Below are 56,235 nucleotides of genomic sequence, written 5' to 3' on the forward strand. Positions count from 1 at the left end.
GCCCACCGCGGGGGTTGTGGCATGGGCCGGGATCGGCTCCCGAGCCCTGGGGTCGGGCTACCGGGAGCGCACCCCGGCGGAGAGGTCCTCGGCGAAGGAGCGGACCGCGACGAGCCCGGTCTCCAGGTCCGGGGCGTCCAGGACCCGCTGGCAGAACCCGGCGCCGACGATGACGCCGTCGGCGTAGGCGGCGACCTCGGCGGCCTGCGCGGCCGTGGAGATCCCCAGGCCGACGCAGATCGGCAGGCCGGACTCGCGGGTGACCGCCCGGGTGCGGCGCACCAGGGCCTCGGCGGTGTCGGCGACCTGGGCGCGGGTACCGGTGACCCCCATGAGCGAGGCCGCGTACACGAACCCGCTGCACGCGTCGGTGGTGAGTTCGAGGCGCCGGTCCGTGGAGGACGGGGCGACCAGGAAGACCCGGTCGAGCCCGGCCTGCTCTGAGGCGGCGTACCACTCCTCGGCCTCCTCGGGGATGAGGTCGGGGGTGATGACCCCGGCCCCGCCCGCCTTGGCGAGTTCGGTGGCGAAGCGCTCCACGCCGTAGCGTTCGATCGGGTTCCAGTACGACATGACCAGGGCGGCGGCGCCGGTCTCGGCGGTGGCCTCCACGACCCGGAGGACGTCGTCGGTGGTGGTGCCCGATGCCAGCGCCCGGTCGGCGGCGCGCTGGATGGTGGGGCCGTCCATCATGGGGTCGGAGTAGGGCAGTCCGACCTCGATGACGTCACACCCGCCCTCGACCATGGCCTGGATGACCCGGATCGAGGAGTCGACGTCGGGGAAACCGGCGGGCAGGTAGCCGACGAGCGCCGCGCGGTCGGCCTCGCGGGCCTGGGCGAGCTTGGTCTGGAGCGTGGTCATCACGCCTGTCCCTCCGAGTCGACGAGGCCGAAGTAGTCGGCCGCGGTGTTGACGTCCTTGTCTCCGCGCCCGGAGAGGTTGACCAGGATCACGGCGTCGGGCCCGAGGCGCTTGCCGAGCCTGATCGCCCCGGCCAGCGCGTGCGCGCTCTCGATGGCGGGGATGATGCCCTCGGTGCGGCAGAGCAGCCGGAAGGCCTCCATGGCCTCGGTGTCGGTGACGGGCTCGTAGACCGCGCGTCCCGTGTCCGCCAGGTAGGCGTGTTCGGGGCCCACCGCCGGGTAGTCGAGCCCGGCCGAGATGGAGTGGCTGGGCAGGGTCTGGCCGTACTCGTCCTGGAGGACGAAGGTGCGCGCGCCGTGGAAGACGCCGTGGCTTCCGGCTGTGATCGAGGCGGCCGTCCGGCCGGTGTCGGCGCCCGCTCCCCCGGCCTCGAACCCGTAGAGGGCGACGCTCTCGTCGGGGATGAAGGCGGCGAAGATCGCGATGGCGTTCGAACCGCCGCCGACGCAGGCGGCCACGGCGTCGGGGAGCCTGCCGGTGAGTTCGAGGACCTGCTCGCGGGCCTCGGCGCCCACGATGAAGTGCAGGTCGCGGACGAGCTTGGGGAAGGGGTGCGGACCGGCCGCGGTACCGAAGAGGTAGTGGGTGTGGTCGACGTTCGCCACCCAGTCGCGGAAGGTCTCGTTGATCGCGTCCTTGAGGGTGCGGCTGCCGATGGTGACCGGGACGACCTCGGCGCCGAGCATGCGCATGCGGGCGACGTTGAGCGCCTGGCGCCTGGTGTCCTCCTCCCCCATGTAGATCACGCAGTCCAGACCCATGAGGGCGCAGGCGGTGGCCGTGGCCACGCCGTGCTGGCCCGCGCCGGTCTCGGCGATCACGCGGGTCTTGCCCATGCGTTTGGTGAGCAGTGCCTGGCCCAGCACGTTGTTGATCTTGTGCGAGCCGGTGTGGTTGAGGTCCTCGCGCTTGAGCAGGACGCGCGCCCCGCCCGCGTGCTCGGAGAAGTTACGGGCCTCGGTGAGGAGGCTGGGACGCCCCGCGTAGCTCTTGAGGAGTTCGTCGAACTCGGCGTGGAAGGCGGGGTCGTCCTTGGCCTTGGCCCACTCGGCCTCGACCTCGTCGAGGGCCGCGATGAGGGATTCGGGGGCGAACCGGCCACCGAAGCGGCCGTAGTGCCCGCGGTCGTCGGGTACCGGTTGGGCGTGGCTCATGGGAAGTTCTCCTGGGAAGAGGAGGCCGAACGCGCGGAGTCGGCCCGGGGCGTCGCGCCACGGGGTGCCGCGCGCCGACCGGCCGTGCGGCCGCCTGGCTCGGGCGGCGCGAGTTGGTTCGGGTCAACGCGGCGACGGGAACCCGCGGGTCGTGCCTACGGGCTCCCTAGAGCCATCGCCATCGGCGCCGGAGCGGGCGCGCGGGCGTGTGCCGCGCGGGCTCCGTGTACGCCTTCGTCGGTCCCATCGTGTTGGTCCCGTCAGTTCCGGTCGCGCAGCGCGGGGTGGGCGCCGGCGGTCACCAGGTCGGCGACGGCCTCGCGCGGGTTACGTCCACGGACCAGGCTCTCGCCCACCAGGACGGCTCCGGCTCCGGCTCCGGCGTGGGCCAGCAGGTCGTGCGGGCCACGGACCCCGGACTCCGCGATTCTGACGCGGTCCGCCGGGATGAGGGGGGCGAGCCGGGCGAAGGTGTCCCGGTCGACCTCCAGGGTCTTCAGGTTGCGCGCGTTGACGCCGATGACGGTCGCTCCGGCGTCCAGGGCGCGGGCGACCTCGTCCTCGTCGTGGACCTCGACCAGCGGGGTCAGGCCCAGCGAGCGGGCGCGTTCGACGAGGGAGATCAGGGCGTCCTGGGGCAGCGCGGCGACGATGAGCAGGATCGCGGCGGCTCCGTGGACGCGGGCCTCCCACAGCTGGTAGGAGCTGACGACGAAGTCCTTGCGCAGCAGGGGGGTCTCGACCGCGGCGTGGACGGCGCGCAGGTCGTCCAGGCTGCCGTTGAAGCGGCGTCCCTCGGTGAGCACGCTGATCCAGGTGGCGCCGCCCGCCTCGTAGTCGCGGGCCAGTGCGGCGGGGTCGGTGATGGAGGCGAGCGGGCCCTTGGACGGGCTGGCCCGCTTGACCTCCGCGATGACGTGGACGCCCGGGCGGCGCAGGGCCGCCTCGGCGTCCTTGGGGACGGGCACCGACTCGGCTTGGGCCTTGAGGCGGTCCAGGGGGAGTTCCGCCTGTCGCTGCGCCAGGTCAGCGCGTACTCCGTCGAGGATCTCGTCGAGCACGCTCACAGGTTCTAGCTCCCTCGTCCATGGTTGCGGTTCACGGCGGCCGGTCCGGAGGTGGACACGGCGGTCCGGTCGGGTGTCGGCGCGGGCCGTCACACCCTGTGCTGGTCATCGTATCGACCCTCGGGGGCCGTGGGGTCGCCGCCCCCGGGTCACCGCGCCGGAGGATTCGGCGCGATCGGGCAGGAACCCGCATCATCGGGGCGGGCCCGTTCTCACCAGGAGGGCAGGAGTGGGGTGCCGGGGGCGAGGAAGGAGAACCAGGGCAGGTTGCGGGCGATCCAGAAGACCACGAAGGAGACGAGGATCGTCCAGACGAACCAGGTCGGGGCGGGTCGGGGCGGGCGTGCGCGCGGTCGCAGGGTCCCGGCCAGCCAGGTCAGGTAGGTGAGGGCGAGGTAGGGCAGGAGCAGCACCAGGAGCGGGTTCATGGCGAGGGCGCCGGGCACGTCGAGGTGGGTGAGCAGTGCCACCGCGCGCATGGTGCCGCAGCCGGGGCAGAACGTGCCGGTGAGGAGCAGCCAGGGGCAGGTGGGGTAGTTGCCCGGTTCGTTGGGGTCGACCAGGTGGAGGAGGACGAGCCCGAGGACTCCGAGCGCTCCCAGGGACACCGGCCAGGTGGCCGGGTGGACCCGCTGGACGAGACGGGCGGCCCGTCCCGTGGTGACGCCTCCCCCGGGCCGGTCCGCGGGTCCGGCCGGGCGGGACGGGGCGGGTGGCCGGGGGCTGGCGGGTTCGTCGTCTTGCTGCACCCGCCCAGACTACTGGCGGGTGTTCGCGTGTCCCCGGGTCAGGCCGCGATCGACGTGACGATGAGGACGCCCATGGAGAGCAGGTAGAGGGCCGTGACCACGAAGCAGCACAGGCCGATGATGCCGAGGACCTTCGCGGTGTTGGCGGCGGACTCGGCCCCGACGTAGTCGCCGATGTGCCACTTGCTGCTGACCTGGAGGGCGAAGATCAGGCCGATGATGCCGATGATGCTCGTCATGCCGAGGCAGCCGAAGATCCCCAGGATGTTGAAGGCCAGGTAGTTCTTGGGCGGGTCGGAGGCGGGCGGCTGCGCCCCGTACGGACCGGGCACCCCGTAGGGTCCGGGGGCACCGTAGTGGTGCATGGGCTGACCGTAGGGAGCCTGCGGCTGACCGTACTGCGGGGCTGGCGGGCCGTAGCCTCCGGTGGACTGGTCCCCGTAGGGAGCCTGCGGCTGACCGTACTGCGGGGCCGGCGGGCCGTAGCCTCCGGTGGACTGGTCGTGTCCCGCGGGATCGCCCGGGGGCGGAGGCCCGTAACTCATGGGTGCTGTCCTTCCGGACGGGTGTCGGGCGGGGTCGGGGGAGGACCGGGCCAGCGCTACCTGCGGGTCGGCGGCGGGGCCGGTGAGGTGAATGTACCCGCCCCGGGGAGACCCGTCCATTTCCGTGGCCCACCCGGGGTGGGCCACGGACGCTCCGTGCGGGAGGGACTACTTGGCGGCGGTTGCGGCGGTGGCTCCGTGGCCCGCCTCCCACTCCTCGCGCGTCGGCGGGATGGGACGGGGCTCCTTGCGGCCCAGGCCGACCTTCTTCATCACACCGGCGACGGCGGCCAGGGCGATGCTGGCGACCAGGGCGATGACGGTCCAGGTGATGAGGGCGCCGCCGAAGATGATGGCGACGGCGGCCACGGTCCAGGCGACGATCCAGGAGACGGTGAGGAACCAGGCGGACACGGTGTTGCCGTGGTCGTCGTGCTCTTCGTGGTGGGCGTCGGCCATCAGGGGCTCTCCTTGGGTTGGGCTGGCCGCTCGGCCAGCGGTGCGGGTTCGGTGTCGTCACCGGGTTCGGCGGGGACCGCCGGTTCGGTTCCGGCGGGCGTGCCGACCTCCGGGGCGCCAAGAGTGGGGTCGTCGCCGGCGTCCAGCGATTTCCACAGGTCGGCTGGTGTCTCCGCCTGGCGCGGACGCGGTGCGGCGTCCCGATCGTACCGGTTTCCCATGCCCGGCCAGGCAGGGGCCCGCACCAGCGAGACGAGGCCGGACAGGAGCAGCAGGACCGCCCCCGCGGCGCCCATCACGGGCCCGAGGGCGTGGAGTTCCGGTGCTCCGGCGGTCTGCGCGGCGCCCGCGGTGTCCGTGGCCAGCCGGGTGACGGCGTCGGTCAGCGTGCCCGGGCGGGTGGCCGACCAGAGCGAGGTGAGCGCGAACACACCGCAGGCCGTGATGAGCAGGGCGACGACCCGGCGGGCCCATGAGCGGGCCGCGTACAGGCCCACGATCCCGGCGAGTCCGGCCCAGCCCAGCCCGCGCAGGGCTCCGGTGAGATCGCCTCCGGTGAGCTCCACCGGGACGGCGGCGACGGGCCCGGGCGAGGCGAGTTCACCGGTCACCCACACGCGTCCGGAGGCGGCCAGCATGAGCGCCGCCCCGGCGGCCGTGGCGAGCGTGGTCGCGCCGTACTCGCGGCGGACCCGGGGCGCGGAGCCGGTCACAGCAGCCGCCCGGCGTCGAAGCACGTGCGGTCTCCGGTGTGGCAGGCGGCGCCGGTCTGGTCGACGCGCACCAGGAGGGTGTCACCGTCGCAGTCGAGTGCGACGGACACCACGCGCTGGGTGTTCCCGGAGGTGGCGCCCTTGACCCAGTACTCGCCTCTGCTGCGCGACCAGTACGTGGCGTCGCGGCTGGTGAGGGTGCGGTGCAGGGCCTCGTCGTCCATCCAGGCCAGCATGAGGACCTCCCCGGTGTCGTGCTGCTGCACGACGGCGGGGACCAGGCCGTCCGCGGTGTGCTTCAGACGTGCGGCGATGTCCGGGTCGAGGTTGGTGGCGCTCATGCCCTCCAGGTTATGGCCGCCGTCGGCGCGTTGCCCACCGGGTGCTGGTTGACGCCGGTCACTCCCCCGCGCTCGGCGGGGGGATTAGAGTTCGTGCGTCCGTGACGTCGCCGTTCCGACGGTTCTGCCAGCTTGGGAGCTCCCTTGACCGCCGAGCACCTGTCCGCCGACCTGGCGGGGAAACCCGCCGCGTTGACCGAGCTCGCCCAGCGCTTCCCGCGCTGGGACCCCTACGCCGCGCTGCCCGCGCTGTTGGAGGACGAGCCCGCGTCCGTGCGGTTCCTGGCCCTGGGACCGGCGCGGCGCGCGTGCGAGGTGGCCGCGTCACGGTTGCGGCGCGGGGGTGTGGCGGCCCACGCCGACTTCTCCTCCTCCGCCGAGGAGCCCCCCACCGGTCCGGAGACGCTCGTGGTGGCGGTGAGCCTGGGCGACGGCCAGCGGGAGCTGCACTCGGTGCTGGACCGGTACGTGGGGCGGTCACCGGTGATCGTCCTGGCGCCGGACGAGAACGCCGTGGTGGGGCGCTACGCCGACCTGCTCGTGCCGTTGCGCGCGGGTGAGGAACTGTCCGGACTGGGATGCCGCGCCTACCAGCACGCCCTGGCGCTGCTCCTGCTGCTGGGGCAACGGTTGGGTGCGCCCGCCACGGGCGGCAGCACGAACTTCCCGGGGTTGCTCCGGCGGGTCGCCAACGCGTCCCGGGTGCTGTTGGAGGGCGCCCCGGAGTGGGTGCCCGAGGCCGCCCGGTTGCTGGACTCCCCTGACGGAGTGCGGTTGGTGGCCCCGGCCGAGCGGCTGGCCTCCGCCGAGCAGGGCGTGCGTGTGCTGCGCAGGGGGCCGATCCGGGTGGCGCACACCGCCGAGACCGGAGAGTGGTCGCACTCGGACCGGTACCTGGCTGCGGTGACGGACTACCGGGCCCTGCTGTTCGCGGGGTCCGCCTACGACCAGCGTTTCGCCGAGCACCTGGGGCAGCTGCGCGGTTCGTTCGTCGCGGTGGGACCCACCCCCGGACACGAACGCGTTCCGGGGGTGGGTCTGAGCGTGCGCTATCCGGGAGACGGCGACCCGGACGTGAGCCTGCTGACCGAACCGCTGGTCGCGGAGCTGTTGGCCGCGCACTGGTGGAGCTGAGGCGGCCTCTCCTGGACCTCGCTTCGCTCTGACCCGGGTCCGGGCGCGGGAACCTCAGGCGGAGGAGCGGATCCAGGAGGCGTAGAGGTCCGCGTACACGCCGGGGCGGTCCACCAGTTCGTCGTGGGAGCCGCTCTGGACGATGCGGCCGTCGTCGAACACCAGGACCCGGTCGGCGGCCTCGGCCGTGGACAGGCGGTGCGCGATCGCGACCGACGTGCGTCCCCGGGTCAGGCGGTCCAGGGCCCGCTGGATGCGGACCTCGGTGTGCGGGTCGACCGCCGAGGTGGCCTCGTCCAGGACGAGCAGGTCCGGGTCGGCGACGTAGGCCCGCACGAGGGCGACCAGCTGACGCTCCCCCGCTGACAGGGACTCGCCGCGCTGGCCCACCGGGGTGTCCAGGCCGTGGGCGAGGCTGCCCAGCCAGTCGGAGAGGCCGAGCTCGTTGACGGCCGTCTCCACCTCGGCGTCGGTGCTCTCGGGGCGGGCGAAGCGGATGTTGTCACCCAGGGAGCTGTCGAACAGGAACCCCTCCTGGGGAACCATGACGACGCGGCTGCGCAAGGAGGAGAAGGAGACCTCGCGCAGGTCGACCTCGTCCAGGCTGACGGTGCCGGAAACGGGGTCCATGAGGCGGGTGAGGAGCTTGACGAAGGTGGTCTTGCCCGACCCCGTCTCTCCCACGACCGCGACCCTGGTGCCGGGCGTGATCTCCACGTCCACGTCGTCCAGGACCACGGGGCCCTCGGGGTAGGAGTAGGTGACCCTGTCGAACCCGACCCGCACCGGTCCGCGTGGCAGCACGCGCCCGGCCTCGCCGGGGTCGGCGATGTCGGGGACGGTGTCCAGCACCCCGAGCACGCGCCGCCAGCCCGCGATGGCGTTCTGGGCCTCGTTGAAGATCTCCGTGGCCATCATCATCGGCTGGATGAACAGCGTCATGAGGAACAGGAAGGCGATGAGCTGACCGGCGGTGAGGTCGCCCCCGACTCCCAGCCACACGCCGACCAGGACGACGGCGACGTTGCCGAGCGCGGCGACGATCTCGGCGAAGGGCGAGACGGCCATGGACAGGCGCTGCGCCCTGACCTGGGCGCGGCGGGTGGCCAGCACCGTGGTGTCGATGCGTCCGGCGGTGCGCTCCTCGGTGCCGTGGGCCCGGATGACGGCGGCTCCCATCACGGTCTCGCCGATGGCGCCGAGCATGTCGCCGGTGCGCTCGCGGACCGTGAGGTAGGCCCTGGACAGGAGCTTCTGGAGCCAGCGCACGCCGAAGAGCAGCGGCAGGAAGCAGATCCACACGACGAGGGTGAGCTGCCAGGAATAGACGGCCATGAGCGTGGTGGCGACCAGGAGCTGACCGGTGCTGACCAGCAGGAGCAGCCCGCCCCACTGCATGAAGGTGCTGATCTGGTCGACGTCACCGGTGACCCGGGAGACCAGGGCGCCCTTGCGCTCGCTGTTCTGGGTCAGCACGGACAGGTCGTGGACGTGCCGGAAGGCCTTGCGGCGCAGGGTGGCCAGCCCGGACTCGGTGGCCCGGTACAGGCGCAGGTTCATCAGGTACGAGCAGAACATGGTGACCACGAGCAGTCCGGCGCAGACCGCGACCATGCGGGCCACGAAGCCGAGGTCGGGACCTCCCTGCCCGGTGAGCCCGTTGTCGATGATCTGCTGGACCGCGACGGGCACGATGACCTTGCCCGCGGTCGCGACCAGCGCGAACAGCAGGGTCAGCCACAGGCCCCGGGCGAACTCCGGGGACAGTTGGAGACCACGCCGGATGGTTCCGAGGGCGGTGTCCTGGTTCTGGTGCAGGGACAGGACGGGGTCGCGTTCGGGGCGCCCCGCCCCGGCCGCCTGTTCCGACCTGTCGTCGGTACGGGCCTGGGTCGGTGCGCTCATCGGCTGGTCTCCTCGGCGGCGTCGGTGGGGTGTCCACCGACGGGGCGGTGGGGTTCCGTGGGTCCGGGCTCCTCCGGGATCGGGGCGCGCTCGGCCTCGTTCTCGGCCGAGGCTCGTTCGTAGGCGGTGACGAGCCTGTTGTAGCCGCTGGAGGTGGACAGGAGCTCGGTGTGGGAGCCGCGTGCCAGAACCCGCCCGCCCTCCATGTAGAGGACCTCGTCCGCGAGCTCGATGGTGGCTCTGCGGTAGGCCACGACGACCACGGTGGCGGCGTCGTCGCGTTCGCGCAGTCCGGCCAGGATCTGGGCCTCGATCTGCGGGTCCACGGCCGAGGTGGCGTCGTCCATGATCAGGAGCCGGGGGCGGCGGACGATGGCACGGGCCAGGGCCAGGCGCTGGCGCTGGCCACCGGACAGGGTGGTGCCCTTCTCTCCGAGGCGCGCGTCGAGTCCGCCGTCGAGTTCGGCGATGAAGCCGTCCGCGCGGGCCAGTCGGAGCGCGGCCCAGATCTGTGCGTCGTCGACCCCGGCCGCGCCCAGGGAGATGTTGTCGCGGACGGAGTCCTCGAACACGAAGGTGCCCTGGGGCACCAGGGCGGCGTGACTCGGGATCTGGTCCCTGGCGAGGTCGCGCAGATCGACACCGTCGTAGCTGACGGCACCGGAGTCGGGGTCGACCAGCCGCATGAGGACGGTGGTGAGCGTGGACTTGCCGGAACCGGTGGGACCGACGAGGGCGACGGTGCGTCCGGGGGCGATGTCGAGGTCGACACCGTTGAGGACGGTGGTGCGGGCCCCCGTGACGGTGTCGTCCAGGAGGTCGCGGACGCCTCCCTCGGCGTCGTAGGCGTCGGCGTAGGAGAAGGTGACGTCACGGGCGCTGAGCGCGAGACCGCGTTCGGAGGGCTCCAGGGTCCGGTCGCCGTGTTGCATCGTGCCGCCGGAGTTGAGGACGGACTGGACGCGGTCCCAGCCGACCACGCTGCGGGGCAGGTCGCCGAGGATCCACCCGAAGGAGCGGATCGGCAGGGCCAGGAGCGTGAAGAGGAACGCGATCTGGACGAGTTCGCCGGGTTCGATGGCGCCGGTGGACAGGCGCCACATGCCCAGGAGGAGCACGGCGAGCACACCGAAGTTGGGCAGGGCCTCGGTGAAGGGGTCGAAGATGGAGCGCATGCGGCCGACCTGGATGAGGGCGTCGCGCAGGCGGTGGGCGGACTGGGTGAAGCGTTCGGTCTCGGTGTCCTCGCGGCCGAGGGTCTTGACGACGAGGGCGCCGTCGAACGACTCGTGGGCGACGCCGCTGACCTCGGCGCGCAGGGCCTGGGCCCGGGAGGCCATCGGTGAGACCCGGCGCTGGAAGACGACGTTGGCCGCGGCCAGGATCGGGAAGACCACGAACGCGACCAGAGCCAGGACCGGGTCGGTCACGACCATCGCGATGGAGGCGATGACCAGCATGAACACGCTTCCGACGGCCATGGGGAGCGGGGCGAGGGGCTGCCAGGCGGCCTCGACGTCGGCGTTGGCGTTGGACAGGAGCTGGCCGGTGGGGTGGCGGTGGTGCCAGGAGAGCGGGAGTTCCAGGTACTTGCGGGCGACGGCGCGGCGGTAGCGGGCCTGCATGCGGAACTGCATGAGCCCGGCGAGCAGGCGGCGCAGGGCCAGGCCCACGGCCTTACCGAGGCCGACCGCCATGAGCAGGGCCGCGGCGGCGACGAGCGCGGCCGCGGTCGTCTCCCCCGCGGAGAAGGCCGGGAGGATGGTGTTGTCGGTGAGGTACCCGAGAACCGAGGCGGAGCCAACGGTCACGCCCGCGTGCAGCATGGCTCCGGCGACGGCGGCGAGGAAGATCCACGGTTCGGTGCGGGCGGCGACCCCCAGGACACGCATCCCCCGGGCGAAGACGCCCTTGTGGGGGTCGGTGACCTGGTCGGGGGTGCTGGTGTCGACCCCCTCCGCGGTGGGTTCGCCCGGCGGGTCCCCCTCCCGCTTCGCCTGGTCCGCCGTCGTGGTGCCCTGCGCCATACGCCCCCCGTTTCCGCTTCTTGACCGGCTCGCTCCGGCCGCCCGGTCCGCGCTCCGTCCGTTCCCGGGCATGCCGAGGGGCACGGGTCGCGTGTTTGGGCCAACCTATCCAGCGGCTCCGACAGCTGCCACCGGATTGTTTCAGCGCGGGACACATCAGTGCTATTCCGTACAACGGGAACTTCTCGGAGGGGGCGGGCCGCGCACGCGTCGGGCCCGGTACGCCGCAGGTGGCGTACCGGGCCCGACTTCTCTCACATCAGGGTGGTGCTGGTGTGACTAGCGCACCGTCTGCATCTCCCTGGTCTGGTCGCCCTCGACGGGAGCGTCCTCGACCGGGGCCTGCTCCACGGGGGCCTGCTCAGCCGGGCCCTCCTGAGCGGGAGCCTCCTGAGCGGGGGCCTCCTGGGCGGGGGCCTCCTGGGCGGGGGCCTCCTGGTCCGCCTCCGCGCTCACGGCGCGGCAGCTGTCGACGCCGGTGATGACGGCCCTGTAGGTCAGCCTGCCGAAGGCGCCGTCGACACCGATGCACAGGTCCCGCTGGGCGTTGCGGACGGCCCGCTCCGTGGCGGAGTTGTAGGTACCGTTGACGTTCAGGCCGGCGTTGTACTTCGCGTTGAGCAGGACCTGCACGCCGCGGACACCGAAGCCGCGGTCGTCCCGGTGGAAGGAGTCGGCGCTGGTCGGGAACAGCTCGTTCCTGATCTTGATCCAGCTCTCCGACTCGAGGACGCCGTTGACGGCGATGCCCTCACGGCGCTCGAAGTCGCGGAGCACGCGGTCGAACTCCCGGGTGAAGGTCTCGCTCGGGTTGTCGGTGATGTACCCGAGGTGGTTCAGGAAGTACTGCGCGGCGAGGATGTCGGCGCTCGGGCCGGGGTTCCGGAGCGAGTAGTTCGGCCAGATCTGCGCGGCCTCGATCAGCTGGATGACCTCGTTCGGGGTGCGCTCGTAGTCGTCGGCCGCGGCGGTCGGTGCCATGAGCGCCATGCCGCCGAGGGCGATGGCTCCGGCGGTGGCGAGGGAGGCGATCCGGCGCACGACGCCGGTCAAGACAATCTTGGACATGATGTGCGGTTATCTTCCTGTCGTGGCTGGTAAGACGCGCTCATGCTCACACGGATCACGGCTTGGTCAACGACATGACACGCTTTGATTACTGACAGCGATCATTGACATGGTTGCGCAGGTCACAGGCCCCGGGCGAGTCCGCCCGGGGCCTGTTGCGTTTCTCCACGGCGTGTCGTCGCCGTTCCGGCTACCGAACCGGGTATCCGGCCTCGCGCAGGTTCCGCTTGACGTCGGCGATGGTGAACTCACCGAAGTGGAAGACGGTCGCTGCCAGGACCGCGTCCGCACCCGCCGCCACCGCAGGGACGAAGTGCTCCACCGCGCCCGCACCGCCCGAGGCGATCAGCGGGACGTCCACCCGCGCGCGCACCGCGCGGATCAGCTCCAGGTCGAACCCCTCCCTGGTGCCGTCGGCGTCCATGGAGTTGAGCAGGATCTCACCGGCGCCCAGTTCGGCGGCGCGCTCGCACCACTCCAGCGCGTCGAGGCCCGCGCTCTCGCGTCCGCCGTGCGTGGTGACCTCGAACCCGCTCGGGGTGGGGCGGCCGCCCTCACGCACCCGGCGCACGTCGGCGGAGAGCACCAGGACCTGGCGGCCGTAGCGTTCGGCGATCTCCCCGATCAGCTCGGGACGGGCGATCGCGGCGGTGTTCACTCCGACCTTGTCGGCACCGGCACGCAGCAGCCGGTCCACGTCCTCGGTGGAGCGGACCCCTCCGCCCACGGTGAGCGGGATGAACACCTGGTCGGCGGTGCGGCGGACCACGTCGAAGGTGGTCTCGCGGTTGCCGCTGGAGGCGGTGACGTCCAGGAAGGTCAGTTCGTCGGCGCCCCCGGCGTCGTAGGTGCCCGCGAGTTCCACGGGGTCACCGGCGTCGCGCAGGTTCTCGAAGTTGACGCCCTTGACCACGCGCCCGGCGTCGACGTCCAGGCACGGGATGACGCGGATGGCCAGGCTCACCGATCCGCACCCCGCACCGTGGTCAGGGCGTCCTCCAGGGTGAAGGCGCCCTCGTACAGGGCGGTTCCCATGATCGCGCCCTCGACGCCCAGCGGGACCAGGGAGGAGATGGCCTCCAGGTCGGCGAGGCTGGACACGCCGCCGCTGGCGACCACCGGCTTGTCGGTGCGCTCGCACACGGTGCGCAGCAGGTCCAGGTTGGGGCCCTTGAGGGTGCCGTCCTTGTTGACGTCGGTGACCACGTAGCGGGCGCAGCCCTCGGACTCCAGGCGGTCGAGGGTCTCCAGGAGGTCGCCGCCGTCGCGGGTCCAGCCCCGGGCGGCCAGGGTGGTGCCGCGCACGTCCAGTCCGATCGCGATCCGGTCGCCGTGCTCGGCGATGATCCGGGCGCACCACTCGGGGTTCTCCAGGGCGGCGGTGCCGATGTTCACCCGGGTACAGCCGGTGGCCAGGGCTGCGGTCAGGGTCTCGTCGTCGCGGATGCCCCCGGACATCTCGACCTTCACGTCGAGGCGGTCGACGATGTCGCGCAGCAGGTCACGGTTGTGGCCCCGACCGAAGGCCGCGTCCAGGTCCACCAGGTGGATCCACTCGGCCCCGGCGTCACGCCAGGCGCGGGCGGCCTCGAAGGGGTCGCCGTACTGGCCTCCGGAGCCCGCCCTGCCCTGGACGAGCTGGACGGCCTGGCCGCCCGACACGTCCACGGCGGGCAGCAGTTCGAGTACGGGGGTCGACGGGGTGTGGTCGCCGGTCATGGTGCCTTCTCGTGCTCGGTTCGGTTCGGGGACATGCGTTCGGGCGCGGACACTGTGTCCGTCACAGGGTGCCGACCCAGTTGGCCAGGACGCGGGCTCCCGCGTCACCGGACTTCTCCGGATGGAACTGGGTGGCGCTGAGCGGGCCGTTCTCGACGGCGGCCACGAACGGCTCGCCGTGCTCGGACCAGGTGACCTGGGGGCCGCGGATACGGTCGCTGTGGCTGACGAACTCCCAGCGGCGGACCGCGTAGGAGTGCACGAAGTAGAAGCGCTCCTCGGGGCCCACACCGGCGAACAGGCGGGAGTCCTCGGGCGGGGTGACGGTGTTCCAACCCATGTGGGGGATCACCGGGGCCCTGAGGCGTTCGACCGTGCCCGGCCACTCGCCGCAACCCTCGGTGGCGCGGTCCTCGGCGTGGACGTTGGCCTGTTCGACACCCCGGTCGAAGAGGACCTGCATGCCCACGCAGATCCCCAGGACGGGGCGGCCGCCTGCCACGCGACGGCCGATGATCCGGTCTCCACCGGCGGCTCTGAGGCTGGCCATGCAGGCGCTGAAGGCGCCCACACCGGGGACGACGAGCCCGTCGGCGTCCAGCGCCGCGTGGGGGTCGGAGGTGACGGTGACGTCGGCGCCGGTGCGCTCCATGGCGCGCTGGGCCGAGCGGAGGTTGCCCGACCCGTAGTCGAAGACGACCACACGTGACATTCGAGTGCGTGCCCTTCAGTTGGTGAGGTGAGCGGCCCTGGAAGCGGGCGGACTAGAGGTAGCCGAGCCGCAGCACGCCGGAGACCACGGCGAGCGCGACGCATCCGGCCAGGGCCCCGGCGATGAGGCGGTTCCTCCCCCACAGCGCGTAGACGCCGCCCGCGAGGAAGCCGCCCAGGACCAGCAGGAACAGGCCCCAGAGGTCGGTGTCCATCTACAGGACGCCCTTGGTGGAGGGCACCCAGTCCACGCGCGGGTCGTTCTCGGTGGCCTGGCGCAGCGCGCGTGCGAACGCCTTGAACTGCGCCTCCACGATGTGGTGGGCGTTGCGGCCGTAGGGCACGTGGACGTGCAGGGCCACCCGGGCCTGGGCGACGAACGACTCGAAGATGTGGCGGGTCATGGTCGTGTCGTAGTCGCGGCCGATGATCGGCGCCATGCCCTCGGGCTCGGTGTGCACGAGGTAGGGGCGGCCGGAGACGTCGACGGTCACCTCCGCCAGGGCCTCGTCGAGGGGCACCTTGGCGTCGGCGAAGCGACGGATGCCCGCGCGGTCGCCGAGGGCCTCGCGGAAGGCGGCGCCCAGGGCGAGGGCGGTGTCCTCCATGGTGTGGTGCGAGTCGATGTGCAGGTCGCCCTCGGTGCGCACGGTGATGTCGAAGAGCCCGTGCTTGGCGAGCTGGTCGAGCATGTGGTCGAAGAAGCCGACCCCGGTGGAGACGTCGGCGACGCCCGTGCCGTCCAGGTCGACCTCGACCATGACCTTGGTTTCCTTGGTTGCGCGTTCGACGCGCCCGATGCGGCTCATGGTGCCTGATCCTTGGTGGTGCTGTCGTGGTGGAGCGGTGCGGTGGTGTCGGGCGGGGCGCCCGACGCGGCTACCGGCCGGTGGCCTTCAGGAGGGCCGCGCGGAACGCTGCCATCTCCTCGGTGGTGCCGACGGTGACGCGCAGCCAGCCGTCGGGGCCGGTCTCACGGATGAGGACGTCCTGCTCGAGGAGGTCCCGCCAGACCCGGCCGCGGTCCTCGAACTCACCGAACAGGACGAAGTTGGCGTCGGAGTCGGCGACGGAGAAGCCCTGTTCCCGCAGCCACGTGACGATGGCGTCGCGTTCGGCGCGCAGGTCGGCGACGGCGCCGAGGAGCTCCTCGGCGTGTTCCAGGGCGGTGACGGCCACCGTCTGGGTGACGGCGGACAGGTGGTAAGGCAGACGGACCAGCTGGAGGGCGTCCACCACGGCGGGATGCGCGGCGAGGTAGCCCACCCGCGCCCCCGCCAGGGCGAAGGCCTTGGACATGGTGCGCGAGACGATCAGCCTGGGGTGCTCCGGCAGCAGGGACAGGGCGCTGGGCGTGCCCTCGCGGCGGAACTCGGCGTAGGCCTCGTCGACGACCACGACGCCGGGGGCGGCCAGGGCGACGCGCTCGATGTCGGCGATCTCCAGGGCGGTGCCGGTCGGGTTGTTCGGCGAGGTGAGGAAGACGACGCTGGGCCGGTGCTCGGCGATGGCGGCCAGGGCAGCGTCCACGTCGATCCGGAAGTCGGCGTCGCGCGGGACCGGCACCCAGTTCGTCCCCGTCCCCCGGGAGATGATCGGGTGCATGGAGTAGGAGGGCTCGAAGCCCATCGCCGTGCGGCCCGGACCGCCGAAGGCCTGGAGCAGCTGCTGGAGGATCTCGTTGGAGCCGTTGGCCGCCCAGACGTTGGCCGCGGTCAGGTCGTGGCCCAGGTAGGCGGCCAGGCCCTCGCGCAGGCGGACCGCGTCCCGGTCGGGGTACCGGTTGAGCCCCAGCGCGGTGTCCGCCACCGCCTCTGCGAGGGCCTTCGCCAGACGCGGCGAGGGGGCGTGGGGGTTCTCGTTGGTGTTGAGGACCACCGGCACGTCCATCTGCGGTGCGCCGTAGGGCGAGCGGCCGCGCAGGTCGTCGCGCAGTGGCAGGTCGTTCAGGGTGAAGCTCACTGGTTTCACACTCGTGGTCGGTTGTGGCGGGACGGTCCACCGGGGCCGCCGTGACCACCGTGGTCACACGGGTCCCCGTGGCCCCTCGCCCCGCCGGGGCGGGCGTCTGACGGCCTCCGGTTTCGCTTCGGCCGGTTTTCGGGCGCCGCCGGGGGCGGTCACCCCCGGCACCTCCCCGGAACTGCTGGAACGCCCCCGGGTCAGGGGGTGTTCCCCTCCTCGGCGCGATCCGCGCGCGCGGCGACGGCCTCGCCGTGCGCGGGCAGGTCCTCGGCCTGGGACAGGGTGATGACGTGATGGGCGACGTCGGCCAGCGCGTCACGGTCGTACTCCACGACGTGCACCCCGCGCAGGAAGGTCTGCACGCTCAGGCCACCGGAGTGGCAGGCGCAGCCGCCCGTGGGCAGCACGTGGTTGGAACCCGCGGCGTAGTCGCCGAGGGAGACCGGGGAGTGGTCGCCGACGAAGATCGCCCCGGCGTTGCGTACGCGCGCGGCCCGGGCGGGGGCGTCCGCGGTCATGATCTCCAGGTGTTCGGCCGCGTAGGCGTCGACGACGGCCAGACCCTGTTCGAGGTCGTCGACCAGGACGATGCCGGACTGCGGACCGGACAGGGCCTCGCGGACGCGGTCGCTGTGCTTGGTGGCGGCGACACGCACGGCGAGGCGTTCGGTGACCGCCTCGGCCAGGGCCTCGTCCGGGGTGACCAGGACGGAGGCGGCGACGACGTCGTGTTCGGCCTGGCTGATGAGGTCGGCCGCGACGTAGTCGGGGTTGGCGGTGGAGTCGGCGAGGATCGCGATCTCGGTGGGTCCGGCCTCGGCGTCGATCCCGATGACGCCCTTGAGGAGTCGCTTGGCCGCGGCGACCCAGATGTTGCCTGGGCCGGTGACCATGTCGACGCGTTCGCAGTCCTCGGTGCCGTAGGCGAACATCGCCACGGCCTGGGCGCCGCCGACCGCGTACACCTCGTCGACGCCGAGCAGGGCGCAGGCGGCGAGGATGGTCGGGTGGGGCAGTCCGCCGAAGTCCTTCTGGGGCGGCGAGGTCACCGCGAGGGAGGACACGCCCGCCTCCTGGGCGGGGACGACGTTCATGATGACGCTGGACGGGTAGACGGCGCGGCCGCCCGGCACGTAGAGACCGACGCGGTTGACCGGGATCCACTTCTCGGTGACGGTGCCACCGGGGACGACCTGGGTGGTGTGGTCCTGGCGGCGCTGCGCGTGGTGGACCTTGCGGGCGCGCCGGATGGACTCCTCCAGCGCGGCGCGCACGGCCGGGTCGAGTTCGGCGAGAGCGGTGTCGATGGCGTCCTTGGGGACGCGGACATCGGTGAGCCGCACGCCGTCGAAGCGTTCGGTGAGTTCGACCAGGGCCTCGGTTCCGCGATGGCGGACGTCCTCGCAGAGCGGTCGGACGCGTTCGGTGGCGTCCGCCACATCGATTTCGGCGCGCGGAAGGGCGTCGCGCGGGTCGCCTGAGGAGCCTCGGAGGTCGATTCGACTGATCACGGTCCCAGTCTAGGGGGCTCGGCCCAATCCCCGTGTGGTGGTGTCCGGATGATGGACACCACACCCGCGCGACACCGCGCGACCGGGGCGAACCCCGCTCCCCGGCGTCCGCCCCACCACTCCCCCAAACGCGCGACATAAGCGTCGCCTAACTTTGGGACACCTAACCTAATATGACGAAAGAAAGGCTAGCCTTATTCATTGTGACACCACTCGGAGGGGTTTCGTAAAACGCATTTGAATGCGTTATCGTGGTGACATGACTTCGAACAAGACCGGCGATAGCAACCATTCCAAGTTCCACCGTCTCCTCGTCGACCAGGTGCGGCACGAGTTCACCGCCTCGCACCAGTACGTGGCGATCGCCGCCTGGTTCGACGACCAGGACCTGCCCCAGCTGGCCCGGGTCTTCTACGAGCAGTCCCTGGAGGAGCGCGACCACGCGATGATGATCGTGCGGTACCTGCTCGACAACGACGTCACCTTCGCCCTTCCGGGCGTGGACGAGATCGAGACCGATTTCGCCGTACCCCGCGACCTGGTCGCCCTGGCGCTGCGCCAGGAGCGCGAGGTGACCGACAACTTCCAGCGTCTGGCCAAGGTGGCCCGCGACGAGGAGGACTACACCGGAGAGCAGTTCCTCCAGTGGTTCATTCAGGAGCAGGTGGAGGAGGTCGCGACGATGTCGACCCTCCTCAACGTCGTGGACCGCGCCAACGGCAACCTGTTCGACGTGGAGACCTTCGTCGCCCGCGACATGCCGAGCGAGGACAACGGCAGCCAGGGCGCACCGGGCACCGCCGGACCCTCGGTGTCCTGACCGGTCGCGCCCGGCCGCGCGCCGCCTGACCACACGCCCCGTCCGGCCGCCCCCGGGCGGGGCGCCCGCGTCCGTACCTCCGCGGAGGCATACTGGGACCATGCCAGAGGCACTGCCGATCTTCCCGCTGAACACCGTGCTGTTCCCCGGTATGACGATCCCCCTCCACGTGTTCGAGCAGAGGTACCGTCGACTGGTCACGGAACTGCTCGGCCCGACCCTCGCCGGGGGCGAGACGGTCGGCCGTGACCGCGGCCCCGCCCGGTTCGGGGTCGTGTGGATCGAGCTGGGGCACGAGGTGGCCAGTGAGTCCGGGCAGGGCGCTGGGGGAGCGGACACCGGGGCACCCATCACCGCGGGGCCGGGCGCCCGACCCGCCCTTCCGCTGGTGAGCGCCACCGGCTGCACCGCCCTGGTACGCGACGTGCGCACCTATGAGGACGGTCGGTACGACCTGGTCATCGAGGGCGGAACGCGGTTCACCATCACCGACCTGTCCGAGGCCGACCCCTCCTCCGCTGACGACTACTCGACGGCGTCGGTGTCCCTGCTGCCCGAGGCGCTGGGCCCCGACGTCGAGGAACACGCCGACCGGGTGCGGGACCTGTACGAGGTGTACCAGCGGCGGCTGGCGGAGATCGGGATGGCGTCGGAGTCCTCGGGCGACCTTCCCCGCGACCCGATCGCGCTGTCGTACTCCGTGGCGATGTCGGTGGTGCTCGACTCGGCGGAGAAGCAACGGCTGCTGGAGGCCGAGAACACGGCGACCCGCCTGGCCGTGGCAGCGCGGTTCCTGCGCCGGGAGAACCGGATCGTGGCCGCGCCCGACCTGCCCAATCTGCCCGCCGGGCCCTTCCTGGACAACGGGATCTCCTTCAACTAGGGGGCCTCGGGACGCCACACCGGGACGGGACACCCCCTCACCTGGCGCACCGTCCCCCGTACGGAGGAGTAGCCTGCCCTGAGGTCGGTAGTACGAAGTGGAAGGCCCAGGTAACCCATGAGTGGAAAAGCCACGCCCGCGACCGTGGCCGCCAGCAGGACCAAGACCACCTACACGCTGCACCCCTATGAGGTGGACGGGGGCGACGGCGGTCACTCCTACGGCCCGGACGCCGCGGACGCGATCGGAGTGCCCCACGAGCACGTGTTCAAGACGCTGGTGGCCGAGGTGGACGGCGAGTTCACCGTCGGGGTGGTGCCGGTGAGCACCTCGCTGGACCTGAAGGCGCTGGCGACGGCGGTCGGGGGCAAGCGGGCGACCATGGCCGACCCGGCCAGGGCCGAGAAGATCACCGGGTACGTGCGCGGCGGCATCAGCCCGCTGGGGCAGCGCAAGCGGCTGCGGACGGTGATCGACTCCTCGGTGACCGGGCTGCGCTCGGTGTACGTCTCCGCCGGGCGGCGGGGTCTCCAGATGGAGCTGACCCCCAAGGACCTCATCGCGCTGACCGAGGCCGCCGTCGCACCCATCGGGACCGACTGAGCGCCCTCCCACCGGGGTGGGGAGCGGGCGCGTCGACGTGGGTCCGACGGTCCCGTCTTTGGCCCCGAACCCGCTGGGTCACAGGGGTTCGTGGACCCGCACACATTCGCCCACGGAGTGTTGCCCGCCCCCTTACCCGGGGGTAGCTTTGTGACATGGGCAACACTTCATCCCCCTATCGGTCCGTTCCCGACATGTTCGCTTCCCGCGTCGCCGAGTCCGGGGACCGGGAAGCGTTCACCTATCCGGTCCCCTCCCCCACCGGCGGCAGCGAGAAGTGGGAGTCACTGACCTGGAACCAGACCCGTGACCGCGTCCGCGCTCTGGCGCTGGGCCTGCACTCCCTGGGCGTGACCTCCCAGGCCCGCTGCGCGATCGCGTCGAGCACCCGCGTGGAGTGGGTCCTGGCCGACCTCGCGATCCTGTGCGCCGGCGGCGCCTCCACCACCATCTACCCCACCTCCGGGCCGCCCGACTGCGCGTACATCGTGTCCGACTCCGGCAGCATGGTGGCCTTCGCCGAGAACGACGAGCAGGTCGCCAAGCTGGTGGAACAGCGCGGGGCCATGCCCGGGCTGTCCCGGGTCATCGCGTTCGAGGGAGCGGCCGGAGGCGACGACGCCTGGGTCATGGGCCTGTCCGAGCTGGAGGCCGTCGGTGCCCGGCTGCACGACGAGCGCCCCGAGCTCTTCGACGAACTGGTCTCCTCGGTGCGCGCCGACCACCTGGCCACGCTGATCTACACCTCCGGCACCACCGGCCGCCCCAAAGGGGTGCGCCTGGACCACGCCAACTGGCTCTACGAGGCCGAGGCCCTGCGGGTCATGGGCGACGAGATGCGCGCCCAGGGCTGGGAGATGCTCGACGCCGACGACGTCCAGTACCTGTGGCTGCCCCTCGCCCACAGCTTCGGCAAGGTCATGCAGGTTGCCCAGCTGCGCCTGGGCTTCACGACCGCCGTCGACGGCCGCGTGGACCGGATCGTCGACAACCTCGCCGTGGTGCGGCCCACCTTCATGGCCGCGGCCCCGCGCATCTTCGAGAAGGTGTTCAACCGGGTCGTCATGCAGGCCAAGGAGGGCGGGGCTGCCAGGTACCGGATCTTCAAGTGGGCGGTGGGCGTGGGCGACCAGGTGGCCCGGTCGAGGGAGGAGGGCCGGGAGCCCGGGGGGCTGCTCGCCGCCCAGTACAAGGTGGCCGACCGCCTGGTCTTCGACAAGCTGCGCGCCCGGTTCGGCGACCGGCTGAAGTTCTTCGTCTCCGGCAGCGCTCCCCTGGCCCCCGAGATCGGGCGGTTCTTCTACGGCGCCGGGATCACCATCCTGGAGGGCTACGGCCTGACCGAGACCTCGGCGGGCGCCTTCCTCAACCGGCCCGGCGACGTGCGGTTCGGCTCGGTCGGGCTGCCGCTGCCCGGGACCGAGGTGCGGATCGCCGAGGACGGCGAGGTCCTCCTGCGCGGCGGCAGCGTGATGCGCGGCTACCACAACCTGTCCGGCGCCACCGAGGAGGTCCTCGACGAGGAGGGCTGGTTCGCCACCGGGGACATCGGCGCCCTGGAGAACGGCCGCCTGAGGATCACCGACCGCAAGAAGGAACTGATCAAGACCGCGGGCGGCAAGTACGTGGCTCCGCAGAGCATCGAGAGCCGGTTCAAGTCCCTGTGCCCCTATGTGGGCAACCTGGTGGTGCACGGCGACCGTCGGCCCTACTGTGTGGCGCTCGTGACCCTGGACGCGGAGGCGATCGAGGTCTGGGCGGAGGCCAACGGCCTGGGCGCGCTGAACTACCTCGGCCTCACCCGGGAGCCCCGGGTCCGGGCGATGGTCCAGGAGGCCGTCGACGAACTCAACCGCGGCCTGCCCCGGCACGAGTCCGTCAAGGACTTCGCCATCCTGCCGAACGAGCTGACGGTGGAACAGGGCGAGATCACGCCGAGCCTGAAGATGCGCCGCAGGGCGGTCGAGGAGCGGTACCGGGACCTGCTCGACGGCATGTACGAGGGCTCCGTCCAGAAGCTGTGAGCGCCGCCCCGCCCGCGATGGGCTCCGTCAGCCGCTGACGGGCCCCGGTCCGCCCGGACGGGGGTCGGTCAGAGGGTCACCGGTCCGGGGACCGCTGGACTGGGGATCGCCGGACTGGGGGACGGTGCCCTCCGGCAGGGGTGCGACCCGGACCTGCTCGGGAACGCCGGGCTGGTCGCCGCGCATCAGGCTGAAGGCGTCCAGCAGCCCGTACTGAAGGACGTGCACGAAGGGCCACACGATCAGGAAGGCGACGGCCTGGAGTTGGAGGGCGGCGACGACGGTCCCGCCGGGGTCGGTGGCCAGCATGGTCTCCCGAGCCGGTGCGTCCAGGGCGACCCCGATCCGCCAGACCAGAAGGGAGGCCACGGCAGCGCCGAGCGAACCGGAGATCAGCCCGACCAGTCGCAGGTCCTGGAACCTGCGCCGTGCCAGCGAGAACTGGACCATGTAGGTCGCGTAGCCGGTGAGGAGCCCGGCCAGCGCGGTGATGACGACAAAGTAGCCCTCGCCCGCGAAGACCACCTCGGACGCGCCCGTGAAGACACCTCCGTCCGGCAGGACCACCACCTCGGGCCGCGGGGCGAGCCACCACCACAACGGCGCGAGGAGCGCGCCCAGCAGGGCCACTGCCCCGAGGAGTGCCACGCCCACGACCAGGCCGCGCACCGGACCCCTACCGCTCTGTTCCGCCATCACCCGCTCCTCATCGTCGCCACCCGGCCCCGCCGAAAACCTGTGGATACCGGACATGGCCCGAAGGAGAATACCGCCATGAGCGACAAGAGCAGTCTCCAGAACCTCCCCGAGCGTGTCGATGCTCCCACAGCCGCCGACGAACGCACGATGCTCCTGGCCTCGCTGGACTGGCACCGGGCGACCGTGCACCGCAAGTGCGCGGGCCTGGCCGCCGACCTCTCCTCGTCCGCCCCGGTTCCGGGGTCGCCCATGACCACCATCGGCGGGATCGTCTCGCACCTGCGCTGGGTGGAGGCCTTCTGGTTCGACGTCGTGATGCTCAACCAGCCCGACGTGGCCCCGTACTCGACCGAGGATCCGGACGGCGAGTTCAGGGTCGGGGCCGAGCGGCCCCTGGGCGAACTCCTCGCCGAGTACGCCGCCCAGTGCGAGCGCTCCCGGGAGATCACCTCCCACCTGGAGCTCGGCAACTCAGCCCGACGGGTGCTCAGGGATCGTGAACGGGTGACCCTGCGCTGGGTGGTCCTGCACATGATCGAGGAGACCGCCCGGCACAACGGGCATCTGGACATCCTCCGGGAGCTGGCCGACGGCGTCACCGGCGAGTAGGCACCGCGACGACTCGCGCCCGGGACGGTGTGGTGCACCGTCCCGGGCCCGAGTGTCGTGCGGATCAGTCCTCGTCGTCCGTGGTGTCGGCGCCCTCGGTGACGCCACCGCCGTCATCGTCGGCGAGGATCAGGTAGAGCCCCCGCTTGGTGTCGGCCAGCAGACGCTTGGCCCGTTCCAGCTGTTCCGGGGTCCCGGCCTGGGCGACCTGGGACGCGGCGGCCGAGAGCTGGTACGCCAGGGTGCTGATCTCCTCGTAGCGGGACCTGGCGTCGGCGTAGGCGTCGGCCCCCGCCTCCCAGGGCGGGGTGAGGTCGGCGCCGTTCTCCTCCAGGTAGGCGATGCCCTCGTCAGTGAGCTGGTAGGGACGGCGGCGCCCCTCCCCCTCGACCTGAGCGACCAGGCCCTCGTCCTCCAGCTGCTGGAGCATCGGGTAGACCGAGCCGGGGCTGGGGCGCCAGGCCCCGCCGCTGCGTTCGCGGCCCTCGCGGATGATCTCGTAGCCGCTGCGCGTCTCCTCTGCCAGGAGCATGAGGATTCCGGTGCGGACGTCCCCGCGCCGTGCCCGGGTGCCGCCTCGGCGGTGTCCGTGACCGCCCCCGAAGGGGAAGCCCGGCCCGAAGGGGCCGCCGGACCCAGCGGGTCCCCCCGGTCCGCCGAAGGGACCGCCAGGGACGGGGCCCGCGCCCCACGGCGGGTGCGGCGGCCTGGGCGGCTCGGGCGGCGGGTGCCCGAACCCGTCCCGTCGCGGCCCGCGGTGTTCGTCGTGCGCGTCTCGCGGGTCGTGGTGTGCGCGGGGGGTGTCCGTGGGGCGCCAGGCCCAGGGAAGTCGGGGACGCTCGGAGTGCTGTCCGCCCCAGGGCCAGGGGCCGGGAAGTGCCATCGCGGTCATGTCGTTCTCCTCTGTTTCGAGTGATCTTGATCGTTCACGACTGTCATTCCGTGATCCGATAGCTCAAAGATATATCGTTAACTGGATCGCGGCAAGAGCGAAAGAAAACAAAGATCCCCGTGTGCGGAGTCGCACACGGGGATCTTGAAGGCGGGTCAGTGTCAGTAGTCGACCGCGTACGCCCCCAGCAGGCTCTTCATCTCACCGTTGAACTCCGGGGAGATCCGCACCGAGTAGCGGTCCACCGCGTAGATCCGGGAGCGCACCGGGTTGTCCACCCGGATCCGCACGGGGGTGTCCCCCTTGTGCGTGCTCAGCACCTGGCGGAGGTCGTCGATCAGCCCAGCGTCCAACCGGTCCTCGGCGACGGTCAGCAGGACCGGCGGCTCACCCTCGGTGACGTGGGAGATGTCGAGGATGGACATCTCCGAGGCGAACATCGACCAGGTGCCGTCCCGGTCGTTGAGCCGCCCCTTGACCGTGACCGCGGTGTCCTCCAGCAACGCCTCCACGTACAGCGGGTACGTCTTGGGGAAGAACAGCACCTCCATGCTGGCGTCCAGGTCCTCCACCGTGGCGATGGCCCACTGGTTGCCCGCCTTGTTGGTGCGCTTGTCCACCTTGGAGATCAGCCCCGAGATCCGTACCTCACCCCGTTCGCGCGCCATCTCACCGGCGACGATCTGCGCGATGGAGGTGTCCCGGGAACGCGCCAGCACCCGCTCGGCCCCCGCAAGCGGGTGACTGGAAACGTACAGACCCAGCATCTCCCGTTCGAAGGCCAGCTTGGTCTTGCGGTCCCACTCCTCCTCGCCCCACTGGATGTTCAGCCCGATCGGCGTGGAGTCCCCGTCGTCGTCCCCGCCACCGAACAGGTCGAACTGCCCGTGGGCCTCCTGCTTCTTGGAGCTGATCATGCCGTCCACCGCCACCTCGTGGTGACGGTACAGCTCACGCCGCGGCTGGCCGAGCGAGTCGAACCCGCCCGCCTTGACCAGCGACTCGATCACGCGCTTGTTGCACGCCGCCAGCTCGATCTTGGACAGGAAGTCCGTGAAGGACGAGTACTTGCCCTTCTCCGTGCGGGTCCTGACGATCGAGTTCACCACGTTCGCGCCCACGTTGCGCACCGCGCCCATGCCGAAGCGGATGTCCTTGCCGACCGGGGTGAAGCGCAGACCCGACTCGTTGACGTCCGGCGGCAGCACCTTGATGTGCTGCGCCCGGCACTCGGCCAGGTACACCGCCATCTTGTCCTTGTCGTCACTGACCGAGGTCAACAGCGCGGCCATGTACGCGGCCGGGTGGTTGGCCTTGAGGTAGGCGGTCCAGTACGCGACGAGGGCGTATCCGGCCGCGTGCGACTTGTTGAACGCGTAGCCCGCGAACGGGAGCATGACGTCCCAGATCGCCTGCATGGACTCCTGGGAGAAGCCCTTCTCGATCATGCCCGAGGAGAACTTCTCGAACTCCTTCTCCAGGGCCTCCTTCTTCTTCTTGCCCATGGCGCGACGCATCAGGTCCGCACCGCCCAGGCTGTATCCGGCGAGCTGCTGGGCGATCGCCATGATCTGCTCCTGGTAGACGATCAGGTGGTACGTCTCCCCGAGGATCGGGTCCAGGGCGTCCTTGAGCTCGGGGTGGATCGCCGTGACGTCCTGACGGCCGTTCGAGCGGTCGGCGTAGTCGTTGTGCGCGTTGGCCGCCATCGGGCCGGGCCGGTACAGCGAGATCACGGCGGTGATGTCACCGAAGCTCTTCGGCTCCATCCGCTTGAGCAGGTTACGCATCGCGCCGCCGTCCAGCTGGAACACACCGAGCGTGTCACCGCGGGCCAGGAGCTTGTAGGTCTTCGGGTCGTCCAGCGGGAGTTTGCCGAGGTCGACCTCGACGCCCTCGGCCTCCCTGATGCTCTTGACCGCGTCGTCCATGATCGTGAGGTTGCGCAGGCCCAGGAAGTCCATCTTGAGCAGCCCCATGTCCTCGCACTGAGGGTAGGGAAAGCCCGTGATGATGGCGCCGTCCGCGTCGCGCTTGTGCAGCGGGATCACGTCGAGCAGCGGTTCCTTGGACAGGATGACGCCCGCCGCGTGCACACCGGTGCCCCGGGTCAGGCCCTCGATGCCGCGCGCGGTCTCCATGACCTTGTTGACCTGCGGATCGTTGTCGATCAGGTTCCGCAGCTCGGTGGTCTCGCCGTAGCGCTCGTGCTCGGTGTTGTACACCGCTTCGAGCGGGATCTCGTTGCCACCCACCGGCGCGGGGAACGCCTTGGTGATCTGGTCGCCCGTGGAGTAGGGCATGCCCAGGATCCGGGTGGAGTCCTTGATCGCGGCCTTGGCCTTGATGGTGCCGAAGGTGAGGATCTGCGCCACCCGCTCATCGCCGTACAGGCGGGTGGCGTACTCGATCATCTCGGCGCGCCGACGCTCGTCGAAGTCCAGGTCGACATCGGGCATGGACACGCGCTCGGGGTTGAGGAACCGCTCGAACAGCAGACCGTGCACCAGAGGGTCCAGGTCGGTGATGCCCAGCATGTAGGCGATCATCGAGCCCGCCGCGGAGCCACGACCCGGGCCCAGCGCGATGCCGTTCTCGCGGGCGTGGTTGCAGATGTCGGCGACCACGAGGAAGTAGGCGGGGAAGCCCATCTTGTTGATGATGCCGAGTTCGTACTCGATGCGGGTGCGTGCCTCGTCCGTGGCCCCGTCCGGGTAGCGCACGGGGATGCGGCGCTCGACCTCCTTGGCCAGCCAGGAGGCCTGCGTCTCACCCTCGGGCACGGGGAAGACCGGCATGAGGTCGCGGTGGGCGAAGACGTTGTCGTAGGCGTTGGGGTCGACCCGCTCCGCGACGAGCAGGGTGTTCTTGCAGCCCTCGGCCCACTCGTCGAAGTTGAGCAGGCCGCGCATCTCGTCGGCGGTCTTGAGGTAGTAGCCCGAACCGTTGAACCGGAACCGGGTGGGGTCGTCCAGGTTCTTGCCCACGCCGACCGCCAGCAGGGCGTCGTGCGCCGAGGACTGGGACTCGTAGACGTAGTGCGAGTCGTTGGTGACCAACGGCGGGATGCTCAGCTCACGGCCGACCCTGAGCAGTCCGTCCCGGACCACCTTCTCGATCGGCACGCCGTGGTCCATCAGCTCCAGGAAGACGTTCTCCTTGCCGAAGATGTCCTGCAGCCCGGCCGCGTACTCGATCGCCTCCTTCTCCTGCCCCAGACGCAGCCGTGTCTGCACACCGCCGGAGGGGCAGCCGGTCGAGACGATGATGCCCTCGTTGTACTGCTGCATGAGTTCCAGGTCCATGCGGGGCTTCATGTAGTAGCCCTCCATGGACGCCAGCGAGGACATCTTGAAGAGGTTGCGCAGGCCCTGCTCGTTCTGGGCCAACATGGTCATGTGCAGGTACCGGCCACCGCCGGAGATGTCCTTGCCGCCCTCCGCCGAGGCGTCGTCGGAGGTGTTGGAGCGGCCCCAGAAGACCCGCTTCTTGTGGAACCTCGACTCGGGTGCGACGTACGCCTCGATGCCGATGATCGGTTTGACGCCCGAGCCCTTGGACTGCTGGTAGAACTCGTAGGCTCCGAACATGTTGCCGTGGTCGGTCATGGCCACGGCTGGCATCTCCAGCCGCGCGGCCTCCTTGAACAGGGGCTTCAGCTTCGCCGCCCCGTCGAGCATCGAGTACTCGGTGTGGACGTGCAGATGAGCGAAGGAGTCGGCCATGACGCGGGTGCCCCCAGGCGGGTAGACGGACGGGTGGTGTCTCCTGAGCCTACGACTTCCCCACGACTTTCGCGGACGCCCTGTGGACGGCGGGCCACCCCCACCGTTCAGGGGCTCAGCGGGATCCGCCGGAGGAGCGCAGGGTGTGGGCCAGGGTGCGCAGCCAGGGGTCCCGGAAGGCGGGTTCCGCGGTCAGGACGCGGTGGACCTGGGCGCGAGCCCTGCGGGTGAGGCCGTGGTCACGCAAGGACAGCGCCTCGCTGAGGGCCTCCCGGGTGCGGTCGTCGTGGCGGGGCACGGCCACACCGGGGTCGGACCAGCGGGCGCGGCGGAACGGGGGTTCGACCCTGGCCTGGCGCTCGCCGAGGTAACGCCAGAGGGGACCGAACACCGACACGTTGCCCACGGAGCTGGCGGGGAGTTCACGCGTCCACTCGGCGTGTTGCTGCCAGCGCCAGGTGTTGGGGCTGGTGTGGCGGCGGGCCGTGACACCGAGGTAGCGGAGCCTGCGGCGGATCACGTTCCATGCGGCGCGTTCCTCGTCGATCCAGGCGCGCAGCTCCCGGTGGAGGTTGCCGAAGGTGGTTCCCTCGTGGACGAGGTCGACCAGGACCAGGGGGCGATCGCGTGCGGCCAGACCGGCGGGCGTGATGCCCGAGGCGGTGAGGTCGGCGCGGAGCTGGGCGCGCTCGTCGGGGGTCGGGTCGCGGCTGTCCGTGCCGTGGAGGGAGAGCGGCAGGCGGTGCAGCCTGGACAGGTGCGGAGTGTCGGCGAGGACCCCGCTGAGCAGGTCGTGCAGGCTGTCCGGGGAGCGGCCCACGAAGTACAGGTCGCCGTCGGCGCTGCGGGCCAGGACCCTGGCCGCGCACTCGGTGAGTTCGGGGATCTCCTCGGGTCGGGTGTCAACGGGCAGGGTCCCGAGCTGCTCGGCGCGCGAGAGGTCCCAGCGGAACGGGAGTCGGGGTTCCTTGTCTGCCATGGGACCCCAGTCAACAAGGCGGGGTCGGGGGCGACAAGGGAATTCGGTCGCCGTTCCGACTGTGGTGGTACACCGTTCGGACACGCGGCCCTGTTAACCTCCGGCGGTCGGCCCCCGCTCCCCTGAGAGGACCCTCTTCCGTGACCACCACGCCCCGCCGGATCGCCTCCACCGCCACTCTGGTGCTGGCCGCCTCGGCGCTGACCGCACTGCCGTCGTCCGCGGCCGAGTCGCCGTCGGTCCCCGCCCCGCCCGGGGCGCACGAGGTGCGCTTCGCCACCTTCAACACAGCCTTGGAGCGCGGTGAGCGGGGCGCCCTCGTCGAGGAGCTGGCGACCCCCGACAGCGAGCAGGCGCGCAACGTGGCGGAGATCATCCAGCACGTGCGCCCCGACGTGCTGCTGGTCAACGAGTTCGACTACGACGACGAGGGCACGGGTCCCCGGCTCTTCCAGGACAACTACCTGTCCGTGGGCCAGTCCGGTGCCGAGCCGATCGAGTACCCGTACGTCTACACCGCCCCGGTCAACACGGGTGTCGCCTCGGGTGTGGACCTCAACGGTGACGGCGAGGCAGTGACCGAGCCGGGCAGTGCCGAGTACGCCGAGGACGCCTTCGGGTACGGCCTCTTCCCCGGCCAGTACGGGATGGTCGTGTACTCGATGTACCCGATCGTCACGGACGAGGTGCGCACGTTCCAGGACTTCCGTTGGGCTGACATGCCCGGCGCCCTGCTGCCCACCGATCCGGAGACCGGTGAGCCGTACTACTCGGAGGAGGCCCTGGAGGTGCTGCGGCTGTCCTCCAAGAGCCACTGGGACGTCCCGATCGACACCGGGCGCGGCCGTCCGGTGCACCTGCTGGCCAGCCACCCGACACCGCCGGCCTTCGACGGCCCGGAGAGGCGCAACGTGGCGCGCAACCACGACGAGATCAGGTTCTGGGCCGACTACGTGACCCCGCGCGGGGGTTCGTACGTGTACGACGACGAGGGCGTGCGGGGCGGTCTCGCCCCCGGGTCCCCGTTCGTGATCGCGGGTGACCTCAACGCCGACCCCAACGACGGTGACGGGCACCCCGAGGCGGTGGCACAGCTGCTGGAGCACCGCGACATCGTGGACGTGCGCCCCTCCAGCCAGGGCGGACGCGGTGCGGCCCAGCGCCAGGGCGGCGCGAACGACGACCACGAGGGCGACCCGGAGCTGGACAGCGCCGACTTCAACGACGTGCCCGGCCCGGGCAACCTCCGGGTGGACTACGTCCTGCCGTCGCGGTCGCTGCCCGCCCGGGGTTCGGGCGTGTTCTGGCCGACCGTGGACGACCCGCTGTTCCGTCTGACGGGCGACTACCCGTTCCCCAGCTCCGACCACCGCCTGGTGTGGGTGGACCTGCTGCGGCCGTAAGCGGTGGTGGTGGCGGTCCGGGCCCGCCACCGGTTCGGCCGTCAGGAGCCTCCGGCTGCGCCGGGCCTGGCCGCGGCCTCCTCCTGGGCCGCGGCCAGGCCCGCGCTGATGACGCTCTCCATGATGGGAGCGAGCCGGTCCGCGCCCAGGCGGGGCGCGTGCTCGGCCATGCGTTCGACGAGGCGGCGTTCGCGTTCCATGTCGCGTCCGGCGAAGTAGCCGACCGGCTTGAGCCGCTGGACCTGGGCGGCGACGAGGGCGCGGCGTTCGAGGAGTGCGGCGAGCTCGGCGTCCATCTGGTCGATCCGGCCACGCAGGCGCAGGATCTGCTCGCTGACGGGCGCGGGTTCACTGTGACGGTCGTGCACGGAGGCCCTCTCGGGTGTGGATGCGTTCGCGGATGCGGCGCGGCCGTACGACCCGTCAGGGAAGTGTGGACTGGGGCGTCGGCCGCCCGGAAAGACGAAAGAGCACCGGGCCGATGCCCGAGTGCTCCTTTTGCCGACGTTCCCGTCTCCGCCTACGTGAAAGCGGCCGACGGGTGCGTCGGCTGGCTAAACACGTGATAGCGGTGGGTCACGGTGGTGATGCTACTACACACCGAGGAAGCGCACGGCGCGCTTCACTCGGGGACCTCGACCCGGATCATGAGGGCGCTGGCCTCGGCGGTGACCTCACCGTGGGCCCGGATCCGACCGGCCACGAAGACCTTGCGGCCCTCGACCCGCTCCACCCAGGAGGTGATCTCCAGGGGGGTGAACAGCGGAGTGGGGCGGCGGTAGTCGATCTCCAGGCGCGCTGTCAGTCCGGGGCTGGTCTCGACGGAGGAGACGCTGCCGACGGCCTGGTCGAGCATGGCGGCGATCCAGCCGCCGTGCACCAGGCCGGGAGGGCCCTGGTAGACGGTGTTGAGGGTGACCTCGGCGCGCAGACCCTCCGCCGTGCGGTCGAGGAAGAGGCGCGGGGCGGCCGGGTTGGTCTCGCCCTCGACGATGTTGGTGATGGTGCCGATCACGGAGGTGCCGTCGCCGAGCTCACGGCGGACCATGGTGCCGATCTCGCGGCGGGCGACGTTGAGGCGGTCGGTGAGTCCCTCGACGACGTCGGCGGTCTCGGCCAGGGTGTCGGAGTCGACCTCGGTGTTGGCGACGGCGTCGACGAGGTCGTGGACGCGGGAGACCAACGTGCGCAGTTCGGCGGGGATCGAGTGGGCGTCGACGAGCGGGAGTCCGTAGGCTCGCGGGTCGTCGGGGCTCTCGGTGGCCGGCTGCGTGTTGACCGTCATGTGTTCCTCGTCGGATCGGTGTTGGTGCTCGGTCGGCGGATCGTGCTCGGGGGCGCCGACGCCAAAACCGAATCCTACTCGGTAGTACTCCGATGGGGCGGGCCGAGGGCGTGCGCTCCCCGTCACACCGGACGGGGAGCGCGCTCGTCAGCGCCGGTCAGCCGAGCTTGTGCTCCATGTGCAGGTGGGGGATCCCGGCGTCCATGAACTCCTCGCCATGGGCCGTGTAACCCAACCGCTCGTAGAAGCCCAGCGCGTGCGTCTGCGCGTGCAGCTCGACCCGTTCGAGACCGATCTCCCGGGCCAGTTCCTCGGCGGCGCGCACCAGCGCGGCGCCCGTACCCCTCCCCCGTCCGGCGGGCAGGACGGCCATCCGGCCGAGGAGACCGGCGCCGTCGCCCTGGTCCACGAGTCGGACCGTGCCCACGGGGTGGCCGTCCACGAGGGCGAGGAGGAAGGCGGCGGTGGAGTCGCGCTCGTCCCACTCCTCCTCGATGGGAACCTGCTGTTCGGCGACGAAGACGGCGCCCCGGATCACGAAGACGGCCGCGCGGTCTCGCTCACCCTCGACCCGGCGAATCTGTGGCTTGCTCATGGGCGCAGACTATCCGCGCGCCAACACCCCGCACCCCGCGGGGCCTGCCACTTTCCCTCCTCCGGCGGCCTCGGGCTCCGGGCCCGCCAGCGTTCGGGGCCGCGCCCCCGCCCGGCGCCGCCCCGCGCGCGCCCTGGCACCCACGAAAGCCCGCGACCCGTTCTAACCTGGACATATGGAACTGCCCAGTGACGTCCACCCCACCGTCGAGGACCCGCGCGTGGAGCGCGCGCGGTACTGGCGTTTCTCCGGGCTGCCCGACACCGAGCTCCTCACCGCGCGGTTCGTCACCACCGCCTTCACGAGGCACACGCACTCCACGTACACCATCGGCATGATCACCGCCGGGATCGAGGAGTACTCGCACTCGGGCGGGAGCTCACGGGTGGGGCCTGGCGGGCTCGCCGTGGTCGGGCCGGACGAGGTACACACCGGCCACGCCGGGATCCCCGAGGGGTGGAGGTACCGGGTGTTCTACCCCGCGCCCGAGGTGGTGGTGGACATCGGCCGTGAACTGGGGATGCGCGGTACCCCGGGGTTCACCCACTCCGGCATCGACGCCCCCGAGGTCTCCCGCGTGCTGGTGCGCGCGCACCAGGCCGCCGAACGGGGCGAACGGCTCACCGCGTCGTCGCTGGCCCGTCAGGGCATCGCGATGCTGCTGCGCTCCCACGGGCGCGAGCGCGGGGCCGGGGTCGCGGCGCACACCGCGCGGCCCGAGGTGGCGCTGGCGCGGGAGCTGTTGACGGAGCGGCTGGTGGACCCTCCGACCCTGGAGGAGCTGGCCGCGCACGTGGGCCTCGGCCCGTTCACGCTGGCCAGGGCGTTCCGGGCCGCCTACGGACTGCCCCCGCACGCCTACCTCAACCAGCTGCGGGTGGACCGGGCGCGGGGCCTGCTCCTCCAGGGTTGGCGGGCGAGCGAGGTCGCCGCGCGGGTGGGGTTCTCCGACCAGTCCCACCTGACCCGGCACTTCCGCCGCCACCTCGGCGTGCCGCCCGTGGCCTACCAGCGCGCCCTGCGCGCATGACCCGCAGCCCGTTCCCGGCGGGCGCAAGAACGTACAAGACTTCCGGACGCGGAGCCGCCTAGCGTGGGCGAACGTGAAGACCTTCTCCGTGTTCCGATCTCCCGCGGTGCGGGACAGCCTGGGGATCGGTGTCGCCGTCGGCGCCGCCGGTCTGGCCTTCGGCACCGCCGCCGTGGCCGCCGGGCTCTCACCCGCCCAAGCGGTGTTCCTGAGCCTGTTCATGTTCACCGGCGCCTCCCAGTTCGCGCTGGTGGGGGTGATTGCGGGCGGCGGCAACCTCGTCGCCGGGGCGCTGGGCGCCCTCCTGCTGGGTGCCCGCAACACCCTGTACGGGCTGCGGTTGGCGGACGTCCTGGGGTACCGGGGGGTGCGCCGGGCGCTGGCGGCGCACGGGGTGATCGACGAGACCACGGCGGTGACACTGGTCCAGCCGGACCGGGAGTCGGCCCGTACCGCGTTCATGACGACGTACCTGGTCCTGGGCGGCTTCTGGGTGGCCACGACCCTGGTGGGCGCGCTGGCCACGGACCGCGTGGACAACATCGACGCGTTCGGCCTGGACGCGGTGGGTCCGGCCATCTTCCTGGGGCTCCTGTGGCCCCGACTGCGCGAGGGCGGGCTGCGCACCTGGCTGATCGCGGCGCTGGGCGCGGGGCTCGCGCTGGCCACGACCCCGCTCATGCCGCCGGGGGTTCCGGTGCTGCTGGCCGCCTCCGCCGGGCTGCTCGCCTTCGTGGGCACCGACGACCGCACGGGGGCCACAGGGCGGCCCGAGGGCGCCGACGAGACCGACCGGGCCGAGGGGGTGCGGTCATGACGATGTGGATCGCGCTGGTCGCCACCGCCGCCGGGTGCTACCTGCTCAAGTACGCGGGGCTGGCGGCCCCGCGCCGTCTGCTGGACAACCCGTGGCTGCGACGGTTCGCCATGGCGGTGCCCCTCGCGCTGCTGGCCGCGCTGATCGCCGTGCAGGCCCTGGGTGACGGCCAGGGCCTGCACTGGGACACCGCTCGCATGGCCGGGCTGGGAGCGGCCGCGCTCGCCCTGGTGCTGCGCGCGCCGTTCCTGGTGGTGGTCGTGGCCGCCGCCGGGACCACCGCCGCCCTGCGCGCCCTCGGAGTCGCCTAGCGTCCGGCCGGGCCGGGCCCGTGCGATCTCCGGGGGCGGGAACGCCTCAACCTCAGTCCGTCGTCCCGGAGTCGCCGAGCTCGTCCCTGACCTGCGCGAACGCGGCCACCGCGGCGCGGACGTCGTCCTCGCTGTGAGCCGCCGACAGCTGGACCCGGATGCGCGCACGCCCCATGGGAACCACGGGGTAGGAGAACGCCGTCACGTACACGCCCTTCTCAAGGAGCGCCGACGCCATCCGGGCCGCCTCGGCCGCGTCCCCGATCATCACCGGCACGATCGCGTGTTCACCGTCCAGGACGTCGAAGCCCGCTGCGGTGATCGACTCCCGGAACAGTGCCGCGTTCCGGTTCAGCCTCATCCTGAGGTCGTCGGCCTCGGAGAGCATGTCGAGCACGCGCAGGGAGGCGCCGACGATCATCGGGGCCAGTGAGTTCGAGAAGAGGTAGGGCCGCGACCGCTGCCGGAGGATCTCCACGATCTCGGCGTGCCCTGCCACGTATCCGCCGCTGGCTCCACCGAGTGCCTTGCCGAGCGTTCCGGTCACGATGTCCACGCGGTCCTGGACGCCGAACAGCTCCGGGGTTCCCTGCCCGTTCGGTCCGACGAAGCCGACGGCGTGGGAGTCGTCCACCATGACGAGCGCGTCGTAACGCTCCGCCAGGTCGCAGATCTCGTCGAGCGGGGCGAGGTAGCCGTCCATCGAGAACACGCCGTCCGTCACGATGAGCCGGTGGCGGGCGTTCGCGGCGGCGACGAGCTGCTTCTCCAGATCGGCCATGTCGCGGTTCTTGTACCGGTACCTGCCCGCCTTGCTGAGCCGGATCCCGTCGATGATGCTCGCGTGGTTCAGCTCGTCGGAGATCACCGCGTCCTCGGCGGTGAGGAGCGTCTCGAAGACTCCGGCGTTCGCGTCGAAGCACGAGCTGTAGAGGATGGTGTCCTCGACCCGGAGGAACTCCGAGAGGCGTCGCTCCAGGCGCGCGTGCAGGTCCTGTGTGCCGCAGATGAACCGCACCGAGGCCATGCCGAAGCCCGATTCGTCGAGCGTGCGCTTGGCGGCGTCGATCAGGTCGGGGTGGTCGGCGAGGCCCAGGTAGTTGTTCGAGCAGAAGTTGAGGACGGAGTCGTCACCGACGCTGATCCGTGCGGACTGGGGGCCGCTGATCAACCGCTGGTCCTTGAACAGCCCCGCCTCCCTGATGCCCTCGATCTCACTCTTGAGGTGGTCGCGCATCGCTGAGTACACGTCAGTCTCCTACTCGTTGCTGGTCGTCGTTGTGAGCGGTCCGGGCTGGGGGACCATCGGCGTGGTCCAGTCGATGACGACCTTTCCGCACCCGCCCGAGGCGGCGACCTCGAAGGCCTCCTCGTGCTGTTCGTAGCCGAACCGGTGGGTGATGATCGGACTGATGTCGAGGCCGTTCTCGAGCAGCACGGACATCGCGTACCAGGTGTCGAACATCTCCCGCCCGTAGATCCCCTTGACCGTGAGCATCCGGGTCACCACGGTCGCGAGGTCGACGGAGACGTCTTCGGCCGGCAGTCCGAGGACGGCGATACGGCCGCCGGGGCTCATGCTGGAGATCGCCGAGGCGAGGGCCCTGGGCTGGCCCGACATCTCGAACGCGACGTCGAACCCCTCCTTCATGTTGTTCGCCGCCATGACGTCGGCCAGGTCCTCCCGTGAGACGTCCACGGCGATCGTCGCGCCCATGTCCCGGGCCAACCCGAGTCTGTACGGGCTCAGGTCGGTCACGACGACGCTGCGCGCACCCGCGTGGCGCGCGGTCGCCGCGGCCATGATCCCGATCGGTCCCGCCCCGGTGACCAGGACGTCCTCGTTCATGACGGGGAACGACAGCGCCGTGTGCACGGCGTTGCCGAAGGGGTCGAAGATGGCGGCGACGTCGAGGTCGATCGGGATGCGGTGCACCCAGACGTTCGACTCAGGGAGGGCGACGTAGTCGGCGAACGCTCCGTTCGTGTGCACCCCCAGACCGATCGTGCGGATGCACAGGTGACGGCGCCCGGCCCGGCAGTTACGGCACTTGCCGCACACCAGGTGGCCCTCGCCGCTCACCAGGTCGCCGATCTTCACGTCGCTGACATCACCGCCGACGTCGACGACCTCACCGACGAACTCGTGTCCGAGGACGAGCGGCGGCTCGATCACGGACCGGGCCCAGTGATCCCAGGCTCTGATGTGGAGGTCGGTACCGCAGATTCCGGTACGCAGGACCTTGATGAGCACCTCGCCGCGACCGATCTCGGGGTTCTTGACGTCGGCCAGGATCAGCCCGGGCTCGCCGCGGAGTTTCGAAAGAGCCTTCATTCCCCCGATCATCACGTACTGGATATCATTAAGTCCATCACGAAGACCTGTAGAGAACCTTCCAGCTTTCCTTCAAAGGAGATCGTGTGATCGACCCGCGCCGCCTGCGCGTTCTCCAGGCAGTCGCGCTCCACGGCACCGTCACCGCCGCGGCCCGGTCGCTCTACCTGTCACCGTCGGCGGTGTCGCAACAGTTGTCGGCGCTGGAGCGCGAGGTCGGGCTCGACCTCTTCGAACGCCACGGACGCAACATCCGGCTGACCTCCTCGGGGACGGTCCTCGCCGGATACGCCGTGCAGGTGTCCGCGATCCTCGAGCAGGCGGAGGCCGATCTGGCCGCGTCGGCGCTCGGAGAGGTCGGCACCGTGAGCATCGCCGCGTTCCCGTCCGCGATCATCGAGGTCGTGGCTCCCGCTCTCCGCGCGCTTCGGGCCTCGGCCCCGCACCTGCGCGCGCACGTCACCGACGCGGAGGGCGCCGCCGCGCAACGGCTCCTGGCCGAGGGCCACGTGGACGTCTCGGTGTCGGTGGACTACCCGGAGGCCACGGTCTCGACCGCCCAGGAGTTCAGTCACGCACGTCTGTACTCGGAGCCGTTGGACGCGCTCGTGCCCTCGGACAGCGAACTCGCCGCCAGCACCCACCTGTCGCTGTCGCGTCTGGCCGGTGAAGCGTGGGTCACCCCGCTCCCGGGCAACCCGATCCACGACCTCACGCTCCTGGCGTGTCAGCAGGCGGGCTTCCAGCCACGCGTCGAGTCGGTCTCCAACGACTTCCGTGCGGTCAGCGCGCTGGTCGGAGCGGGCCTCGGCATCGCCCTCGCCCCAAGGTCGGCGATCGCCGCCATCGACCTGCCGCGCGTGAGCGTCGTGCCGCTGAGGGGACGACCGCCGAGAAGGCACGTGTTCGTCTCCGTTCGCCGCGGCACCGAAGGCCATCCCCTCGTGCACGCGGTGCTCAGCGAGCTGCACGAACACGCCCGGGCCCTCGAACCACGAAGGAGGCGCTCGGCGGCGCGGCCCCTCGACCACGAGGACGGAGGGGCCGCCTGACCGGTCGGCCCACGTGGGCGGGCGCCACTCCGGGCGGCTTGGGGCGGCTCGGGGTGAGTTGTCCACAGGCGGCGGCCCTCGGCCTTGACCGGCCCTGAGCCGCCTGCCAGAGTCAGCCGCATGTGTTCCGGGGCACACCCCCGCCCCCGGAGCGCGCTGAGTGGACCTTGCGACGATGGAAGGACCCGCCTCCATGGCCCCTGCCGCACCACGGCCCCAGCCCCCGACCGACACCGCAGCGCACGCGGCGGTCTCGGTCCTGGCCGCCGCCGGGATCAGACGGTGCTACACCGTCCCCGGTGAGAGCTTCCTCGAACTGGCCGACGCCATCGACCAGCACCCGGAGATGGCCCTGGTCTCCACCCGGCACGAGGGCGGCGCCGCCTTCATGGCCGAGGCAGAGGCCAAGCTCACCGGTGTGCCCGCCGTGGCCGCCGCCACCCGGGGCCCCGGCGCGGCCAACCTCGCGGTGGGCGTGCACACCGCCATGCAGGACTCCACCCCGATGATCGTGTTCCTCGGACAGGCGGAGACCGAGCGCCTGGGCCGCGAGGCCTTCCAGGAGGTGGACCTCACCGCCTTCTACGCACCCATCACCAAGTGGTCCACCACCGTGCACCGGGCGGACCGGCTGGCGGAGGTGACCGCGCGGGCGATCCGGATCGCCACCACCGGGAGGCCGGGGCCCGTGGCCATCGCGGTGCCCGGAGACCTGTTCGGGCAGCGGGTCGGCGCCCCGCCCGTACCGCGCGCCCCGCTGATCCCCCGGCCGCCGTTGGGCGAGGAGGACCGCGATCAGCTGGCCGCGTGGCTGGCCCGTGCGGTGCGCCCGGTGATCGTCGCGGGCGGCGGTGCGCGGGCGGCGCGCGAGGACCTCGTGCGCGTGGCCGAGCGCTACAGCGCCGGGGTGTACGCCGCCTGGCGACGCCAGGACGTCTTCCCCAACGACCACCCCCTCTACCTGGGCCACCTGGGGCTGGGCGCGCCGAGCGCGGTTCTGGGCGCCCTGGCCGACGCCGACGCCGTCCTGGTGGTCGGCTGCCGGATGAGCGAGACGACCACCCAGGGGTACCGGCTGCCCGAGTCGGACGGCCGCACCAGGGTGGCGCAGATCGACATCGACCCCGCGCAGGTGGGGGCAACCAAGGACGTGTGGCTCGGGGCTGTGGCCGACTCCGGCGAGGCGCTGCGCGCGCTGGCCGGGGCGCCGGTGACGGTGGCCTACCGGGACTGGAGCGCGGCCCGTCGGCTGTGGGTCGAGAGCGCCACCGTCCCGCCCGAGGCGGAGCGGCACCGGGGTCCCCGTATGCACCCGTGGTCGGTGATCGCGGGGATGCGAGAGGTCCTGCCCGAGGACGCCCTGATCACCAACGACGCGGGCAACTTCGCGTCCTTCCTGCACCGGGGCTGGTGGTACCGGCACGCGGACACGCAGTTGGCGCCGACCAGCGGCGCCATGGGATACGCGGTGCCCGCCGCCGTGGCCGCCAAGCTCGCCGCTCCGGAGCGGACCGTGGTGGCGGTGGCTGGTGACGGCGGCGCGCTGATGACCGGGCAGGAGCTGGAGACGGCGGTGCGCCACGGGGCGGCGATCACGGTGGTGGTGTTCCAGAACGGGCTCTACGGCACGATCGCCATGCACCAGGCCCGCGAGCTGGGCAGGATCGCGGGGACGCAGATCAGCGGACCGCTGGACCTGGCCGGGTACGCCAGGGCGCTGGGGGCCAGGGGCGCCACCGTGCACACCCGCGAGGAGTTGGAGAAGGCCCTGAGCGAGGCGGTGGGCGCGGACCTGCCCACCCTGGTGGACGTGCGCACCGATCCGGAGGTGATCAGCCCGACTGCCACCATGGCGGACCTGCTCGGCGAGGCCTGAGGGTTGGGCGGGGCGGCCCGATCGGTTCGCCCCGCCCGGCGGTCGGGTCCGTGCGCGCACCGGCTCTCTCCGCCCCAGCCGACCAACTCGAGCCCAGGCGCCGGGGATCACCGCGCGCAGCTCGGGACTCAGCTTCACCGTCTGCCACCCGCGCCACCCAGCCCTCGCGGCTCAGACCTGAGGGCCCGTCACTGGTGTTCGGGGCTCTGCTCGACGCCCGGAATCCGGGGTTCGCGCCCAAGGCCCGCCACCCAGGGCCCTCTGCTCGGGGTCCACCCCTCAGGTCTCGGGGCTCAGAGTTCGCTCCGCTCCACCTGGGGTTCGTCGCCAGGGATGCTCCCGGGGCACGGAGCTCGAACCATGGGCTCCCCACGCCACGCCTGGGGCCGGGTGGGACGGCCAACTTGGGTAAGGGCACCGTCTCGGCGACACCGCCGGGGCGGACCTCCGACAGAAATCCCTTCCCGCTCGAAAGAACAGAGGAACCGTCGAACGGCCCGCGCGCCGGATCACTCCGTGTAGGCGGCGGCCGCCTCGCGCAGGGCTCTGACCACGGCCCTGATGGCCGGGCGCCGGGAGGCGTCGGTGCGCCAGAACACGTAGACCTGGCGGACCATCGCGGGCTGCACGGGGACCACCGTCACGCCCTCGGGCAGGGGTCCCCGGCCCAGTCGCGGCATCACGGCGGCCCCGATCCCGGCCGCGATGAGGGCCAGCTTGGTCTGGTGCTCCTCCACCGAGTGGATGATGTGGGGTTCGGCCCCTCGGCCCCGGATGATGTCGTGCAGCCAGTCGTCGCAGATGGACCCCTTGGTCCAGCTGATCCACGGCAGGTCCAGGATCTCGTCCAGCTCCAGGATCTCCCGGTGGGCCAGCGGGTGGTCCGAGGGCAACGCGATGTCGCCGACGTCCTCCATGAGAGAGGCACGGGTCATCCCCTGGGGCAGTTGGAGGGGTGCTCCCATCCAGTCCACGACCAGGGCGAGGTCGGCGTCGGCGCGCGCCATCGCCGGGACGCTCTCCTGGGGCTCGTCCTCGTGGAGTTCGACCCGTAGTCCGGGGTGGGCCTCGCGCAGGGCGGGCAGGGCGGCGGGCAGCAGTCCCCGCACCGCCGTGGGGGTGGCGGACAGGCGCAGATGCCCGGTGACCTCGCCCCGGTGGGCCTCCAGATCCGCCTCGGCGCGGTGGACCAGGGACAGGATGCGGGAGGTGTGCTCCACCAGGAGTTCGGCGGCGTCCGTGAGGCGCACCCCCCGCCCGTTGCGCTCGACCAGTGGTTGGCCGACCTCGCGTTCGAGTTTGGTCAACTGCTGGGAGACGGCGGAGTTGGTGACGTGGAGGGCCTGGGAGGCCGCGCTGAGGGACCCGTGGGCGGCGATGGCGTGCAGGACCCGGAGCCGGTCGACACTGAGCATGTAAGCAACGCTAAGGCACGAGTTTAGAAATACGAAGTAGACCTAAGGGATCGTGCACAGATAGAAACATCCCATGTCCACTCTTCCCGGCACCGTCGCCTCCTCCCCGCCGGTCGTCGCACCGCGCGGCGCCCCGCTCCTGAGCTGGCGCGCCAAGTTCGTGCTGCTCGCGCTCATCTGGGGCATGAGCTTCGTCCTGATCCGGATCGGCGCGGAGGTCCTCGCGCCGCTCCAGCTCGCCCTCGGGCGCATGGGGACCGGTGCCCTGGCCCTGCTCGCCGTCCTCGTCCTGAGCCGGGGGCGCCTGCCGTCCTCACCACGGCTCTGGGGCCACATGTTCGTGGCCGCCCTGCTGCTGAACACCATCCCGTTCACCCTGTTCGGCTACGCCGGGAAGCTCATCCCGTCCGCCCTGATGGGGATCGTCAACGCCTCCACCCCGCTGTTCGCCGTGGTGTTCGCCATGCTGATCCTGAGCGACGAACGACCCGACCGCACCCGCCTCCTCGGCCTGGGCATCGGCTTCCTGGGGGTCCTCACCGTCTTCGGCGTCTGGAACTCGCTCGGCCAGGTGAACGTCTCCGACGACGACGCGCTGCTCGGCATGCTCCTGGTGGTGGGAGCCACCGTCTGCTACGGGATCGGGACCCCCTACCTGCGCCGGTTCGTGGCGGGAAGCCCGCACACCGCGCTGGAGCTGAGCTCCCTCCAGATGCTGCTCGGCACCCTGCCCCTGCTGGTGCTGACCCCGCTGCTCACCGAGGCCCCCACCGAGCTGACCTGGCGGGTCGCCCTCGCCGTGACCGCTCTGGGCGTGTTCGGCACCGGGTTCGCCTACATCCTCAACTACGCCATCGTCCGGGCCGCGGGCGCCACCGTGGCCACCACCGTCACCTACGTCGTCCCGGTGGTCGCCGTCACCGCCGGTGTCGTCCTGCTCGGCGAGACCCTGACCTGGAACCAGCCGGTGGGGGCACTCGTGATCATCCTGGGAGCGGCGCTGTGCCAGCGCGTCCTGCACGTCCGCCGCCCGGCCCCGGTGGGGCAGGACGGCGGAGGAGGCCAGGAGGGGAGTGGCGCGCGCTAGTCCTCGCGGAGCAGCTCCACGGCGGCGCGCAGGTCGTCGGGGTAGGGGCTGGAGAACTCCACCGGGCGGTGCTCGGTGGGGTGGTCGAAGCCCAGTCGCACCGCGTGCAGCCACTGGCGCCTGACCCCCAGCCGCTCGGCGAGGGTCGGGTCGGCGCCGTAGAGGTAGTCGCCCACACAGGGGTGGCGCAGCGCGGACATGTGCACCCGGATCTGGTGGGTGCGGCCCGTCTCCAGCTTGATCTCCAACAGGCTGGCGGCCCGGAAGGCCTCCTGGGTGTCATAGTGCGTCACCGAGGGGCGGCCTCCAGCGACCACGGCCCAACGGCCGTCACCGGCCGGGTGACGGTCGATCGGGGCGTCGACGGTGCCGCGCAGCGGGTCAGGGTGGCCCTGGACCAGCGTGTGGTACCGCTTGTCCACGGTGCGCTCCTTGAACGCCCGCTTGAGCACGCTGTAGGCGGTCTCGCTCTTGGCCACGACCATCAGGCCGGTGGTGTTGGCGTCCAGCCGGTGCACGATGCCCTGGCGCTCGGCCGCGCCGCTGGTGGCCAGCTGCACGCCCGAGGCCAACAGGCCCTCCAGCACGCTCGGGCCGGTCCAGCCGACCGTGGGGTGCGCGACCACGCCGACCGGCTTGTCCACCACGATGATGTCGGTGTCCTCATGCACGATCCGCATACCGGGGACCGCCTCGGCCCGGGGTACCGGGGCGGTGGGCGGCGGCGGGAGGGTGACCTCCAGCCAGGCACCGGCACTCACCCGGTCGGACTTGCCCGCCTCGGAGCCGTCGAGGAGGACCCCGCCGTCACCGATGATCTCGGCCGCGCGGGTGCGGGACAGCCCGAACATCCGCGCGATGGCGGAGTCGAGCCGGTCCCCCTCCAGTCCGTCAGGGACGGGCAGGCTTCTCATGTCGCTCATGCGCCCTTCCCTTCGTCGTTGTCGTCGCGGTCCTTCTGGGTGCCCTCGTCCGGCTCGGCGGCCTCGTCCTCGGCCCTCGTGCCGTCCAGGTTGAGCCCCTTGAACGTGAGCGCCACCACCAGGCAGGCCCCGACCACCACGCAGGAGTCGGCCAGGTTGAACACCGGGAAGCTCCCGACGCTGATGAAGTCGACGACCGCGCCCGTTCCGGGTGTCTCGCCACGGAAGTAGCGGTCGACGAGGTTCCCGGCGGCGCCGCCCATCATCAGTCCGAGGGTCGCGCCCCACCACAGGCTGCGCACGCGCCAGCCGATCCACGCGATCGCGAGGACCACGATGGTGGCGATGGCGGTGAACACCCAGGTGTAACCGGTGCCGAGCGAGAACGCGGCACCGGTGTTGTAGACCAGGGTGAACTGGACGAAGCTGCCGAGGACGTCGAGGCGCTCGCCCTGGGAGAAGGTGGCGAGCACCCACTCCTTGGTGACGAAGTCAGCGACGATCGCGGTCAGCGCGACCAACAACAGGAGTACGTACCTGCGCGGCCGGGCGACGGTGTTGTCGGTCGTGGTCATGTTGCTGTCCCCGGAGGGCTCTACCTCAGTCAGCGACGCTCCTCGCGCTGTTTGCAGTTGACGCACAGGGTGGCGCGTGGAAAGGCCTGTAGACGTGCCTTCCCGATCGCCTGGCCGCATGACTCACAGACCCCGTAGGTCCCCGCGTCCATCCGTTCGATCGCCCGCTCGCTCTTGGCGAGCAGGTCACGAGTATTGTAGGCCAACGCCAGATCGTGTTCGCGCTGGAAGGTCTTGGCTCCGGCGTCCGCGGGGTCGTCGCCCGCACCCTCGACCGGATCGGTGAGCCGCTCGGCGAGCGCCTCCTCGCCCTCCCTGAGTTCCGCCCGCTGGGCCGCGATCTCGCCCTCCAGCTGCTTCCGGACCTGAGCGAGCTCCTCCGACGTCCAGGGCTCCTCGCCCGGTCGCACCGGCAGCGCCGCCGCCTCGGTGGCCTTCATCGCACTCCCCCTCCGCGTACCCACGGCCCCGCACCCCTCCTGAACTGGGGGGTCTCCCCTTCGGAACGGCCGTGAGTGGTGCCGTGAGCCTAGGCAATCCACCGGTCCAAGGCAACGATCCCGGCGGTGCGGTGCGGATGGAGGCGGGAGCCCACTCCCCAGGTGTCACTCCGCCACGGCGTAGCCGCCGTAGTCCTCGGCGAGCAGCCGCAGGTGGGGTTCGTCGAACACCGCCGAGCCGCCGTGCGGTCCGGTCAGCACCTCGATCACCCAGTCGACGTCCTCGGCGTCGTCCTCCCCCGCGAGCATGTCCCGGTACACCCTGCACGGTTCGTAACCCTGCTCCTGGAGCTGCTCGGCGAGCTCCTCCGCGTCCTCGCGGTCGGCCAGGGTCACCAGCACCGCGCCCCGTGTCCGCTCCGCCATGGCCGCACCCCCAACTAAAGCGCGGCGCGCCTGGCCGCACTGCGTTATCCTGAAGTCGTGTCGATGGGGACGAGTAACGCTGGCCCCGACCGGACGGACACAGCCTAGAGGGGGCTGGACCGCCCAAGCGACCCGGGGACGGTGCGAGCCCGGGGGCAACGACCAGCGCGAAGATCACCCCGGAGCCGTCGGAAGAAAAGGTCGCGCGCACCGCGCGCACCCCAGTAGAACCGGCACGAACCCAACGAAGTGGGACCCGCCACCGATCCGCCCAGCGGACCCGGACGCGGCTCCAAGGAGGGTGGTACCGCGGGGCCCGGCCTCGTCCCTCCGTCAGGAACACCCCTGATGGAGAAAGGTACGACGGTGACCGACGACCCCCGGCCCGAATCCCGCGCGCTGCCCCAGCTGCCCGCCCAGATCGACCTGCCCGCGACGGAGCGCGAGATCCTCGGCCGCTGGTCGAAGGAGAACGTCTTCCAGCGCTCCCTCGAACAGACGCGCGGCAACGAGAACTGGGTGTTCTACGAGGGCCCGCCCACCGCGAACGGCCAGCCCGGCGTGCACCACGTCGAGGCCCGCGCCTTCAAGGACGTCTTCCCGCGGTTCCGCACCATGCGCGGCTACCACGTCGACCGCAAGGCCGGCTGGGACTGCCACGGCCTGCCCGTCGAGGTCGCCGTGGAGAAGGAACTCGGACTCAGCGGCAAGAAGGACATCGAGGCCTTCGGCATCGCCGAGTTCAACGAGCGCTGCCGCGAGTCGGTCCTGCGCAACGTGGACGCGTTCACCGCCATGACCGAGCGCATGGGCTACTGGGTGAACATGGACGACGCCTACCGCACCATGGACCCGCAGTACGTGGAGTCGGTGTGGTGGGCGCTCAAGCAGATCTGGGACAAGGGCCTGCTGGTCCGCGACTACCGGATCAGCCCCTACTGCCCCCGCTGCGGCACCACGCTCTCCGACCACGAGCTGGCCCAGGGCTACGAGACCGTCACCGACCCGTCGGTGTACGTGCGCTTCCCCATCACCTCGGGGCCGCTGGCCGCTCCCGAGCACCCCACCTCACTGCTGGTGTGGACGACCACCCCGTGGACCCTGGTGTCCAACACCGCCGTGGCCGTGCACCCGGACGTCCGGTACGTGGTGGCCACCAACGGCGACGAGCGGCTCGTGGTCGCCGAACCGCTGTTCGGGAAGGTCCTCGGTGAGGGCTGGGAGCTCACCGGCGAGAGCTACGAGGGCGACGAGATGGAGCGGTGGACCTACCAGCGCCCCTTCGACCTCGTGCCCTTCGACGAGCCCGCGCACTACGTGGTGCTCGCCGACTACGTCACCGTCGAGGACGGCACGGGTCTGGTCCACCAGTCCCCCGCCTTCGGCGCCGACGACATGCTGGTCTGCCGCTCCTACGGCCTGCCCGTGGTCAACCCGGTCCGCCCGGACGGCACCTTCGAGGCCGAACTCCCCTTGGTGGGCGGGGTGTTCTTCAAGGAGGCCGACAAGACGCTGGTCCGCGACCTCAAGGATCGCGGCCTGCTCTTCCGCCACCTGAACTACGAGCACTCCTACCCGCACTGCTGGCGCTGCCACACCGCGCTGCTCTACTACGCGGTCCCGTCCTGGTACATCCGCACCACCGCCGTCAAGGACGAACTCCTCGCACAGAACGACGTCACCAACTGGGTGCCGGAGAACGTCAAGGAGGGCCGCTTCGGCGAGTGGCTGCGCGGCAACGTCGACTGGGCGCTGTCCCGCAACCGCTACTGGGGCACCCCGCTGCCGATCTGGGAGTTCCCCGACGGCCGCCGGATCTGCGTGGGCTCCCTGGAGGAGCTGAGCGAGCTCAGCGGCCAGGATCTGTCCAACCTGGACCCGCACCGCCCGTTCGTCGACGACATCGTCATCCCCGACCCCGGCGCCGACCCGTCCCTGCCCGAGGACCAGCGGGTGGCCCGCCGCGTGCCCGAGGTCATCGACGCCTGGTTCGACTCCGGTTCCATGCCGTTCGCCCAGTGGGGCGCACCGCACCAGAACAAGGAGACGTTCGAGGAGAACTTCCCCGCGCAGTACATCTCCGAGGCCATCGACCAGACCCGCGGCTGGTTCTACTCGCTGCTCGCGGTGAGCACCCTGGTGTTCGGCCGCAACTCGTTCGAGAACGTGGTCGTGCTCGGCCACATCCTCGCCGAGGACGGCCGCAAGATGAGCAAGCACCTGGGCAACGTCATGCAGCCCATCCCGGTGATGGACCGCCACGGCGCCGACGCCCTGCGCTGGTTCATGCTGGCCAGCGGCTCACCGTGGACCGCCCGGCGGGTCGGCCACGCCGCCCTGGAGGAGATCGTCCGCAAGGTGCTGCTGACGTACTACAGCACCACGTCGTTCCTCACCCTGTACGCCAACGCCGGGAACGGCTGGGACCACTCGAAGCTGGCCGACGCGCCCGCTCCGCAGGACCGCCCGGTGCTCGACCGCTGGCTGCTCTCGGAGCTGAACGAGGTCGTGCGGGACGTCACCAAGGCGATGGAGGAGTTCGACACGACCGGAGCCGGGCGCCGCCTGACCGCGTTCGTGGACGACGTCTCCAACTGGTACGTGCGCCGTTCCCGGCGCCGGTTCTGGGGCGGTGCCGACACCCCTGAGGGCTCGGCCGCCTTCGCGACGCTGTTCGAGGCACTGGAGACCGTTACGCTGCTGATGGCGCCGATCGTCCCGTTCCTGACCGAGCACGTGTGGTCGGCGCTGCGCCGCCCGGAAGCCGCCGACTCGGTGCACCTGGCGTCGTGGCCCCGGGTGAACGAGGAGCTGATCGACACCGAGCTGTCGAAGAACATGGCGCTCACCCGCCGTCTGGTGGAGCTGGGCCGGTCCGCGCGGGTCGACTCGGCCATGCGCACCCGTCAGCCGCTGGCCCGCGCCCTGGTGGGCGCCCCGGGCTTCGCCGACCTGCCGGACCAGTTGCGTGGCCAGGTGGCCGAGGAGCTCAACGTGGCCGGTCTGGACGCACTGTCCTCGGTCGGCGGTGACCTCGTTGACTACGTGGTCAAGCCGAACTTCCGTGCTCTGGGCAAGCGGTTCGCCAAGCGCACGCCGCTGGTGGCCAAGGCCATCCAGGCCGCCGACCCGGCCGCCCTGGTCGCGCAGGTCCGTGACACCGGTTGGGCGCAGGTGCGGGTCGAGGACGAGCCGGTCGAGGTCAGCGCCGACGAGGTACTGGTGACCGAACAGCCCCGCGAGGGCTGGGCGGTGGCCTCCGAGGCCGGTGAGACCGTGGCTCTGGACCTGGAGCTGACTCCGGAGCTGCGGCGTGCCGGTCTGGCCCGCGAGATGGTCCGGATGCTCCAGGAGGCCCGCAAGAACAGCGGTCTGGACGTGTCGGACCGGATCCACGTGTGGTGGACCACCGGCGACGACGCGATCCGTGAGGCGCTGACCGAGCACGGTCGGACCATCGCCGGTGAGGTGCTCGCCGACGCATTCGTGGCCGGTGTGGCCGAGGACGCTCCGCACTCGGCGGAGTCGGATGAGTTCGACGTGGTCTTCGCCTTCCGCCGCGCCTGACGCCGTATCGCGACAATGTCGAAGGGCCCCGCTCGCAATAGTGTGCGGATTCTAGGGGTCGTCGCAACACAGAAGGTCAGTTGCTCGCTTGGAGCAGCTTAGCGAGGCGCTCGGCTGGGGTATCCCAGCCGAGCGTTTTGCGTGGGCGCCCGTTGAGCTGGACAGCGACTGCTTCCAGGTGCTCACGCGAGTGCACCGACAGGTCAGTGCCCTTGGGGAAGTACTGCCTGAGCAGGCCGTTGGTGTTCTCGTTCGAACCCCGCTGCCAAGGGCTGGCCGGGTCGCAAAAGTAAACCGGGATGTCGGTGGCCACGGTGAACTCGTGGTGGCGGCCCAACTCCGAGCCCTGGTCCCAGGTCACCGAACGCGCCAGATGGCGGGGCAGGGTCACCACCGTTGAGGTCAACGCTTCTTGGACCTGATCGGCGCTGCGCCCCTGGCCCAGGTGCAGAAGCATCGTGTACCGGGTCGAGCGCTCCACCAGAGTGCCGATGGCCGAAGTGCCACCTGCTCCGATGATCAAGTCCCCTTCCCAGTGGCCGGGCACCGCCCGATCAGCGACCTCGGGCGGGCGTTCGCTGATCATCACCATCGGATGAGCGAAGCGCTCCCGGCGTTGCTGGGCCTGGCGGCGGGGCTTGCGCCGGGCACGCCCCGAGCGCAGCGCGGCAGCCAGCTCCCGGCGCAGTTCCCCACGACCTTGGACGTAGAGCGCTTGGTAGATCGTCTCGTGGCACACGTGCAGCTCCGGCCGCTCGGGGAAGTCCCGTTTGAGCCTACGGCTGATCTGTTCTGGGCTCCACTTGTCGTTGAGCAGTTCCTGGACCACAGCACGCAGCTCGGGGTTCAGGGCGAACGTGGAGGGTTTGGGCCTGGGCCTGCGGGCTTCGGCGCGGGTTTGGGCGGCGTGGGGGCGGTAGTGGACTTTTCCGCGCGGGTCCACGGTGGCGTTGCGGCGTAGTTCCCGGCTGATCGTGGAAGGGGATCGGCCCAGCTCAGCGGCGATGGCTCGTACACCCAGACCTTCACGGTGCAGGTCTGCGATCTGGATGCGCTCGTCGACGGTCAGGTAACGGCCGAAAGAGGTCGGCTCAGCAGTGGGGCGGGCAGGGGCAAGAGAGCGTTCCTGCCCGTCTTTGGTTCGGGTGGGGCGGCCGAATCGCCAGCGGTGTCCCGTCTTGCGGTTCACGCCGACGATCCGGCACGCCTGTGTCGTACTTACTCCTTGAGCCACCAGAGCAAGATAGGTCGCCCGTTCAGCTTGGAGCTTCTTGGGTCCCTGAGGGTCCCGGTTCTGTCGGATCTCGAAGTCGTCCATCGCACCCCGTCAAGTGGGGTGTTGCAACGACCACTAGAACTCAAGGTGAGCGGGGCCCTTTCGTGTTCCGGGGTCAGGCGGAGAGGGAGGAGTCCGGTTCCCTGGTGCGTCCGGAGTCCTCCACCCGGTCCTGCGGTTCCTCGGGGCCTTCGGGTGTGTCGGTCTCCTGGGCCGAGGCGTCCTCGGGCTCCTCGTGGACGGGTTCGTCCTCGCGGGCGCTCTCCGGAGCCGCGTGCGCCTCCAGGGCCTCCTGGGAGCTCTCGGCCTCCACGATCTGGGGTTCCTGCTCGGACCCGGCCTCCACAGTCCGGGTGTCCTGCTCGGACCCGGCCTCCACGATCTGGGGTTCCTGCTCGGACCCGGCCTCCACAGTCCGGGTGTCCTGCTCGGTCTCGGCCTCCACAATCTGGGGGTCCTGCTCAGGCTCGACCTGCTCGGAAACCTGGCGGAGCTCGGTTTCCTCGGGGTCGTCGTCACGTGTGTCGAGGAGGGCCGCATAGGCCAGGGACGCTTCCACGTCCTCGGAGTGGTCCGGGGCCTCGGACGATTCCAGGTCCTCGGGGCCGTGTTCCCCGGGCGCCCGATCCTCCTGGACGGGCTGCTGCGCGTGCGCCTCGTCATCGCTCTCGGGGAGCGACGCGGCATCCGCGGTGGTCTCTTCGGCGGGGGACTCCTCGACGGAGGTCTGCTCTTGCGCCCTCTCGGGTTCGATGGCGGACGTTTCCGGTTCCCTCACCGGTTCGGTCTGCGCCACGGCGGCCACGGGCTCCCACGCGTCCTCGACCTCGATCGGGTCCGGCGCGGCCTCGGGGGGTGCCTCCCTCTCGGGGGTCTCCTCGACCCGCGGGGGTTCTTCCGATCCGTCGGGTTCTGGGACGGTCTCGGCCTTCTCGGAGTGCTCTTCCGGCTTCGGCCCGGCTTCCGGCTCGACGACCGGTTCGGGCCAACTCCCCATGGTGGGGGTCTGCCAGCGGGGAACCTCGAACTCCGCTTCCTCTTCGTTCTCCTCGGCGGCCGCGACACGCGACTCACCGAGCGCGTGCCCCGTGGACACGGGGGGCTCCGTAACGGCGGATTCCCGCACCGGCTGCTCAGCCGGTGCGGGTACGCGCCCGGAGTACTCCGGTTCCCACTGTGTGCCCGGTACCGCGCCGACCGCCGAATCGGCGGCCACCACGGGGACGGACGACTTCCCCAAACCGTCCGTCCGCGCCGTGTCCGAACTGCTCCCGCCGAACCGTCCATGGATGAGCGCGCCCAACAGAAGAAGGACGCTCAACCCGCCGAGTCCCAGGGCGAAGTACACCAGGGTGGGCTCGGCGAGCACCAGGGCGGCCGCGATGACGACAAGGGCCGCCAGTACCGCCACGGTGGCGAGGAGGCTAAGGATCACGGGTCGACCAGGGCCTTTACACGTGTGGAGCCGGAGTTTTCAGTTGTTCGGAGCCGCATCCGCTGACAGGTCAGCGACGCTCGTGCGGGGCCTCACCCGGGTGGAAACCACCGTGCTGGGCGGGCTCGGGCTGACCGAACGGGTTACCGCCGGGGCCGGGGCCGTGCTGCTGGAGCGCGGGGGTCCCACCGGACTGGGGGGCCATCGTCTGGAACCCACCCGTGGTGTTCGGGTTGGGCTCGATGGACTTGCCCTCCTCGTTGAGTTCGCGCAGCTGACGCTCGAAGTAGTCCTTCAGGCGGCTGCGGTACTCGCGCTCGAAGTCCTTGAGCACGTTGACCTTGTGCTCGAGCTCCTCGCGCTGCTGGACCAGGCTGCCCATGACCTGACGGTGGCGCTCCTGGGCGTCACGGTCGAGGTTCTCGGAGCGGGCCCGGGCCTCGCCGATGATCTGGTCGGCCTGACGGCGCGCCTTGCCGAGGATGTCCTCGGACTCGTGGCGGGCACGGCCCAGGGTCTCGTCCGCCTCACGGCGGGCGTCGGAGATCGCCTGGTCGGCGGTCTGCTGCGCGAGGGCCAGGACGCGGGCTGCCGTGTCCATGTTCTCCTCGCCGCCCATGGCCAGGTTGGCGCCGGTCATGCCCATCTGCGGCTGCGGCGCGGGCGCCTGGGGCTGCGGCTCGACGGGCTGCTGCGCCTGGACGGGCTCCGGGCGCATCTGCTCCATCTGCTGCTGCGGGGCCTCGGGAGCCTGCTCCTGCTGCTGGAAGTCCTGCATACCGGCGTTGGGGACCTTGCCCCTCAGGCACTCGGCCAGCTTGCCGCGCAGTTCCTCGTTCTCCTGGATGAGGCGGTCCAGCTCGGACTCGACCTCGTCGAGAAAGGCGTCGACCTCTTCTTCGTCGTACCCCGGCCGGAGCCGGGTGGTACTGAACTGCTTGTTCCGCACATCAGCGGGTGTCAGCGGCATGTTCGTCTCCTTGGCGCGCTTGGAGTCTGTCCGTAGGGACGCTACCTGATCGTGACCTTACGGCAATCCAGATCATGACCAAGACCACATATCGGAATCCAGGGCGGCCATTTCCGCCCTCCAACCCCTACGACAGGTTGACCATCAGGCCCCTCAGAACGCTCTGAAGGATGATCACGGCGAAGAAGAGAATCAGCACACTCAGGTCGAGTGCGACGCTTCCCAGCCGGACCGGCTTGATGAACCTGCGTAGGAACCTCAGTGGCGGGTCGGTGATCGTGTAGACGATCTCGGCGAGCACGAGCACGAACCCGGTCGGCCGCCAAGTCCTGGAGAAGGACATCACCATCTCCAACACCACCCGCGCTATCAGCACGAAGACAAACAGCTGAAGCAGAAGCAGCAGCACGTACAGGACCATACTCACGGTCGTTCCCCGACCCAATCTCTGGACAAATGTGATGATCTAGCTCTGATTGAAGAACCCTCGCTCGGCGATCCGCGCCTTGTCTTCGGCGGTCACCTCGACGTTGGCCGGGGACAGCAGGAACACCTTGTTCGTCACGCGTTCGATACTGCCATGGAGACCGAAGATCAGACCAGCCGCGAAGTCGACCAGACGCTTGGCGTCGCTGTCGACCATCTCGGTCAGGTTCATGATCACCGGTGTACCTTCCCGGAAGTGCTCTCCGATCGTACGCGCCTCGTTGTAGGTGCGTGGATGGAGCGTGGTGATCCGAGCGAGGTCGGCTGTTGAGGCTGTCGTGGTCGTTCCACCGCGCCGTTCACCCGTTCCCAGGTAGTCGCCGGTGTCCGTCACAGCTTCGCCTCGTGTTTCCTCGCCTCGCGGAGTGGCGGCGTCGCGGTCACGCTGCTCCTCCACGCCCTCGTCGAAATCGTCGAACTCATCATATTCGTCCGCATAGCGGTGATCGTAACGGTCGTCCTCCACGAGGCCGAGGTAGACCGCCATCTTGCGCATCGCGCCGGCCATCTCATGTCCTCCGTCGTCCCCGCGGCGTTCTCACCGCAGCCGACTCCTCCGTCGTTTCCAGCCCCTGCGCCCCGCCTCAGCGGGGTGTTCGTCCATTCGGGCGAACGCCACAGACGGGCCCCAAGGTCTATGTGGGGACATTACCCCACGATCGGTCCCCGAGCGCCAAGCAACGCCGTGCCGAGCCGCAGGTGTGTCGCGCCTCTTCCGATCGCGGCCTCCAGGTCCCCGCTCATCCCGGCGGAGATCACCGTCGCCTGAGGGTAGCGATCCCGAATCCGCCCCGCCACCTCGTTGAGGACGGCGAAGGCCGCGTCGGGGTCACCGCCGAGCGGTGCCACCGCCATCACTCCCCCGAGGGTGAGCGCCTCGTGCCCGTCGATGCTCTCCGCGAGGGCGGGCGCGTCGGCGGGATCGACTCCGCCGCGCGGGCCGAGGACCCCGGCCCGCGAGTCGGAGTCCAGGTTGATCTGGACCAGACAGGTCAGTCTCCGTTCGGCCGCCGCGGCCCGGTCCCCCAGCGCGCGGGCCAGCTTCGCCCGGTCCACGGAGTGCACGACGTCGGCGTAGGACGCCACGGAGCGAGCCTTGTTGCTCTGGAGCTGTCCGACGAAGTGCCAGGTCAGGTCGAGATCAGCGGTCTCCGCCGCTTTGGGAGCGGCCTCCTGGTCGCGGTTCTCACCGACGTCCGTGACACCGAGCGAGGCGAGAATACGCACATCACTGGCCGGATAGGTCTTGGTCACGCCGATCAGCGACACCTCCGAGGGATCGCGGTCGGCCCGGTGGCAGGCCGCCTCGATCCTGGCCCGCGCGGCCGTGAGGTTGGCGCGGATCTGCTCGGTGCGCTCGGGGTCGGTCTGTGACACGGTCGTTCGTTCCTTCTGGGGTAGGAGGGGCGGCGCGGGACCGGAACCGGCCGCTGGGGGCGGCCCGCTCGGGCGAGTCGGCGGTCAGGTGCGCCAGAGGAAGGAGGCGAACCTGCCGGTGGGCGCGTCGCCCCGGTGGGAGAAGAGTTCGGGGGTCTCCAGGGTGCAGCGCCCGTCGGTGATGATGTCGGTGACGCCGACCCCGCGCAGTTGCGCGGTGACGGCGGCGACCATGTCCACGCCGGTGGTGCCCTGGCGCGTGGTCGAGGCGGCCTCGGGTGTGCGCTCGGCGGTCTCGGCCTGGAGCTCGGGCGGGACCTCGTAGCAGCTGCCGCAGATGGCGGGGCCGAGGAAGACGGTGATGTGGCCGGGTCGGGCGCCCTGGGCGACCATGGTGTCGACGAGGTTGGCCGCGACTCCGTGCGCGGTGCCCTGTCGACCGGAGTGGGCCGCCCCCAACACACCGGCGACGGCGTCCGTGGCGAGCACCGGCAGGCAGTCGGCGGCCATCGAGGCCAGGACCAGGTCCGGGCGGGTGGTGACCACCCCGTCGCAGGTACCGACCCCGCCGGGTTCGGTCGCCACGAGAACGTCCGCGCTGTGCACCTGGTTCATCCACACGACCCGGTCGACGTCGAACCCGAGCTCCTGGGCCGCGCGTCGGCGGTTGGCGGTGACCGCCTCCCGGGTGTCACCGGACCCGAGCCCGAGATTGAGCGAGTCGAACGGCGGCTGGCTCACGCCGCCCTTGCGTTCGGTGACCGCGGCACGGACACCGTGCCCCAGGTCGATGACGTTGCCCATCGGCGCGACGTTGTCCTTCCCTCTGCCCCGTGGGCGGAGGAGTGACGGCGGGTCGCCCCCGCCGCCCTCCGCCGCGCCCCACCGAGGGCGGCGACGGCCCCGCCGCAGATGGTCGGGGCCGCTGACACGTCGATGGTACCGGGGTGGTGCGGGACTACTTGAGGAACTCCGGGACGTCCAGGTCGTCCGGGTCGTCGAAGATGACCCGGCGGCGGGGCGTGGGAACCTCGCTGCGGCGCTCGGAGGCCTCCGACACCGCGTGGACGTGGTTCGCCTGCTCCTCCGGCTCGGCGGCCTCGGGCTCCGGGACGGTGGTCTCCTCCGCCTGGACCGGCTCCGGCTCGGCCGACTCGGGCTCGGCGTTCGGGACCGGGTAGCCGTTGCCCTGGACCGGCTCGGCCGGGGCCTGCTGGGGCTCGGGACGGACCGGTTCCGGGGTCACCGCGGGCTGGACCGGCGGCATGGCGGGCCGAGGAGCCTCCTGCACCGGCTGGGCCGGGCGGGACGGAGCGATCCACGGCATGCTGGTGGCCGGCGCCCCGCTCGCGTCCGTGCCGGGGGGCGTCGCCTTCGCGTACGACTCCTCCCTGCCGGACGTGATGCCTGCCGTGGGGGCGACGGCCTCAGGAGGGTCCACCGGCTGGCGCTCCCGCGTGGCGGCGGGGCTGGACACCTCGGGCTCGTCGAAGCCCGCCGCGATCACGGTGACCCGGACCTCGTCGCCCAGGGCGTCGTCGATGACGGCGCCGAAGATGATGTTGGCCTCGGGGGCCGCCGAGTTGGCGACCAGCTGCGCCGCCTCGTTGATCTCGAACAGTCCGAGGTCGGAGCCGCCCTGGATGGACAGCAGCACGCCGTGTGCGCCGTCGATGCTCGCTTCCAGCAGGGGCGAGGAGATCGCCAGTTCGGCCGCTGCGACCGCCCTGTCGTCCCCTCTCGCCGATCCGATCCCCATCAGCGCCGATCCTGCCCCGGACATGACCGACTTGACGTCGGCGAAGTCCAGGTTGATCAGGCCCGGCGTGGTGATCAGGTCGGTGATGCCCTGGACACCGGAGAGCAGGACCTGGTCGGCCGCCTTGAAGGCGTCCAGGACGCTGACCTGGCGGTCCGAGATGGACAGCAGCCGGTCGTTGGGGATGACGATGAGGGTGTCGACCTCTTCACGGAGCATCGCTATCCCCGACTCGGCCTGGGTGGCCCTCCGCTTGCCCTCGAAACCGAAGGGACGGGTGACCACACCGATGGTGAGTGCCCCGAGGGAGCGGGCGATGTTGGCCACGACCGGAGCTCCCCCCGTGCCGGTGCCACCTCCCTCACCAGCGGTGACGAAGACCATGTCGGCCCCCTTGAGGACCTCCTCGATCTCCTCGCGGTGATCCTCGGCGGCCTTGCGGCCGACATCGGGGTTGGCGCCTGCGCCAAGGCCACGGGTGAGCTCACGGCCGACGTCGAGCTTGACGTCCGCGTCGCTCATCAGCAGCGCTTGGGCATCGGTATTGATCGCGATGAACTCGACGC

At 70.9% G+C, this 56,235-nt stretch carries 54 protein-coding genes (1 of these 54 only partly in view); 14 read left to right on the plus strand and 40 right to left on the minus strand.

Annotated features, from left to right (window positions below):
• Positions 1–57: 57 nt before the first annotated feature.
• The 8 genes from trpA to hisI all read right to left on the minus strand — a co-directional run bounded on the left by trpA (position 58) and on the right by hisI (position 5,955).
• Positions 58–864: a tryptophan synthase subunit alpha gene (trpA, locus tag KBX21_RS21760; protein WP_210843369.1), complete on the minus strand. Its 807-nt coding sequence runs from the start codon at positions 862–864 to the stop codon at positions 58–60.
• The gene (gene trpB, locus KBX21_RS21765) at positions 864–2,081 is read right to left on the minus strand and encodes a tryptophan synthase subunit beta (RefSeq protein WP_049577999.1); all 1,218 of its coding nucleotides are present in this window, start codon (positions 2,079–2,081) and stop codon (positions 864–866) included. Before trpB ends, trpA begins: the two co-directional genes overlap by 1 nt.
• A 260-nt stretch (positions 2,082–2,341) precedes the next feature.
• Positions 2,342–3,148 (minus strand): indole-3-glycerol phosphate synthase TrpC, encoded by an 807-nt coding sequence (gene trpC / locus KBX21_RS21770; RefSeq protein WP_210843370.1) that lies wholly within the window; start codon positions 3,146–3,148, stop codon positions 2,342–2,344.
• Between the two features lie 212 nt (positions 3,149–3,360).
• A complete protein-coding gene (locus KBX21_RS21775) occupies positions 3,361–3,897 on the minus strand; it encodes a DUF2752 domain-containing protein (protein ID WP_210843373.1) in 537 nt (178 codons plus the stop codon).
• A 38-nt stretch (positions 3,898–3,935) separates the two neighbouring features.
• The gene (locus KBX21_RS21780; protein ID WP_210843374.1) at positions 3,936–4,442 is read right to left on the minus strand and encodes a CD225/dispanin family protein; all 507 of its coding nucleotides are present in this window, start codon (positions 4,440–4,442) and stop codon (positions 3,936–3,938) included.
• Between the two features lie 168 nt (positions 4,443–4,610).
• Positions 4,611–4,901 carry an HGxxPAAW family protein gene (locus tag KBX21_RS21785; RefSeq protein WP_049571381.1) on the minus strand — a complete coding sequence of 97 codons (291 nt, stop codon included), beginning with the start codon at positions 4,899–4,901 and terminating at the stop codon, positions 4,611–4,613.
• Positions 4,901–5,614: a Trp biosynthesis-associated membrane protein gene (locus tag KBX21_RS21790; RefSeq protein ID WP_049571384.1), complete on the minus strand. Its 714-nt coding sequence runs from the start codon at positions 5,612–5,614 to the stop codon at positions 4,901–4,903. The genes KBX21_RS21785 and KBX21_RS21790 overlap by 1 nt, the downstream gene beginning before the upstream one ends.
• Positions 5,611–5,955, minus strand: coding sequence for a phosphoribosyl-AMP cyclohydrolase (hisI, locus tag KBX21_RS21795; protein WP_049571387.1), 345 nt, complete (start codon positions 5,953–5,955; stop codon positions 5,611–5,613). Before hisI ends, KBX21_RS21790 begins: the two co-directional genes overlap by 4 nt.
• Positions 5,956–6,099: 144 nt before the next feature.
• Here hisI and KBX21_RS21800 point away from each other — a divergent pair, with 144 nt between their 5' ends.
• Positions 6,100–7,089, plus strand: coding sequence for a hypothetical protein (locus KBX21_RS21800; RefSeq protein ID WP_049571390.1), 990 nt, complete (start codon positions 6,100–6,102; stop codon positions 7,087–7,089).
• Positions 7,090–7,143: 54 nt separating this feature from the next.
• Here the strand turns inward: KBX21_RS21800 and KBX21_RS21805 are convergent, their stop codons facing one another.
• The 10 genes from KBX21_RS21805 to hisD form a co-directional block, all read right to left on the minus strand.
• The gene (locus KBX21_RS21805) at positions 7,144–8,994 is read right to left on the minus strand and encodes an ABC transporter ATP-binding protein (protein WP_049571393.1); all 1,851 of its coding nucleotides are present in this window, start codon (positions 8,992–8,994) and stop codon (positions 7,144–7,146) included.
• Positions 8,991–11,021 (minus strand): ABC transporter ATP-binding protein, encoded by a 2,031-nt coding sequence (locus KBX21_RS21810; RefSeq protein WP_210843375.1) that lies wholly within the window; start codon positions 11,019–11,021, stop codon positions 8,991–8,993. Before KBX21_RS21810 ends, KBX21_RS21805 begins: the two co-directional genes overlap by 4 nt.
• A gap of 279 nt (positions 11,022–11,300) precedes the next feature.
• Positions 11,301–12,089 carry a peptidoglycan-binding domain-containing protein gene (locus KBX21_RS21815; RefSeq protein WP_210843380.1) on the minus strand — a complete coding sequence of 263 codons (789 nt, stop codon included), beginning with the start codon at positions 12,087–12,089 and terminating at the stop codon, positions 11,301–11,303.
• Between the two features lie 190 nt (positions 12,090–12,279).
• On the minus strand, positions 12,280–13,053 hold the full coding sequence (gene hisF, locus KBX21_RS21820; protein WP_210843382.1) for an imidazole glycerol phosphate synthase subunit HisF: 774 nt from the start codon (positions 13,051–13,053) through the stop codon (positions 12,280–12,282).
• The gene (priA, locus tag KBX21_RS21825) at positions 13,050–13,808 is read right to left on the minus strand and encodes a bifunctional 1-(5-phosphoribosyl)-5-((5-phosphoribosylamino)methylideneamino)imidazole-4-carboxamide isomerase/phosphoribosylanthranilate isomerase PriA (protein ID WP_210843385.1); all 759 of its coding nucleotides are present in this window, start codon (positions 13,806–13,808) and stop codon (positions 13,050–13,052) included. The genes hisF and priA overlap by 4 nt, the downstream gene beginning before the upstream one ends.
• A 61-nt stretch (positions 13,809–13,869) precedes the next feature.
• On the minus strand, positions 13,870–14,520 hold the full coding sequence (gene hisH, locus KBX21_RS21830; protein WP_210843387.1) for an imidazole glycerol phosphate synthase subunit HisH: 651 nt from the start codon (positions 14,518–14,520) through the stop codon (positions 13,870–13,872).
• A gap of 52 nt (positions 14,521–14,572) precedes the next feature.
• A complete protein-coding gene (locus KBX21_RS21835) occupies positions 14,573–14,734 on the minus strand; it encodes a hypothetical protein (RefSeq protein ID WP_017544534.1) in 162 nt (53 codons plus the stop codon).
• Complete coding sequence (gene hisB, locus KBX21_RS21840) at positions 14,735–15,328, minus strand: imidazoleglycerol-phosphate dehydratase HisB (protein WP_017544533.1); 594 nt, start codon at positions 15,326–15,328, stop codon at positions 14,735–14,737.
• A gap of 70 nt (positions 15,329–15,398) precedes the next feature.
• Positions 15,399–16,481 carry a histidinol-phosphate transaminase gene (locus KBX21_RS21845; RefSeq protein WP_210843389.1) on the minus strand — a complete coding sequence of 361 codons (1,083 nt, stop codon included), beginning with the start codon at positions 16,479–16,481 and terminating at the stop codon, positions 15,399–15,401.
• A 200-nt stretch (positions 16,482–16,681) separates the two neighbouring features.
• Positions 16,682–17,995, minus strand: a complete 1,314-nt coding sequence (hisD, locus tag KBX21_RS21850; protein WP_210843391.1) for a histidinol dehydrogenase — start codon at positions 17,993–17,995, stop codon at positions 16,682–16,684.
• A 259-nt stretch (positions 17,996–18,254) separates the two neighbouring features.
• Here hisD and KBX21_RS21855 point away from each other — a divergent pair, with 259 nt between their 5' ends.
• From KBX21_RS21855 to KBX21_RS21870, 4 genes are all read left to right on the plus strand, one after another.
• Positions 18,255–18,815, plus strand: a complete 561-nt coding sequence (locus KBX21_RS21855; protein WP_017544530.1) for a ferritin — start codon at positions 18,255–18,257, stop codon at positions 18,813–18,815.
• Between the two features lie 100 nt (positions 18,816–18,915).
• Positions 18,916–19,698: an LON peptidase substrate-binding domain-containing protein gene (locus tag KBX21_RS21860; protein WP_049571415.1), complete on the plus strand. Its 783-nt coding sequence runs from the start codon at positions 18,916–18,918 to the stop codon at positions 19,696–19,698.
• A 144-nt stretch (positions 19,699–19,842) separates the two neighbouring features.
• The gene (gene ybaK, locus KBX21_RS21865; RefSeq protein ID WP_049571419.1) at positions 19,843–20,301 is read left to right on the plus strand and encodes a Cys-tRNA(Pro) deacylase; all 459 of its coding nucleotides are present in this window, start codon (positions 19,843–19,845) and stop codon (positions 20,299–20,301) included.
• A gap of 155 nt (positions 20,302–20,456) precedes the next feature.
• The gene (locus tag KBX21_RS21870) at positions 20,457–22,325 is read left to right on the plus strand and encodes a long-chain fatty acid--CoA ligase (protein WP_210843393.1); all 1,869 of its coding nucleotides are present in this window, start codon (positions 20,457–20,459) and stop codon (positions 22,323–22,325) included.
• 27 nt (positions 22,326–22,352) lie between these two features.
• Here the strand turns inward: KBX21_RS21870 and KBX21_RS21875 are convergent, their stop codons facing one another.
• Entirely contained in the window at positions 22,353–23,021 is a 669-nt protein-coding gene (locus KBX21_RS21875; RefSeq protein ID WP_247666141.1) for a hypothetical protein, read from the minus strand.
• 78 nt (positions 23,022–23,099) lie between these two features.
• Between KBX21_RS21875 and KBX21_RS21880 the strand changes: the two genes are divergently transcribed.
• The gene (locus KBX21_RS21880) at positions 23,100–23,633 is read left to right on the plus strand and encodes a DinB family protein (protein ID WP_210843394.1); all 534 of its coding nucleotides are present in this window, start codon (positions 23,100–23,102) and stop codon (positions 23,631–23,633) included.
• 64 nt (positions 23,634–23,697) lie between these two features.
• Here KBX21_RS21880 and KBX21_RS21885 read toward each other — a convergent pair whose 3' ends face one another.
• From KBX21_RS21885 to KBX21_RS21895, 3 genes are all read right to left on the minus strand, one after another.
• The gene (locus tag KBX21_RS21885) at positions 23,698–24,525 is read right to left on the minus strand and encodes a PadR family transcriptional regulator (RefSeq protein ID WP_049571428.1); all 828 of its coding nucleotides are present in this window, start codon (positions 24,523–24,525) and stop codon (positions 23,698–23,700) included.
• Positions 24,526–24,686: 161 nt separating this feature from the next.
• On the minus strand, positions 24,687–28,250 hold the full coding sequence (dnaE, locus tag KBX21_RS21890; protein ID WP_210843396.1) for a DNA polymerase III subunit alpha: 3,564 nt from the start codon (positions 28,248–28,250) through the stop codon (positions 24,687–24,689).
• 115 nt (positions 28,251–28,365) lie between these two features.
• Positions 28,366–29,229 carry a hypothetical protein gene (locus tag KBX21_RS21895; RefSeq protein WP_210843398.1) on the minus strand — a complete coding sequence of 288 codons (864 nt, stop codon included), beginning with the start codon at positions 29,227–29,229 and terminating at the stop codon, positions 28,366–28,368.
• A 140-nt stretch (positions 29,230–29,369) separates the two neighbouring features.
• Here KBX21_RS21895 and KBX21_RS21900 point away from each other — a divergent pair, with 140 nt between their 5' ends.
• A complete protein-coding gene (locus KBX21_RS21900) occupies positions 29,370–30,632 on the plus strand; it encodes an endonuclease/exonuclease/phosphatase family protein (protein WP_307869249.1) in 1,263 nt (420 codons plus the stop codon).
• 41 nt (positions 30,633–30,673) lie between these two features.
• Here KBX21_RS21900 and KBX21_RS21905 read toward each other — a convergent pair whose 3' ends face one another.
• The 3 genes from KBX21_RS21905 to KBX21_RS21915 form a co-directional block, all read right to left on the minus strand.
• Entirely contained in the window at positions 30,674–31,000 is a 327-nt protein-coding gene (locus KBX21_RS21905) for a chorismate mutase (RefSeq protein WP_210843400.1), read from the minus strand.
• A 254-nt stretch (positions 31,001–31,254) separates the two neighbouring features.
• The gene (locus tag KBX21_RS21910; RefSeq protein WP_049571441.1) at positions 31,255–31,917 is read right to left on the minus strand and encodes a PaaI family thioesterase; all 663 of its coding nucleotides are present in this window, start codon (positions 31,915–31,917) and stop codon (positions 31,255–31,257) included.
• 157 nt (positions 31,918–32,074) lie between these two features.
• On the minus strand, positions 32,075–32,512 hold the full coding sequence (locus tag KBX21_RS21915; protein ID WP_210843401.1) for a GNAT family N-acetyltransferase: 438 nt from the start codon (positions 32,510–32,512) through the stop codon (positions 32,075–32,077).
• 175 nt (positions 32,513–32,687) lie between these two features.
• Here KBX21_RS21915 and KBX21_RS21920 point away from each other — a divergent pair, with 175 nt between their 5' ends.
• From KBX21_RS21920 to KBX21_RS21930, 3 genes are all read left to right on the plus strand, one after another.
• Complete coding sequence (locus KBX21_RS21920; protein ID WP_210843403.1) at positions 32,688–33,542, plus strand: AraC family transcriptional regulator; 855 nt, start codon at positions 32,688–32,690, stop codon at positions 33,540–33,542.
• Between the two features lie 73 nt (positions 33,543–33,615).
• Positions 33,616–34,359 (plus strand): AzlC family ABC transporter permease, encoded by a 744-nt coding sequence (locus tag KBX21_RS21925; RefSeq protein ID WP_210843413.1) that lies wholly within the window; start codon positions 33,616–33,618, stop codon positions 34,357–34,359.
• Entirely contained in the window at positions 34,356–34,670 is a 315-nt protein-coding gene (locus tag KBX21_RS21930; RefSeq protein WP_017544516.1) for an AzlD domain-containing protein, read from the plus strand. The genes KBX21_RS21925 and KBX21_RS21930 overlap by 4 nt, the downstream gene beginning before the upstream one ends.
• 52 nt (positions 34,671–34,722) lie before the next feature.
• Here the strand turns inward: KBX21_RS21930 and KBX21_RS21935 are convergent, their stop codons facing one another.
• Positions 34,723–35,919 carry a glycine C-acetyltransferase gene (locus tag KBX21_RS21935; protein ID WP_210843415.1) on the minus strand — a complete coding sequence of 399 codons (1,197 nt, stop codon included), beginning with the start codon at positions 35,917–35,919 and terminating at the stop codon, positions 34,723–34,725.
• Positions 35,920–35,928: 9 nt separating this feature from the next.
• Positions 35,929–37,005 (minus strand): L-threonine 3-dehydrogenase, encoded by a 1,077-nt coding sequence (tdh, locus tag KBX21_RS21940; protein WP_210843417.1) that lies wholly within the window; start codon positions 37,003–37,005, stop codon positions 35,929–35,931.
• Between the two features lie 86 nt (positions 37,006–37,091).
• On the opposite strand from tdh, the gene KBX21_RS21945 reads away from it, so the two are divergent.
• Complete coding sequence (locus tag KBX21_RS21945; protein ID WP_049571454.1) at positions 37,092–38,057, plus strand: LysR family transcriptional regulator; 966 nt, start codon at positions 37,092–37,094, stop codon at positions 38,055–38,057.
• Positions 38,058–38,250: 193 nt separating this feature from the next.
• Positions 38,251–39,933, plus strand: a complete 1,683-nt coding sequence (locus KBX21_RS21950; RefSeq protein ID WP_049571457.1) for a thiamine pyrophosphate-dependent enzyme — start codon at positions 38,251–38,253, stop codon at positions 39,931–39,933.
• Positions 39,934–40,442: 509 nt separating this feature from the next.
• On the opposite strand, the gene KBX21_RS21955 is transcribed toward KBX21_RS21950, so the two are convergent.
• Complete coding sequence (locus tag KBX21_RS21955; protein ID WP_049571460.1) at positions 40,443–41,348, minus strand: LysR family transcriptional regulator; 906 nt, start codon at positions 41,346–41,348, stop codon at positions 40,443–40,445.
• Positions 41,349–41,421: 73 nt separating this feature from the next.
• Here KBX21_RS21955 and KBX21_RS21960 point away from each other — a divergent pair, with 73 nt between their 5' ends.
• On the plus strand, positions 41,422–42,435 hold the full coding sequence (locus KBX21_RS21960; protein WP_210843419.1) for a DMT family transporter: 1,014 nt from the start codon (positions 41,422–41,424) through the stop codon (positions 42,433–42,435).
• Here KBX21_RS21960 and KBX21_RS21965 read toward each other — a convergent pair.
• The 4 genes from KBX21_RS21965 to KBX21_RS21980 form a co-directional block, all read right to left on the minus strand.
• Positions 42,432–43,358 (minus strand): RluA family pseudouridine synthase, encoded by a 927-nt coding sequence (locus tag KBX21_RS21965; RefSeq protein WP_049571464.1) that lies wholly within the window; start codon positions 43,356–43,358, stop codon positions 42,432–42,434. The genes KBX21_RS21960 and KBX21_RS21965 overlap by 4 nt on opposite strands.
• On the minus strand, positions 43,355–43,933 hold the full coding sequence (gene lspA, locus KBX21_RS21970) for a signal peptidase II (RefSeq protein WP_049571469.1): 579 nt from the start codon (positions 43,931–43,933) through the stop codon (positions 43,355–43,357). The genes KBX21_RS21965 and lspA overlap by 4 nt, the downstream gene beginning before the upstream one ends.
• A gap of 29 nt (positions 43,934–43,962) precedes the next feature.
• Positions 43,963–44,373, minus strand: coding sequence for a TraR/DksA C4-type zinc finger protein (locus tag KBX21_RS21975; RefSeq protein ID WP_049571471.1), 411 nt, complete (start codon positions 44,371–44,373; stop codon positions 43,963–43,965).
• A 165-nt stretch (positions 44,374–44,538) separates the two neighbouring features.
• On the minus strand, positions 44,539–44,799 hold the full coding sequence (locus tag KBX21_RS21980) for a hypothetical protein (RefSeq protein ID WP_049571474.1): 261 nt from the start codon (positions 44,797–44,799) through the stop codon (positions 44,539–44,541).
• A gap of 366 nt (positions 44,800–45,165) precedes the next feature.
• Here KBX21_RS21980 and ileS point away from each other — a divergent pair, with 366 nt between their 5' ends.
• Complete coding sequence (gene ileS / locus KBX21_RS21985) at positions 45,166–48,366, plus strand: isoleucine--tRNA ligase (RefSeq protein WP_210843436.1); 3,201 nt, start codon at positions 45,166–45,168, stop codon at positions 48,364–48,366.
• 76 nt (positions 48,367–48,442) lie between these two features.
• Here the strand turns inward: ileS and KBX21_RS21990 are convergent, their stop codons facing one another.
• From KBX21_RS21990 to ftsZ, 8 genes are all read right to left on the minus strand, one after another.
• The gene (locus KBX21_RS21990) at positions 48,443–49,684 is read right to left on the minus strand and encodes an IS30 family transposase (protein WP_247666143.1); all 1,242 of its coding nucleotides are present in this window, start codon (positions 49,682–49,684) and stop codon (positions 48,443–48,445) included.
• A gap of 73 nt (positions 49,685–49,757) precedes the next feature.
• The gene (locus tag KBX21_RS21995) at positions 49,758–51,077 is read right to left on the minus strand and encodes a hypothetical protein (RefSeq protein ID WP_210843421.1); all 1,320 of its coding nucleotides are present in this window, start codon (positions 51,075–51,077) and stop codon (positions 49,758–49,760) included.
• A 70-nt stretch (positions 51,078–51,147) separates the two neighbouring features.
• Entirely contained in the window at positions 51,148–52,047 is a 900-nt protein-coding gene (locus KBX21_RS22000) for a DivIVA domain-containing protein (RefSeq protein WP_049571480.1), read from the minus strand.
• Positions 52,048–52,174: 127 nt separating this feature from the next.
• The gene (locus KBX21_RS22005; RefSeq protein WP_049571482.1) at positions 52,175–52,474 is read right to left on the minus strand and encodes a YggT family protein; all 300 of its coding nucleotides are present in this window, start codon (positions 52,472–52,474) and stop codon (positions 52,175–52,177) included.
• A 39-nt stretch (positions 52,475–52,513) separates the two neighbouring features.
• On the minus strand, positions 52,514–53,041 hold the full coding sequence (locus tag KBX21_RS22010; RefSeq protein ID WP_210843423.1) for a cell division protein SepF: 528 nt from the start codon (positions 53,039–53,041) through the stop codon (positions 52,514–52,516).
• A gap of 140 nt (positions 53,042–53,181) precedes the next feature.
• The gene (locus KBX21_RS22015; protein ID WP_210843425.1) at positions 53,182–53,910 is read right to left on the minus strand and encodes a YggS family pyridoxal phosphate-dependent enzyme; all 729 of its coding nucleotides are present in this window, start codon (positions 53,908–53,910) and stop codon (positions 53,182–53,184) included.
• 84 nt (positions 53,911–53,994) lie between these two features.
• On the minus strand, positions 53,995–54,714 hold the full coding sequence (gene pgeF, locus KBX21_RS22020; RefSeq protein WP_049571492.1) for a peptidoglycan editing factor PgeF: 720 nt from the start codon (positions 54,712–54,714) through the stop codon (positions 53,995–53,997).
• A 154-nt stretch (positions 54,715–54,868) separates the two neighbouring features.
• Positions 54,869–56,235 carry the 3' portion of a cell division protein FtsZ gene (gene ftsZ / locus KBX21_RS22025; protein WP_049571495.1) on the minus strand. It continues 100 nt past the right edge of the window, so only the last 1,367 of its 1,467 coding nucleotides appear in the window; the start codon falls outside the window, past its right edge — the gene reads right to left on this strand; its stop codon occupies positions 54,869–54,871.

Origin of the sequence: Nocardiopsis sp. B62 (genome assembly GCF_018070675.1) — a bacterium.
GTDB classification, from domain to species: Bacteria; Actinomycetota; Actinomycetes; order Streptosporangiales; family Streptosporangiaceae; genus Nocardiopsis; species Nocardiopsis prasina.

What these genes read in the sequence shown, in the direction of transcription:
- KBX21_RS21910 (WP_049571441.1), bottom strand. Translation starts at nt 31,917, where the DNA reads ATGACGGTCAACACGCAGCCGGCCACCGAGAGCCCCGACGACCCGCGA.
- KBX21_RS21780 (WP_210843374.1), bottom strand. Translation starts at nt 4,442, where the DNA reads ATGAGTTACGGGCCTCCGCCCCCGGGCGATCCCGCGGGACACGACCAG.
- priA (WP_210843385.1), bottom strand. Translation starts at nt 13,808, where the DNA reads ATGACCGGCGACCACACCCCGTCGACCCCCGTACTCGAACTGCTGCCC.
- hisB (WP_017544533.1), bottom strand. Translation starts at nt 15,328, where the DNA reads ATGAGCCGCATCGGGCGCGTCGAACGCGCAACCAAGGAAACCAAGGTC.
- KBX21_RS21895 (WP_210843398.1), bottom strand. Translation starts at nt 29,229, where the DNA reads ATGGCAGACAAGGAACCCCGACTCCCGTTCCGCTGGGACCTCTCGCGC.
- KBX21_RS21885 (WP_049571428.1), bottom strand. Translation starts at nt 24,525, where the DNA reads ATGACCGCGATGGCACTTCCCGGCCCCTGGCCCTGGGGCGGACAGCAC.
- KBX21_RS22010 (WP_210843423.1), bottom strand. Translation starts at nt 53,041, where the DNA reads ATGGCCGGCGCGATGCGCAAGATGGCGGTCTACCTCGGCCTCGTGGAG.
- hisI (WP_049571387.1), bottom strand. Translation starts at nt 5,955, where the DNA reads ATGAGCGCCACCAACCTCGACCCGGACATCGCCGCACGTCTGAAGCAC.
- dnaE (WP_210843396.1), bottom strand. Translation starts at nt 28,250, where the DNA reads ATGGCCGACTCCTTCGCTCATCTGCACGTCCACACCGAGTACTCGATG.
- KBX21_RS21860 (WP_049571415.1), top strand. Translation starts at nt 18,916, where the DNA reads ATGCCAGAGGCACTGCCGATCTTCCCGCTGAACACCGTGCTGTTCCCC.
- KBX21_RS21915 (WP_210843401.1), bottom strand. Translation starts at nt 32,512, where the DNA reads ATGAGCAAGCCACAGATTCGCCGGGTCGAGGGTGAGCGAGACCGCGCG.
- KBX21_RS22000 (WP_049571480.1), bottom strand. Translation starts at nt 52,047, where the DNA reads ATGCCGCTGACACCCGCTGATGTGCGGAACAAGCAGTTCAGTACCACC.
- pgeF (WP_049571492.1), bottom strand. Translation starts at nt 54,714, where the DNA reads ATGGGCAACGTCATCGACCTGGGGCACGGTGTCCGTGCCGCGGTCACC.
- KBX21_RS21960 (WP_210843419.1), top strand. Translation starts at nt 41,422, where the DNA reads ATGTCCACTCTTCCCGGCACCGTCGCCTCCTCCCCGCCGGTCGTCGCA.
- KBX21_RS21880 (WP_210843394.1), top strand. Translation starts at nt 23,100, where the DNA reads ATGAGCGACAAGAGCAGTCTCCAGAACCTCCCCGAGCGTGTCGATGCT.
- KBX21_RS21980 (WP_049571474.1), bottom strand. Translation starts at nt 44,799, where the DNA reads ATGGCGGAGCGGACACGGGGCGCGGTGCTGGTGACCCTGGCCGACCGC.
- KBX21_RS21975 (WP_049571471.1), bottom strand. Translation starts at nt 44,373, where the DNA reads ATGAAGGCCACCGAGGCGGCGGCGCTGCCGGTGCGACCGGGCGAGGAG.
- KBX21_RS21815 (WP_210843380.1), bottom strand. Translation starts at nt 12,089, where the DNA reads ATGTCCAAGATTGTCTTGACCGGCGTCGTGCGCCGGATCGCCTCCCTC.
- trpA (WP_210843369.1), bottom strand. Translation starts at nt 864, where the DNA reads ATGACCACGCTCCAGACCAAGCTCGCCCAGGCCCGCGAGGCCGACCGC.
- KBX21_RS21955 (WP_049571460.1), bottom strand. Translation starts at nt 41,348, where the DNA reads ATGCTCAGTGTCGACCGGCTCCGGGTCCTGCACGCCATCGCCGCCCAC.
- trpB (WP_049577999.1), bottom strand. Translation starts at nt 2,081, where the DNA reads ATGAGCCACGCCCAACCGGTACCCGACGACCGCGGGCACTACGGCCGC.
- tdh (WP_210843417.1), bottom strand. Translation starts at nt 37,005, where the DNA reads ATGAAGGCTCTTTCGAAACTCCGCGGCGAGCCCGGGCTGATCCTGGCC.
- KBX21_RS21855 (WP_017544530.1), top strand. Translation starts at nt 18,255, where the DNA reads ATGACTTCGAACAAGACCGGCGATAGCAACCATTCCAAGTTCCACCGT.
- KBX21_RS21990 (WP_247666143.1), bottom strand. Translation starts at nt 49,684, where the DNA reads ATGGACGACTTCGAGATCCGACAGAACCGGGACCCTCAGGGACCCAAG.
- KBX21_RS21950 (WP_049571457.1), top strand. Translation starts at nt 38,251, where the DNA reads ATGGCCCCTGCCGCACCACGGCCCCAGCCCCCGACCGACACCGCAGCG.
- KBX21_RS21785 (WP_049571381.1), bottom strand. Translation starts at nt 4,901, where the DNA reads ATGGCCGACGCCCACCACGAAGAGCACGACGACCACGGCAACACCGTG.
- KBX21_RS21835 (WP_017544534.1), bottom strand. Translation starts at nt 14,734, where the DNA reads ATGGACACCGACCTCTGGGGCCTGTTCCTGCTGGTCCTGGGCGGCTTC.
- KBX21_RS21805 (WP_049571393.1), bottom strand. Translation starts at nt 8,994, where the DNA reads ATGAGCGCACCGACCCAGGCCCGTACCGACGACAGGTCGGAACAGGCG.
- KBX21_RS21810 (WP_210843375.1), bottom strand. Translation starts at nt 11,021, where the DNA reads ATGGCGCAGGGCACCACGACGGCGGACCAGGCGAAGCGGGAGGGGGAC.
- KBX21_RS21930 (WP_017544516.1), top strand. Translation starts at nt 34,356, where the DNA reads ATGACGATGTGGATCGCGCTGGTCGCCACCGCCGCCGGGTGCTACCTG.
- KBX21_RS21965 (WP_049571464.1), bottom strand. Translation starts at nt 43,358, where the DNA reads ATGAGCGACATGAGAAGCCTGCCCGTCCCTGACGGACTGGAGGGGGAC.
- hisH (WP_210843387.1), bottom strand. Translation starts at nt 14,520, where the DNA reads ATGTCACGTGTGGTCGTCTTCGACTACGGGTCGGGCAACCTCCGCTCG.
- KBX21_RS21920 (WP_210843403.1), top strand. Translation starts at nt 32,688, where the DNA reads ATGGAACTGCCCAGTGACGTCCACCCCACCGTCGAGGACCCGCGCGTG.
- KBX21_RS21870 (WP_210843393.1), top strand. Translation starts at nt 20,457, where the DNA reads ATGGGCAACACTTCATCCCCCTATCGGTCCGTTCCCGACATGTTCGCT.
- lspA (WP_049571469.1), bottom strand. Translation starts at nt 43,933, where the DNA reads ATGACCACGACCGACAACACCGTCGCCCGGCCGCGCAGGTACGTACTC.
- KBX21_RS21875 (WP_247666141.1), bottom strand. Translation starts at nt 23,021, where the DNA reads ATGGCGGAACAGAGCGGTAGGGGTCCGGTGCGCGGCCTGGTCGTGGGC.